The organism is Geothermobacter hydrogeniphilus (genome assembly GCF_002093115.1).
Classification (GTDB): Bacteria; Desulfobacterota; Desulfuromonadia; order Desulfuromonadales; family Geothermobacteraceae; genus Geothermobacter_A; species Geothermobacter_A hydrogeniphilus.
Window position 1 is genome coordinate 115,344 of record NZ_NAAD01000002.1, and the last position, 57,403, is coordinate 172,746.

A 57,403-nucleotide genomic window follows, 5' to 3' on the forward strand; every position below is an offset into this window, starting at 1 on the left:
GACAACGGCCAGGGCCACCAGGGGCGCCCCCCCGGCACAGGCGAGCAATGCGGTTGAATTATGCACCATGTACTGAGCCCTGCCGCTGACCAGTTCCTGCACGATATCCTGACCGGGAGAGCCTTCCCGGACCTCGACCCGCAACCCTTCCGCACGATAAAACCCCTTGGCCATGGCAGCATAGTAACCGGCGAATTGAAACTGGTGCCGCCACTTGAGCTGCAGAACCACCGTCTCCGGTTCTGCCGCGTGAAGCGTTCCCAGACAGAACGGGACGGACAAAACACACGGGATGAGTATTTTGAAAAAGGCGTTCAGCAGAGACATCGAAAGGGCCCCGGCAAATGGACATCAATCTCAACCTGAATACGGTCACAGTGGAACATATGAAGCCAAAATAGCATGAACTCCGGGGCCACCCCAACACCTAAACCATCAGCAGAAAAACTCATCATCATCCAATCTTCCCCGGCTGCGGCACAGCTCATGCGGGCAAACGATTTTCCTATTGCAAAGCGGACTCAATTGGTTATTCTCAAGAGTATTATGTTGAAGCTATTGGAAAAACTCGGTTATGAGAGTCTGTACCTGCTTGAAGTCACCGGTCGAATGGGCATTTTCCTGTTCTCCTGCCTCGGCCGGGTCCTGGCGCCACCCTACAAGCTGAATCCGGTCATCAGACAGATTCATTTCATCGGTAGCCGGTCCGTCTTTGTCATCCTCTTCACCGGAACTTTCACCGGCATGGTCCTGGCTCTGCAGGGTTATTACACGCTGCGCAAGTTCGGTTCCGAAGGCCTGCTGGGTTCCGCCGTCGCCCTCTCCCTGCTGCGCGAACTCGGACCGGTCCTGACGGCGCTGATGGTCATCGGCCGGGCCGGGTCGGCGATCACCGCCGAGGTCGGCATCATGCGCAACTCGGAGCAGATCGATGCCCTTGAATGCATGGCTATCGACCCCTACAAGTACCTGATCGCTCCCAAATTCGTCGCCGGCCTGATCGCCATGCCGCTGCTGACCTTCATCTTTGACGTGGTCGGCATCTTCGGCGGCTGGGCGGTCGGGGTCGGCCTGCTCGACATCAACCAGGGAACATTTTTCCAGTCCATGTATAAAGCGGTCGCCTGGCAGGACATCAATATGGGTATCATCAAGGCGCTGATTTTCGGACTGCTGATGATCTGGATCTGTTCGGTCAAGGGTTATTTCCTGCACCTCGACCGTTCAGGGGGATTCGGCGCCGAGGGAGTCAGCCGCACCACAACCTCCGCGGTGGTACTGTCATCGGTATCGATCCTGGTCTGGGATTACCTGATCAGCGCCATCATGCTCTGATCTTCGACAGGTTCATTGCTCTTCAATCCCGGAACACGGACATGGATTCAGAAATTATCATCGAACTGATCAATGTTGAAAAATCCTTCGGCAGCCAGAAGGTTCTCGACCGGGTCAACCTGCAGGTCCGCCGCGGGACAACCCTGGTCATCGTCGGCGCCTCCGGACAGGGGAAAAGCGTCATTCTCAAGCACATGCTCGGCCTGGTCAGACCCGATGCCGGGCAGGTCAAGGTCTTCGGCAAGGACATTGCCAACTGCAGCAAATCCGAACTGAAAGAGGTCCGGAAAAGCTTCGGGGTTCTTTTTCAGAATGTCGCCCTGTTCGATTCGATGACCGTCTATGACAACATCGCCCTGCCCCTACGGGAGAGAACCCACCTCTCCGAAGCCGAAATCCGGGCCAACGTCGAGGAGAAGCTCGCCATGATGGACCTCGACAAGGCTGGAAACAAATTCCCGGCCCAGATCAGCGGCGGCATGCAGAAACGGGTCGGCCTCGCCCGAGCGCTGGTCCTCGACCCGAGCATTGTGTTTTTCGATGAGCCGACCACCGGGCTCGATGTCAACAAGAGCAACGAAATCTACCGCCTGTTTTACAAAACCCAGGCCCAGCTCGGGTATACCGCCGTCATTGTCAGTCATGACGTGCCCAAGATCTTCAAACTCTCCGACCACGTGGCGCTGCTGGCCAACAAGCAGATCCAGGGTTGCCTGACTCCGGAAGAATTTCAGCTTTCGGACAACCCCCACATCCGCAGCTTCGTTGAAACGACCATGGGGCCGATATATTCAAGTGAACGGGAGGAATCGAGTTTTTATGAAAAAATTTAATATCGAAATAGCCGTCGGCCTTTTCCTGGTCCTGAGCTTCCTCTGCTTTGCCTATATTTCTATTAAACTGGGCAATCTCAACCTGTTCGGCAACCCGACCTATCAGGTGGTCGCCCGTTTCGAGTCGATTTCCGGCCTCAAGGTCGGCGCCAACATCGAAATCGCCGGCGTCAAGGTCGGCCGGGTGGCCGCCATCCATCTCGACCAGGATGATTACGAGGCGGTGGTGAATCTTGAGATCAACAACAAGACCAGAATCCAGGAAGACAGCATCGCCTCGATCCGCTCCGCCGGAATCATCGGTGACAAGTACGTCAGCATTTCTCCAGGCGGCTCGGATGACTACCTGAAGGCGGGTGACGAGATCACCGAGACAGAGTCAGCCATCAATATTGAGGAACTGATCAGTAAATATATTTTTGAAAAGGATTAGCTCGATGTCCAAATTGATCACCACGCTTCTGCTGAGCATTTTTCTTGTCCTGCCCCTGGCCGGTTTTGCCGCCGACGTGCAACCGTCCACAGCCGGATCCCGGGTGGCAACTGGGGACGGGCAACCCGCCGTCGATACGGAGGGCGATTTCGATGACCCCTTCGCCGATGAAGAGATCGTTGTCAACGACCCGATCGAACCCTTCAACCGGGCCATGTTCTGGTTCAACGACAAACTCTACTTCTATGTCCTCAAGCCCATCGCCCGCGGCTACCGGATCATTCCTGAGCCAGCACGGGTATCAGTCGACAACTTCTTTCGCAACATTGAAACACCGGTCCGACTGGTGAATACCCTGCTGCAATTCAAGATGGAAGATTCGGGCACGGAAATCGGTCGCTTCGCAGTCAATACCACCGTCGGCCTGCTCGGGCTGTTCGACCCGGCCAAAAGCTGGCTGGGGTGGGAAAGGAAAGACGAAGACTTCGGGCAGACCCTCGGCTATTACGGCTCCGGTCCCGGACTGTACATCGTCTGGCCGGTGATGGGACCTTCCAACCTTCGTGACAGCGTCGGCATGGCTGGTGACTACTTCGCCCACCCCCTCTACTCCCCCCTCTATTTCAAGTTGAAAACCTGGGAACAGTATGCCCTCTACGGGCTCGACTCAACCAACAAGACCTCCCTTGACCGGGACACCTATGAAGGCATCAAGAAAGACGCGCTGGATCCCTACCTTTTTGTCAGGGATGCCTACCAGCAGCACCGGGAAGCGCAGATAAACCGGTAGAACAACATCCGTGATCCACGGTATACTTAAACCTGAATCAGTGAACCGCTTGTCGGCGGAGAGCACAAGTTATTGATCTGCCGGAGCCTCCCAAAAATCACCAGCGAACCTGTGGGTGCGCTTCAGATTTTTGGAAATCTCATTCAGACCAAGCAGTTACACTCTCCATCCAACAGGACCTCACGGATTCAGATTAGAGGAAATAAAATCGACTCTTAAGGAGAGATTCAATGACTGTTCGACATCTTTGTCTGCTGGCGCTGCTGATCAGCCTGGCCTGGCCGTTGACGGCCAGTGCCAACACCCCGAAACACGACATATCCGGCACCGTGGACAATATTCTGGTGGTATTGCGCAACCATGAACTTTCCGCCGAACAACGCCGCGAGCAACTCAGCAACCTGATCCGGCAACGATTTGAATTCACCGTCATGTCGCGCAGCACCCTGGGTAAAAACTGGAGAAAAGCCAGCACGGAACAGCGGCAGGAATTCATGAAACTGTTCTCCGACCTGCTGGAAGCGACCTATATCGGTCGCATCGAAAGCTACACCAACGAGCAGGTTCTCTATGGCGAAGAAAAGATCCGCGGCAAGAAAGCCCTGGTTAAAACCCTGATCAAAACCAAGACGGTCGAGATCCCCATTGACTACAAACTGGTCAAAAAAGAAAACAGCTGGTTCGTCTATGACGTGGTCATCGAAGGGGTAAGCCTGGTCCGCAATTTCCGCAGCAGTTACAACAGCATCATCGACCGGGAGGGCTTTGACGGCCTGTTTGGTAAAATGCGGACAAAAATCGCCGAACTGCGCAAGTAGAAAAGGCAGAACGACTATGGGACAAGCAACATCTTTTGTTTGTGACGGGGTCTGTGAAGAACGGCTCTGCGGACGCATGAAGCAGGAGTTGCGTTTTTTCAACTTCATGGAAGACGAAGACCTGGATGAGGTCAGCCATTATTTCGAATGTCGCCAGGTGCCGGCCGGACAGACCCTGTGGAAAGAAGGAGAACCGGGAACCTTCGTTGTCTTCATTATCAACGGCCGCGTCGAACTGCGCAAGGAAACGGAATTCAAAGGACGCAGCGTGGTCGTGGGAATTTACGGCCAGGGATCAATCGCCGGAGAGCTCTGCCTACTGGACCACAGCCCGCGGACCGAAACGGCCATCGCCCTCGACCATGTCGACCTGATTATTCTGACCGCCAACCACTTCGAGCAAATGATGACCCTTCATCCGGAACTGGGCAACAAGCTGCTGCGCGGCATGCTGCTGACCGTGTCCCGCAGATTGAAAAAATCGTTCGAACGACTCGCCTCCATTTTCTGATCTCACTCCTTTCGCTCAAGAAGCCAAGCCTCCGATATCACGCTTTTTTTCTGTTTCAAACCTTTTCAGTCAAAAAAAACTTGCCTCGACCACGAGGTCATGATATAAGGCAAGTGATTCTTCAGGTTAACTCCAGGTAACAATGCAAGTTTTCAAACGCAATAGCAGGAAAAGAAAACGGTCGCACACCTGAGGAAGGCGTGCGGCTTTTTTTATTTCCAAAGGGTTCCAGGACCCGCAACTAAAGCCCTGCGAGGGTAAAAGGAGCAGAAGATGGCAGAAGGTGTTGTGAAATGGTTCAATGATGCTAAAGGTTTCGGTTTTATTGCCCAGGAGGGTGGCCCTGATGTTTTTGTTCACTTCTCCTCCATCCAGGCCGATGGTTTCAAGTCCCTTGCCGAAGGGGACCGTGTTTCATTTGACATCACCGAAGGCCAGAAAGGCCCGCAGGCCGCGAACGTCGCCAAGATTTAATCCCGGCGAAAAGGAATACAGAAGCCCCGCGGTTCAATCCGCGGGGCTTTTTTTGTGCCCCGGCAACACTTCCCGCTCCTGTCGGCTACACTTGACCTGACAGTTGCCCGCAATCTGAACCCTGGAGTCACGACAATCATGCAAGAACCCCGCTTCCACCCGGGAGAAACCATTTCCGGTTTTCTGGTCCATGAAAATGAAACAATCGCCACCCTGAACCTGCAATTGATCCGCCTCGAACATCAGCAGACCGGTGCCCGCTACCTGCACCTGGCGACCGAAGATCCCAACAACCTGTTCGCCGTCGGTTTCCGCACTCCGCCGAAGGATTCCACGGGAGTCGCCCACATCCTTGAACACACGGTCCTTTGCGGCTCACGACGCTATCCGGTCCGGGACCCGTTTTTTTCCATGCTCAAACGTTCGCTGAACACCTTCATGAACGCCATGACGGCCAGCGACTGGACCTGCTACCCCTTCGCCAGCCAGAACCGGACAGACTTTGACAACCTGCTCGGTATCTACCTGGACGCGGTTTTCTTCCCGCTGTTGCGCGAGCAGGATTTTCTCCAGGAAGGGCACCGCCTTGAATTTGCAGAAAGAGACAATCCTTCATCGAAACTGACCATTCAGGGCGTGGTCTACAATGAAATGAAGGGCGCGATGGCCTCACCGTCCTCGCTGCTCAGCCGACGGCTGGCCCGCGCTCTCTACCCGACCACCACCTATCACCACAACTCCGGCGGAGAACCCTCCGAAATCCCGAAATTGAGTTGGCAGCAGCTCCGGGAGTTCCATGCCGCCTACTATCACCCCAGCAACAGCTGGCTGTTCAGCTATGGGAATTTTCCTCTCGTCGAACACCTGGAGAAAGTCGAGGAACTGGCCCTGCGACACTTCACCCGCCGACCGGTCGCAAGCGAAGTCCCGTCTGAACAACGGCTCGACCAACCACGCGTCGTCGAGGAGCCTTACGCCCTGGCAGCGGATGAGAACCCTCAAGGCAAATCGATGGTTCAGGTGGCCTGGTTGACCAGCGACATCGAGGACCACGAACTGCGCCTGGCGCAGAATCTGCTCTCGGTCCTGCTGCTCGGCAACCCCGCCGCCCCCCTCTACCGGGCCCTGCTGGAAAGCCGCCTCGGCAGCAACCTCGCCCCCGGATGCGGCTACCATGACGACAACCGCACCACCTATTTCGCCGCCGGGCTGCAGGGGACGGATCCCGAGCGGGCCGGGCAGATCGAACAGCTTGTTCTCCAGACCCTTGAACAGGCGGCCGCCACCGGCTTTGAACCGGAGCGCGTCGAAGGGGCACTGCATCGCCTGGAATTCGCCAACCGGGAAGTCAGCGGCGACAGCTATCCCTACCCCCTGGGCCTGCTGATGCGCCTCTTCGGTCCCTGGCTGCACGCCGATGAAGCCGCCGCGCCGCTGCGCATCGATCTGCACCTGCAGCAACTGCGAAAACGCCTGCGGGACCCCGCCTACCTCCCGAAAATGATACGGCGCCTGCTGCTCGACAATCCTCACCGGGTCCGCCTGCTGCTGCGTCCCGACCAGACGCTGGAGGCGCGGGAAAATGAACGGCTTGAAAAGGAGTTGCAGGCGGTTCGCGAACAGCTTGGATCGCAGCAGGCACGGGCGTTGATCAAACGCTCGGCCGAATTGCGGGCTATGCAGGAAGCCGAAGAAGACCTGAGCTGCCTGCCGACCCTCGGCCGGGCCGACATTCCCCCATCCGAACCCGTCGTCAAATCCGGCCACACGATTTTCGATCACGGCACGATAACCCGATTCGCCCAGCCGACCAACGGCATCTGTTATCTGGTCGGGCATCTGCGCGCCGACCGGCTCCCCCCCGCTCAATGCGCAGAACTGCCCCTCTTCGCTGCCCTGTTGCCACAGATCGGCGCCGGAAAGCGTGATTACCTGCAGATGGCTGCCGCCACCGAACGCTACACCGGCGGCATCCAGGCCGGTACTGAAATCCTCGAACAGCCGACGGCTGCAGCTTGTTTTCAAAGCACCCTGGTGATCAAGGGCAAAGTGCTGACACGGCACCGCGACCACCTGCTGGAACTGCTGGGCGACACGCTGCTCGCTCCCGACTTCAGTGATCTCGAACGACTGCAGACGGTCCTCAGCCAATTCCGCAGTTCCCTGGAGAACTCCATCCCCGGCTCCGGGCACAGCTATGCCGCACGCTACGCGGCGGCCAGCCTCTCCCCGGCGGCCCGGCGGCGCGAAGAATGGAGCGGCATCAGCCTGCTGCGCCGCATCCGTACCCTGACCACGGACAGCCGGGAAAACCTGGAGGACTTCGCCCAACGGCTCGATGCGCTGGCAAAAACGCTCGCCGGAGAAGCCGGTCCCGCCTGGGCGGTCACCGCCGACGAAGCGGACCTCAAGACCCTCGACAAGTCCCTCGAAATCTTCCTGCAGCGCTTCCCCGCGACCGCCGGAAACATCCCGCCCGGCGAAGAGCAATCGCACGACAGTGCCCCCCTTCACTGCGGACTGACCACCTCGGTCCCGGTCGCCTACGTCGCCCGGGTTTTCCCAACAGTATCCTACAACCACCCCGATGCCGCGCCACTGATGGTGCTGGCCAAACTGCTGCGCGCCGGCTACCTGCACCGGGAAATTCGCGAAAAAGGCGGCGCCTATGGCGGTCTGGCCGGTTGCGATGTCGAAGGCGGCACCCTCTCCCTCCTCTCCTACCGGGATCCGCATATTGTCAGAACCCTGGGAGTCTTCGATGCTGCCACCCACTGGGCAGCGGCCGCGGACTTCGACGACTCGGCCGTTGACGAAGCGGTGCTGTCAGTGTTCAGCGATCTGGATCGGCCCCTGTCCCCTGGAAGCCGTGGATCGCGAGAGTTCGCCAACCAGCTGCAGGGGCTGACCCCCGAACTGCGCCAGCAGTTCCGCGAACGGGTTCTCGCGGTACGGGCCGCCGACCTGGCCCGGGTCGCCGAGGCCTACCTGGTGGCGAACCGGGAAAAGAGCGCGGTCACGGTTGTCGCCGGTCGCGAGATGATCGATAAGGCCAACCGGGAATTGGAAACCCCGTTGGCGGTGGAGGCGATTTGAGCAGGATTACCGTTTTGAAGGGCGTTTGACGCGGCCGGTCGCTTCGGCGTTGAGAGGATCTTCCGGCCAGGGGTGTTTCGGATAGCGGCCCAGCATCTCCTTGCGGACTTCGGGATAGACGTCACTCCAGAAGGAGGCCAGATCACCGGTCACCTGCAGCGGCCGGCCGGCGGGAGAAAGCAGGTGGACCTGGACTGTGATCCGACCATCGGCCAGCCGCGGCGTCTGCGCCAGGCCGAACAGTTCCTGCAGTTTCACCGCCAGCACCGGGGTCTCGCCCGCCAGGTAATCAAGCTGAACTTCGCGGCCGCTCGGCACCTTCAGCCGCACCGGAACCCAGTGATCAAGCTGCCGCAGTGACTGAAAGTCGAGCAACGCCCGCAGCGGCGGCACCAGGTCCACCCGCTGCAGGGCGGCAATGCTTGAGACCCCGGAGAGGTAGGGGCCAAGCCACTCATCAAGCTGACCCAGCAACCGGTCGTCGGTCAGCTCCGGCCATCCGGGTGGAGAGAGAACGTTCGCCACCAGCCGCATCCGGGCCAGCAGTTGCCGCGCCGGCGGCGTCCAGCCGAGCGTCTCGATACCGCGTCGCCGCACAACTTCCAGCAGAGCGGCAAGGATCTGTTCAGGGAGCGGCTTATGGGGACGCTGCTGAACCAGCAGTTCACCGAGCCGGCGCACCTCCCGCGCCTGCAGACGCTGTCGGCGATCATCCCAGATCACCTCGGCGCGCCAGGGAGCATCATCCCCCAGCAGTGCTGGAACCTGGTCTTCCGCCAGGCTGCTGGCCAGCCGGATCAGGCCTTCACCCGACTGCCCCTGGATATCAACCGCGACCAGCCATTCCGCCCCTCCGGCCTGCGAATTTTCGGTCAGCAACGCCCCCTGTCCCCCAGACAGCAGGTAGCGCCGTTCCGTCCCCGCCCGTCGCCGGGCGATACGGTCGGGGAAGGCTTTCGCCAACAGCAGGGCAACCTGGCGTGAGTCGATCTGCAACTGCTCCCGGGAGGTCCCACAGCGGTCCAGCCAGAACTGAAATGCCCGTGTCAGGGTTGGCCAGCGCCGATCGGCGTCTCGACTGCGCAGCCAGGCGAGACGTTCGCACAGATCGCATCCACCGCGGCCATCTCCGGAGACACGCTCCCCCAGGGCGTCACGTTCGCTGAGCAGGGCAACCAGGGCGCTGCCGGTAGCCGGGCAGCCCTGATCCAGCGCGTCAACCAGCAACCTTGCCAGGCGCGGATGACAGCCGAAACCGGCCATGCGCCGTCCAACCGGTGTCACGCGACCCCGTTCGTCGAGCGCCCGCAACTGCAGCAGCAGGCGACGCGCTGCGTCCAGAGCCGAAGCCCCCGGGGGATCAAGCCAGGCCAACTTCGACGGATCACTTACCCCCCAGCCGGCCAGCTCCAGCAGCAACGGAGCGAGATCGGCCTGGCGGATCTCGGCCGGCGCGGCGGGCAGCAACGCCCCCTCTTCAGCTTCGCTCCAGAGTCGGTAACAGTCTCCGGGCCCGAGCCGTCCCGCACGTCCGGCCCGTTGCCGGGCGCTGGCCAGGGAGATGCGCACCGTTTCCAGGCGAGTCACCCCGGCGGCCGGGTCAAACCGCGGACGACGTTCAAAACCGCTGTCGACCACGGTCCGCACACCGTCGATGGTCAGGCTGGTCTCGGCGATATTGGTCGCCAGCACCAGTTTGCGCTTTTCAGCCGGCCGGATCGCCCGCTCCTGGGCCGCGTAATCGAGCCCGCCGTAGAGGGGGGCCAACAGCAGATCATTCTTCTCCGCCCAATCCTTCAGTTGGCCCTGCAGCCGACGGATATCGGCGGTTCCGGGCAGAAAGACCAGCACATCTCCCGCGGTCTCGGTTACCGCCCGCCGCACCAGAGCCGGCATGGCGTCCAGACGCCGACCGGCGGGAACCCGTTGCAGATGGTGCCGCCGGATCGGATGCTCACGCCCGGGACAATCGATCAGCGGCGCATCGTCGAGCATTTCGGCCAGCGGAGCCGCCTCCAGGGTCGCCGACATGATCAGCAGCTTCAGGTCCTCGCGCAGCCCGCCCTGCACTTCACGGCACAGCGCCAACGCCAGGTCGGACTGCAGGTTGCGTTCATGAAATTCGTCGAAAATGACCAGGCCGACCCCCTGCAGTTCGGGATCATCCTGCAGACGACGGGTGAGAATCCCCTCGGTCACCACCTCGATCCGGGTGCGTCGCGAAATCCGGCTCCGGTAGCGGACCCGGAAACCGACCGTTTCCCCGACCGGAGAACCGGTCAGTTCGGCCATGTAGCGGGCGGCGTTGCCGGCCGCCAGGCGGCGGGGCTCAAGCATCAGGATGCGTTTGCCGGCCAACCAGGGTTCGTCAAGCAGGGCGAGCGGCACCCGGGTGGTTTTGCCGGCCCCCGGTTCGGCCCGAAGGATAACTGCCGGAAATTCACGCAGGGCGTTCCGGAGTTCGGGAAGAATTGCTTCGATCGGCAGGGATGTCATGAAACCTGGAACCTGAAAGATGTGAGACGTGAGACGCGGAAAAAGAAAACAGACGGGAACTCTCCCCTCGGCTCCTCCTCACGCCCGGCGGAGAATCTCCACCAGCAGTTCGCTGACCCGTACCATGTCGTCGAGACTGACCTGCTCTTCCACCGTATGCACTTTCTCCATGCCGGTGCCGAGGATAACGGTCTCGATACCGTGCCGGTTGAAGATATTGGCATCCGAACCGCCACCGGCGGTGGCAACCGTGAGGGTTCGACCGAGAGCTGTCGCGGCCTCCTCGGCCAGGGTAATCACTTCGGACCGACGGGGCACATGCATGATCGGATAGTCGGACAGAACCTCCTGTTTCAGGACGGCCCGCACCGTCTCGCCGTCGATCTCTTTTTCGCTTTCGGCGATGGCGGCATCCATACAGGCCAGCATCGCGGCGGTCTGTTTTTCCAGCTTGTCGGCATCGTGGCTGCGCGCTTCCCCTTCGATCACCAGTTCACGCGCCACGATATTGGTCGCCATGCCGCCATGGATGGTGCCGATGTTGGCGGTCGTATCCGCGTCGATACGGCCGAGAGGCATCCGCGCGACAGCTTTTGCGGCGACCTCGATGGCCGAGATACCCTTCTCCGGGGCAATCCCGGCGTGCGCTTCGCGGCCGATCAGGGTGAGGCGCAGTTTGTTGGCTCCGGGGGCGCGGTGTATCAACCGGTCAACCCCGTTGGTGTCGAGCGCGTAGCCGCGACGGGACTTGATTGCGGCGGGATCGAAACACTTTGCACCGACCAGGCCGACCTCCTCGCAGATGGTGATCACCAACTCCAGTTCGGGATGGCCGATCTGCTGTTCGCGAACCACCTCAAGCGCTTCGATCAGTTCGGCGATCCCGGCCTTGTCATCCGCTCCCAGCACCGTCTCGCCGGCGCTGCGAAAAAGACCGTCGGCAAAAACCGGCACGACTCCCTCACAGGGGGAAACGGTATCCATATGCACAGTCAACAGCAGCGGATCGCCCGCGCGGGTACCGGCAAGGCGGGCCACCAGGTTGCCGACCTCGCCGCCGACCTGCTGTCCGGCGTCGTCCATTGTCACAACGGCACCGAGTTCTTCCAGTCGCGCGGTCAGGTAGTCGGCCATCCCCTTCTCCCGGTAAGAGGGGCTGGAGATGGCCGCCATGCGCATGAATTCGTCCGCCAGTCGTTTACGATTGATCATGTTTTCCTCGCTTTTATCTGGATCCGTGAGTTCCTGTCGGATGCAGGTTTCAGTTGCAACCTTACGCAAACAGGGACACTTTAGCAACCTTGACGCCCCGGGTCCGCCTGATGCTGGACAGGCTCTCCGCCTTCCTGCTAACATGACGTCGATTTGGTCCGCCGGCCCGGCCGACCCGCAGGTCACACCTGAATCCGTGAGCCCCTTGCCGGCGAACAGCACAAGTCAGGCACTTGCACTCTTCAACCGACATAACCCCACTTGATTCAGATAAAAGTAAGGTAGCTTTTCGTGTCCATCGATTTCCAGCCTCCGAAACAGAGTTTTTCCCACCGCTCACGCAAATGGCGTCTTCCGTTGATTCTTCTGGCCGGACTGGTGCTGCTCGGAGCCGTCTTTCTTTTGAACCGCCCGGCGGTCACCCCGACCGAAGCCCGCACCGCGCCCACCGTTGAAATCAGCGCGCCGCCTGTTCCGCAAGTCAAACATGAGGTTATCGCCGACCAGATTCGCAGCGGCGACACCATCACCTCGCTGCTGGGCGACTACCTGAGCCCCGGTGAGATTCTCGATCTCGGCAAGCGGAGCCGGAAGGTTTTTCCACTGTCGAAAATCTGTTCCGGGCAGCCTTACAAGCTCTGCCTGGCCGACGGCAGTTTTGAACGCTTCGAGTATGATATCGACCGTAATGAACAACTGATCATCACCCGCAAGGCGGATCAGTTCAGCATCGACCGCAAGCCGATCGACTACCAGGTGCAGGTCGACCACCTGCGCGGAGTAATCACCAGCAGCCTGTTTGAAGCGGTCAGTGAAATCGGCGAAGAGCCGGAACTGGCTCTCGCCCTGGCCGACATCTTCGCCTGGGATGTCGACTTCATCCTCGATATCCGCAAGGGAGACAGTTTCCAGGTACTGGTCGAAAAACGTTTCCGCGACGGCAAGCCGGCCGGCTACGGGCGCATCCTGGCGGCCGAGTTCAGCAACCGGGGACATGTCTACAAGGCCTTCCTGTTTGCCGACGGCGACAAGCGGCCCTCCTACTACGACGAAAACGGCAAGAGCGTCCGCAAGGCCTTTCTCAAGGCGCCGCTCAAGTTCAGCCGCATTTCCAGCGGCTTCACTTTCCGCCGTTTTCATCCGATCCGCAAGACCTGGCGGGCGCATCCGGCCATCGACTATGCCGCCCCCATCGGCACCCCGATCAAGGCGGTCGGTGACGGCGTCATCAGCCGCAAAGGCTATACACGCGGCAACGGCAATTTTATCGAAATCCGCCACAACAGCACCTACAAGACCCTCTACCTGCACATGAGCAAGTTCGGCCGCGGCATCCGCAAGGGCAAACAGGTCACCCAGGGGCAGGTCATCGGCTACGTCGGCCAGACAGGACTTGCCACCGGCCCGCATCTCTGTTTCCGGATGTACCGCAACGGCCGTCCGGTCAACCCGACCAAAATCAAGGCCCCGGCCTCGGCCCCGGTATCGAAAAAACATCGAAGCGAATTCGAGGCCATGATCCAACCACTGCTGGCTCAACTTGAGGGTGATTCCACGATCCCGAGCCTGCGCGCGGAGAACCGCCCGGCAAGCGACATTAAAACCGTGTCCGATTGAGCTGTGTCGAAGGAGACAATGTGAGTGACATTCGCGACCTGATCACTCTGGTCCGCTCCCGCGTCAGCCTGGTGCTGCTGGAGACCCGCGAGGAATTGCGCGCCATCGACCTGCTGCACCGGGTGGCGGCCGACACCGGCAAGCCGCTCTTCAAATGGACCGTCACCGAGGGGCTGTTGCGACTGGAACAGGGCTACCGCCCCCAGCGCCACAACCTGCGTCCGCAGGATGTCCTCGGCCATCTCAAGGCCGGCGCGGTTCCCGGAATTTACCTGCTGCTCGATTTTCATCCCTACCTGGAGGACCCAACCACCGTACGCCTGCTGAAAGAAGCGGTGCTGGCGGCCGAAGAGAACGGTCAGACCCTGATCCTGCTCAGCTATCGCCTTGATCTGCCCCCCGAAATCGAGCATTTGAGTGCCCGCTACCGGTTGTCGGTTCCGGACGCGGCACAGCTCAAACAGATGATCCGTGACGAAGTCAGACAATGGGCCGGAGAACATGGCGGTCGGCGACCGCGGATCGAAAAAGCCGTTCTGCCGGCGCTGTTGCGTAACCTGCAGGGGCTGGCCCTCGGCGAGGCCCGGCGCCTGACCCGACGCGCCCTGCAGGATGACGGCGCCCTGACCCACGATGACCTGCCGCAGGTGATTGAAAAAAAGGTCAGCCTGCTCGGCCGTGGCGGAGTCCTCAGTTTTGAACCGGAAACCGCCCGTTTTGCCGACGTCGGCGGGCTCGCGCACCTCAAGGACTGGCTCAACAAACGCCGCGTCGCCTTTCTCGGCGACCGGAAGATTCCCGGCCTGCCGACCCCCAAGGGCATCCTGTTGCTCGGCGTGCAGGGCTGCGGCAAGAGCCTGGCGGCCAAGGCGGTTGCCGGGATGTGGAAAATTCCCCTGTTGCGGCTCGACTTCGGCGCGGTCTACAACAAGTACCACGGGGAAACCGAGCGTAATATCCGCGAATCGCTGCAGGCCGCCGATGCCATCGCGCCCTGCGTGTTGTGGCTGGACGAACTGGAGAAGGGGATCGCCGACGGCGGGGATGATTCGGGCACGTCGCGCCGGGTTCTCGGCACCCTGCTGACCTGGATGGCGGAACGACCCGAAGGAGTCTTCCTGGTCGCCACCGCCAACGACATCACCGCCCTGCCGCCGGAACTGATCCGCAAGGGCCGACTGGATGAAACCTTCTTCGTCGACCTGCCCGACGTCGAAATCCGCAAACAGATTTTCACCATCCACCTGAAAAAACGACGACTCGATCCGAACCATTTCGATCTCGACGCCCTGGCCGACGCCAGCGAAGGCTTTTCCGGGGCGGAAATCGAACAGGCGGTGGTCGCCGGTCTCTACTCCGCCCTCGGCGGCGCAGGCAAACTCGACAATCGCCTGCTGCTCAACGAACTGGCCACCACCCGGCCCCTGTCGGTGGTGATGTCCGAACGCGTTTCCGCCCTGCGCCGCTGGGCAGCTGACCGCACTGTCGCGGCTGATTGAAATCATCATGAGACAGAAGAACCGGATCGGAAAAGAATTGCTGCGCCGTGGGCTGATCAGCGAAACTCAGCTTGAAGAGGCCCTGAAAAGCCAGGCCATTTTCGGCGGTCGCCTCGGCAGTCACCTGGTTGACGTCGGCGCCCTTGAAGAAGAACAGCTGGCCCGCCTGCTCAGTGCCCGGCACCGGGTTCCCTTCGTCCGGAGCAGGCACTTCAACAACCTGCCTCGGGAAATCATCGACCAGCTACCCGTAGAACTGGTGGAAAAATATTTTGCCGTTCCCCTGAAGAAAGATACGCGCCGGCTGGTTGTCGCCCTGCCCGACCCCGGCGACCTCGACGCGATCGACGCCATCGGTTTTCACTGCGGCATGCGCGTCAAGCCGGTGGTCGCGGTCGAGTCGACCCTGGTCCGCGCCATGCACCGCTATTACGGCCTCGAACGGGTCGGTCAGTATATCCTGGTTCCCGAGGACGAGCCTCGACAAGACCCGGCCCGGGCGCCTGATGCCGACAGCGAGGAGGAGGATGAGAGCAACTGGCTGGGCGGCCCGGAACAGGACGCCATGCTTGAAGACTGGGAGCTGCGTCAGCGCCAGGAAACGACCTCCCCTCCTCGCTCCGCCAGGGAGACCACATTCCCGGACCAACCGGTCGAAGCGTCAACCGTCCCCCCCCAACCGGCCGCCACCCTGGAACAGCTCGGTGAACAATTCAGCCGGGCCGCCAACCGGGATGAGATCGCCGACCTGGTGATCGCCTGGATCAACCGCGAGTACCGCAGCGGCGCGCTGCTGCTGGTCCGCGGCGGGGTGACCTTCGGCTGGCGGGCGGTCCGCGACAGAACCCCGCTGCCCGACTTCGAACAGTTCCAGCTCGGGCTGGACGAGCCGTCTATCCTGCAGATGGTGGCCGAAAACCACGCCCAGTACCTGGGGCCGGTTTCCCGTTCTCCCTTCAACTCCCTGCTGCTGCACGAACTCGGTGGTCATATCCCGGAGCAGGTGCTGGTCGAGCCGGTCCTGCTGCTCGGTCGGCTGATCGGTTTCCTCTACATCGACAACCCCCGGCTCAACCTCGCCGCCGTCGCGGCCGAGGTTCGTGAACTCGCGGTGAAGCTGGCCATGGCGTTTGAAATGCTGATCCTGCAGAACAAGCTGGCCTCAACCTGAAGCCGTCCCGGAGAGAATCATGCGTCTCACGATCATCATTCTGGCCTTTCTGCTGGCCGCCTGCAGCGCCAACTCCCTCACGACGGAGAAGGCTTCCGAGCCCGGAGAGCGAATCGAATTCACCGGGCGGGTCATCCACGTCGAACTCGAGGGCGGTTTTTACGGTATCGAGGACCAGGCGGGGCATCACTACCTGCCCGACCATATTCCGCCCGCACTGCGCCGTGACGGCCAGCCGGTGCGGGTCAAGGCCCGCCCCGCCCCCCCGGCGGCCGGTTTCCGCATGTGGGGACGGCGCATTCTTATCGAGGAGATCAGTGCCCCATGAACCGCGCCTGCCACCTGCAGCCGTTTGAGAGTTTCGGCGAATCGCTGCCGCTCGCCCTGGAGGCGATCGGTGCCCGGGAGATCCTGGCCGAACAGCAGACCATCATCATCAAACCGAACCTGGTGACCGACGATCCTCCCCCGGTCACCCTGCCGGTCGGAGCGGCCATGGTGCTGGTGCGCTGGCTGCGGAAACAGACCCGGGCCCGCATCATCCTCGCCGAGGGAACCGGTGACCAGCTGCACTCGACGATCAAGGTTTTCGATCATCTCGGCTACATGGACCTGGCCGAACGCTATGATCTGAAGCTGATCGATCTCAACGAGGCGCCAGCGGTCGAACTGAGTCGCGACGACTGTCCGATTTTCCCGCAATTGTACCTCCCCGAGGTCCTCAGCGACAGCTTCGTCATCTCTTTCGCGGTACTCAAGGAACATTCCCTGGCCGATGTCACCCTGAGCATGAAGAATATGGTCGGCTGCGCTCCACCGCGCTTCTACCAGCAGGGCGGAATGTGGAAAAAATCCGCCTTTCACCGCCAGATCCACGAGGCGATCCTCGATCTCAACCGCTACCGCAAGCCGGACCTGGCCCTGATCGACGCCAGTGTCGGCATGCGCGACCACCATCTTACCGGCCGTCCCTGCGATCCCCCGCCGCACCGCCTGATCGCCGGCTTCGACCCGGTCGCGGTCGATGCCGCCGGTGCGATGCTGCTCGGCAAGAACTGGCGCGACATTCCCCACATCGCCCGGGCCGACGGCGAACTCGGCAACGCAACGGCGGGTGAAACAGCCTTCCGCATGGCACAGCAGCCACAGTCGGGGGAACGGCATTGAATGACAGAGGGCGGATACGAAAGACTGAAGCTGGCGGGCACAGACCAAACCGGGAAATGCTTCTGCATCTCACGTCTCACATCTTACATCTCACCCAACGCCAGCGGCCATGAACTATCTTGTCCACCTCTACCTCTCCGACCCCGACCCCGAGGTCCGGCTCGGCAACCTGCTCGGCGACTGGGTCAAGGGCCGGCTGGATGAAACGGCCTGGCCCGAGGGCGTTCTGCGCGGCCTGCGCCAGCACCGCTCACTGGATCGGCACAGCGTCACCAGTCCGGCGGTCAGACGCAGCAAAGCCCGCATCGATGAACGGTTCGGTCTGCTCAAGCCGGTACTGGTCGACATCTTCTATGACCACCTGCTGGCAGCCCACTGGGGCGACTATCATGACCAGTCTCTGGAATCATTCAGCAGCGAAATCTACCGGCTGTTCAGCACCTATGACCACCTGCTGCCAACGGCTTTTCGCCCGGTGACCCGGCGGATGAAACGCTACAACTGGCTGGTTTCCTACCGCGAACCGGCAACGATCTCCATGGTCCTGCAGCGCATTTCCGATCGACTGCGACGGCCCAATCCCCTCGGCGAAGGGGTGGAAGAACTGGCCAGACAATACGATGGTTTCAGGGAGGATTTCGATCGGTTCCTGACCGAATTCAACTGACAAGTACGGACTAACCGGGCTCTCTCGGATCAACCAGCAAGGTGCCGGACCAGTCCACCGCGTCGAAATTGATCAGGATCGCCGTGGGAATGAAGGTATCGAGTTCAGAATACGGCCGGCCGGTCAGCTGCAGGGCAAAACGACGAAAAAGTTCAATTTCCCGCCGAAACAGATCCCGAAACGGGTAACGCAGCCGAGAATCCTCCGGAGCGATCCGGTTGCGGCTGCAGACGGCTGACGTGAAATCGGTCCCGTCGAAATCGATGGCCGGCAGGCCGTGCAGGCGACAGGTCATCGGCCGGGCGGCGTAGACCAGGCAACAGCCGTCGTCACCGAGCAGCGGACAGGGTGTCAGATCATCCTCGGGCATCTCCGTCCACTCATCATCCGGCAATCCGTTAAGCAGCCAGGGCGTTTTCCAGTTCGGCCAGCGCTGTTTCAATTCGACCAGGCGCAGCTCGGCCTTGCGCCGCACCTGGTCACGGAGATCCTTCGGCAACCCTTCCCAGGCCCGGCGCAACAGCAGTGCCTCAATCAGGCTGATATCAAACAGCCCCCGACAACAGGCATCACATCCCGCGCGACAGGCAACCGATGCTGCTCCGACCGACCGGACACTGCGGACAAACCAGTCATCGACTTCTGTCAACAGAACCTGGAATTCATCGAGCAGGGATCGCATATCTCATCCGTTCCCATCTCTGTAGAAAAAGAAATGACTTGAATTGTAACCATTTATATAGTTAAAAGAGTGTTCTAAGGGTTCTTTCAGGTCACAGGAACAACACATGTCCCTCCGAACAATTCTTCCTCTTCTGCTTTTTTTCGCCGTCGTCCCGTTCCATCCGGCAACAGCCCGGGCCGTCCCTCCCCCGCCCAGGGTTCTGATACTGCATTCCTATCACCCCGGGTTTCCCTGGACCGATTCCATTGACCGGGGGATTCGCACCACTCTGACCTCCGACCGTGAGCAGTTGCAACTGTTCACCGAGTATCTGGACAGCAAGCGGTTCTCCCCCAAAAAACAGTTTCCCCGTTTCGCCAGGTATCTGGCCGAAAAATACCACAACCAACGTTTTTCGGTCATCATCACCAGTGATGACAACGCCTTGAGCTTCGCCTTACGATACCGGGAGCAGCTTTTCCCCGATGTCCCGATTGTCTTCTGCGGAGTCAACAACCTGGCAGCCCATAAGCTGGACAGCTATCCGGACATCACCGGGGTCACCGAAGCCTTCGACATTCTCGGCACCCTGAAGCTCGCCCTGAAGCTGTTTCCCGAAACCCGAACCATCGCCCTGGTCAACGATTCCACTCCAAGTGGACGCACCAATCTGAAACAAACCCTGGCAATTCGCGACCAGTTGCCCGCCGGTCTCGATTTTCACCTGCTCTCGGAACTGACCGGCGACGAGTTGAAGGCGGGATTGCGCGCCCTGCCCAGGCAGAGCATCGTCCTCAACCTCGGCTTCTGGCGGGACCGGCATCAGCAGACGTTCAACAATCTCCAGAGTCTGCAACTGCTGGGTGAAAACTGCAAGGTGCCGATTTTCACCCTCTGGGATTTCATGCTCGGCCCTGGAACCTTCGGCGGACTGGTCGTCAACGGCCGCCGCCAGGGAGAACACGCGGCCCGGCTGGCGGAAAAGATCCTCGCCGGAGTCAGTGCAAAAGATCTCGCCATCGAGCGAAAAAGCCCCAATACCCCGATGTTCAACGACCGGACCCTGCACCGCTACGGAATCAAACAGGGACAACTCCCGGCCGGTTCGATCATCCGCAACCGTCCGCAATCCTTCTACCTGCGTCACAAGGGAGCCATCTGGACAGCAACCGGGGCCGTAGCGATTCAGAGCCTGCTGTTGCTGCTGCTGATCGCCAACATTCTGCGCCGCCGACTGGCGGAGAAGAAACTGGCGGCCAGTGAAGCAAATTTCCGGCAACTGATTGAGGACTCCCCCAACCCTATCCGGGTCACCCGTCTCGGCGGCAACATCGATTTTGTCAACCGTCGCTTCACCGAGGTTTTCGGCTATACCCGGGATGACCTGCCGACCATGGACGCCTGGTTCGACAAGGCCTACCCTGATGCTGACGACCGGAAACGGGTCCGTCATTTCTGGGACTCGCAGATCGAACAAAGCAGCAGTTTCGGCAATCCGGTGGAGATGCAGGAATGGAAGGTCCGTTGCAAAAACGGCGACATCCGTGACATCGAGTTCAACCATAGCCAGCTTGGAGAACTGGGGGTGTCGATCATGTTCGACGTCACCCGCCGCAACCGCGCCGAACAGGAACGTCGGGCCCTGGAGCAGAAAATCCTGCAGGCGCAGAAGCTGGAAAGTCTCGGCATCCTGGCCGGCGGCATCGCCCACGATTTCAACAACCTGCTGATGGGTATTCTCGGCTGCGCCGATCTGACCCTGAGCAAACTGCCTCCGGAAAGTCCGGTTCGGGACATGGTGAAGATGATTGTCAAGTCGGCAGAGCGTGCCGCCGACCTGACCTCGCAGATGCTCGCCTACTCCGGCAAGGGACGCTTCGTGGTGGAAACCATCGACCTCAATGAGCTGGTCGAAGAGATGGCCCACCTGCTGCAGACCGTGATCTCCAAGACCGCTCTGCTGAGACTCAACCTCGCCCAGATCCCGGTGTTGACTGAGGCCGATCCGACCCAGCTGCGACAGGTGATCATGAACCTGATCACCAACGCCTCGGATGCCATCGGCAAGCGCAGCGGTGTGATTTCCATCACCACCGGGGTGATGGACGCCGACGCCGAGTACCTGGCGGGTTCCTATCTCGATGACAATCTGCAACCCGGACCGTTCACCTTCGTCGAGGTCTCCGACAGCGGCGCCGGCATGGACGAGGAAACCCGAAGGCGCATCTTCGATCCCTTTTTCACCACCAAGTTTGCCGGTCGCGGACTTGGTCTGGCCGCCGTCCTCGGCATCGTCCGCAGCCATCACGGGGCGATCCGTATCTACAGTGAACCGGGCAAGGGGACCAGCTTCAAGATCCTGCTGCCCTGCTGCACGTCCTCCGTCCGGCATCCGGAAACAAGCCGGACAGCGACCCTGCCCACCGGTCTGGCGGAACGTTGTGGAGCCATCCTGATTGTCGATGATGACGAGACGGTCCGCTCTGTCGGCCGGATGATGCTCGAAGAGTACGGCTTCAAGGTCCATCTGGCCGAAGACGGTCGAGAAGGGGTCGACCTGCTGCGTCGCAACCCGGACCAGATCGGCCTGGTGCTGCTCGACCTGACCATGCCCCATATCGACGGCGAAGAAGCCTACCGGCAGATGCGGACCATCAAACCCGATATCCGGGTTATCCTTTCCAGCGGCTACAACGAACAAGACGCCACCGACCTGATGGCCGGCAAGGGGCTGGCCGGGTTCCTGCACAAACCCTACCGCAGCGAAGACCTGTTGACCAAGGTGATCGAAACGCTGCAGATCTGACAGAACCCCTCCGGCCAACGAACGGGAACGGGGTCTCCTTCAAGGGGCCAGGTCCAGGTCGAACTCCGCCCAGCACGGGCAATGATCCGACGGCTTCTCCATGCCGCGGATTTCATAGTCGATGCCGGCTCCGGTCAGCTTTTCGGCCAGGGGCGCCGTTACCAGCAGCTGGTCGATGCGCAGACCGCGTTTCGGATCGCGATCGAAGCCGCGCGAGCGGTAATCGAACCAGCTGAAGCGATCGTCGATGTCGGGATGCAGCTGCCGGTAACTGTCAACCAGTCCCCAGCCGCGCAGCTGCTCGTGCCACTGCCGCTCTTCAGGCAGAAAGGAACACTTGCCGGTCCGCAGCCAGCGTTTCGCATTATCCGAACCGATGCCGATGTCGCTGTCGAATGGCGCGACGTTCATGTCGCCCAGCACCACCAGCGGTCCGGCAGGGTCACATGCCTGATCGAGAAAAGCCTGCAGGTTGACGTAGAAGTCCCGCTTGGCAGGAAACTTGGTCGGATGTTCGCGGCTCTCCCCCTGGGGGAAGTAACCGTTGATCACCCGCAGCATGCGGCCGTCGGCAAGAGCAAAATCACCCATCACGCAGCGCCGCTGGGCATCATCGTCTTCACCGGGGAACCCCTTGCGGGGATTCTTCGCCTCCTGTTTCGAGAGCAGCGCCACCCCGTAATGGCTCTTCTGACCGTGAAAGACGACCCGGTAACCGAGGTCATGGATGGCATCGACGGGAAACTCGACATCCCGCACCTTGGTCTCCTGCAGGCCGATGATATCGGGCGCGTGACTCTCCACCAGCGCCGCCAACTGGTGCAGCCGGGCGCGGATGCCGTTGACATTGAAGGATACGATTTTCATGGGAATCCTTTGGACTCAGGCGCCTGACTTCAGGCACCGTGGACAAAAGGGGGGCAGGCACCTGCGGAGCCAGTCCCCCCTCACATCTCACATCTCACGAGGCCTGCCCCAGTTCCTCGAGGAAATCGGCACCGAAGCGTTCCAGCTTGGTCAGGCCGACACCGTTGATCTGCAGCAGCTCCTGGGCGGTCTGCGGCACCACGGCGGCCATTTCCGCCAGGGTGGCGTCGGAGAAGACCATGTAGGGAGGGATCCCCTGCCCGTCCGCGATCTGCTTGCGGCGAGCGCGCAAACGTTCGAACAACGCCTGATCGTAGTCGCCGACCGGGCCGCGGCTCTTCTTCGGCTTCTTCACCGCCTTGACCCGCAGTCGCGGAACCGGCAGCTCGAGGGTCTCTTCTCCGCGCAGCAGCGGCCGGGCCTGCTCGGTCAATTTCAAGACTGAGTAGTTCTCGATATCCTGGCGGAGATAACCGCGATGGATCAGCTGCCGCAGCAGGCTGCTCCAGTGATCGCTGCTCTTGTCAGCGCCGATCCCCCAGGTCGAGAGCTGCTGATGATTGTTGCGCCGCACCCGCTCGTTGTCGGCACCGCGCAGCACCTCGACGACGTAGCCGACACCGAAGCGCTGCCCGACCCGGTAGACGCAGGAGAGCGCCTTGCGGGCGTCCTCGGTGGCATCAAAAGTTTCCGGCGGATCGAGACATGTGTCGCAGTTGCCGCAATCCTCCTTGAGCCCTTCGCCGAAATATCCCAGCAGGGTCCGCCGCCGGCAACCGCGTTCCTCGCCGTAGCCAACCATGGCGTTGAGCTTGTGCAGCTCGATGCGGATCTGTTCTTCATTCTCCGACTTTTCGATCAGGCCGCGCACCAGGGCGATGTCGCCATAACCGAACAGCAGCAGCGCCTCAGAAGGGAGCCCGTCGCGTCCGGCACGACCGGTTTCCTGGTAGTAGCTTTCAAGATTCTTCGGCAGATCGTAATGGACCACGAAGCGCACGTTCGGCTTGTCGATGCCCATGCCGAAGGCGACCGTGGCGACGACGATATCGAGATCGTCGCGCAGGAACGCTTCCTGGGTGGTGTGACGCAGCTCGTCCGGCAGCCCGGCGTGGTAGGGGGCGGCGCGCAGCCCGGCGGCGCACAGTTTGCCGGCGATCTCTTCGGTGCGCTTGCGCGACAGGGCGTAGACGATGCCCGATTCATTCGGGTGGCGATTGAGAAAACGCTGCAGCTGTTCAAACGGGCGCGATTTTTCGACCACCGTGTAACGGATATTGGGCCGATCGAAACTGGCAACGTGGGTGTAGGCCTGCTGCAGCCCGAGCCGTTCGACGATATCCCGGCGCGTCTGCGGATCGGCGGTGGCGGTCAGCGCGGCCAGCGGCACGCCGGGGAAGTGCTGCCGCAACTGCGGCAGCTGCAGGTACTCGGGACGGAAATCATGCCCCCACTGGCTGATGCAATGGGCCTCGTCGATGGCGATCAGGGCGATGTCGATTTCGGCCAGCCGGGCCAGGAAACCGTCGGAAAGCAGCCGCTCCGGGGCGACATAGAGCAGGTCGAGCTCGCCGCCATGCATCCGGGCGAGAATCTGGCGCGATTCGGCGGCGCCGAGCGCCGAATGGTAACAGGCGGCGGCGACTCCGAGCTGACAGAGGCTGTCGACCTGGTCCTTCATCAGGGCGATCAGCGGCGACACCACGATCGCCGTGCCCTCGCGCGTCAGCGCCGGCAGCTGGAAACAGAGCGACTTGCCGCCGCCGGTCGGCATCAGCACGAAGACATCCCGGCCGGCACTGAGCGCCCGCACAATCCCTTCCTGACCGGGGCGGAAATCGCGGAAGCCGAAAACCTTGTCAAGGGTCTGCAACAGCGGATCGGGATCGGCAGGAGGGGGGCAGGCACCTACGGAGCCAGTCCCCTCGGTCCCCTCCATCTCACATCTCACATCTTCCGTCTCTCGCATCATCTCTGTTCCCCTCCCGGGGGACGGGATCCTGCGGAGTCCGTCCCCTGCATCTCCCACAGTTCCTTGCCGACGGGAAAAAAGTTCTCACGGGTACGGTTGAAATAACCGAACTGGAGCCGTGGATGCTCAGCCTTGAGGCGGTCCAGCATCCGCTTCAGACCGATCCCCTTCCCTTCGAGGCCCATCGCCCGCCAGTACATCACCGGATCGATGGCCAGGTTGCGCATCTGGATCAGGTCGATGCCGACCGCGTCGATCAGCGCGCTCAGCGCCCGCAACTCATCTTCGCGGTCGGTAACACCGGGAAAAACCAGGTAATTGAGCATGGTGAACAGGCCATTCTTCTTCGCCCGGTGGATGCTCTCGATGACATCGGCGAACCGGTAGCCGTGCGGCCGGTAATAAGCGTTGTAGCGCTGTTCGACCACCGAGTTGAGGGAAACGCGGATCGATTCGACGCCGGCCGCCGCCAGACTGTCGACGGCGTCCGGCAGCGAGGCGTTGGAATTGAAGTTGATGGTGCCGCGCGGTGTCTGCCGACGCATCTCGCATACCGCCTCGGCGATGGTTTCATGCTGCAGGATCGGGTCCCCTTCGCAGCCCTGGCCGAAGGAGACGATGGCATTCTCGGCAGTCTCAAGGTGGGGGACCGCCACCTCGCACAGTTCCTGCACGGTCGGCACGAAGGTCAGCCGCTCCTGGCTTGACGGACAACACTCGCTCTCCTGCAGGGAGATGCAGCCGAGACAGCGCGAGTTGCAGACCGGCGAGGTCGGCAGCGGCGCCTCCCAGCGGCCGAAAAAGAGGTTCTTGGCGGCAAAGCAGTGGTAGTCGAGGGCGCAGCGGGAAAGCTGTTCGTAGAGCCGGTTGTCGGGATAGTCCGCGACCCGCTCGCGGACCAGCGGTTCGAGCTTGCGGTCGTCGAAATGCTCCGGTTGCCACTGGTTGTTGCCGTCGACCTTGACCGCGGCGGCGTAGAACCGCTCTTCCTCCTCGCACCAGCCGACCGCCGCGTAAGACCAGAGCGGCAGCTCAACCCGTTTGCGCTGCCAGTCGGCCGCCGGCAGCAGGGTGCGGGTGTAGGCGGGGGTGAGAAAGGCGCAGACCGCCTGGATGCTCCCCTCGCCCCAACTCTGTGGCAGCCGGTCGCGGGTCACCAGCTTGCCGCTGCGACGGTCAAAACCGATCGGCGGGGTATCCGGCACGGTGAACAGCCGGCTTCCCTCCGGCAGCGGGATCAGCTCATCGGCTTCCGGCAGCCGGGCGGTCAGGCCGCTGCCGCCGGCCATCAGCAGCTCGGGATGCTCGAAAACCTCGCCCGATTCATCGGCGACGACGGCAAGAATGGTTCTGGATTGGGGCATGGAGGAAAACCTGAAAAGCGGCTAAAGGTTCAAGGTTCAAGGCTCAAGGTTCAAGGCCCGAGGTAAGAAACGGACCGGAGGATGGCGCGGATGCGGGCCGATCATAGCACAGCGGTCGGGCCATCACAATTTCCCAAATCCACCGGCTGTTTTGTGGACCGAGGGTGGCGGGACGGGTGGAGAAGCGGTGACGGCAACGAAGCAGATTCAGCCGAATCCCGAAATTGCCGGTGGATTTGGGAATTTGGCTTTCACGCCTTTTTCCGCTATGCTCCCGCCATGCGTGTCGTCCTCGCCACCCTGCACAGCAAGTATATCCATCCCAGCCTGGCGCTGCCCTGCCTGGCGGCCTACTGCGGTGATCTCGACTGCGAATTCCGCATCCGTGAATTCACCCTGCACGAGCCGAAGGAATCGATCCTGGCGATGCTGCTGGCCGAGCAGGCGGAGGTCATCTGCTTCTCGGTCTACCTCTGGAACCGCCGTGCGACCCTTGATCTGGTTGATGCCCTGCACGTCGCCCACCCCGGATTGCGGATCGTCCTTGGCGGACCGGAAGTCAGCTTTGACGGGGAGGAACTGTTCGCGCGCCACCCGGGGCTGGCCGCCCTGGTGCGCGGCGAGGGGGAACTGCCGCTGTACGGCCTGCTGCGGGCCTGGATGGCGGGGGAAGAACCGCGGGATATCCCGCGCCTTGACTGGCGGGAGCGGCAACGGATCATCACCGGGCCGGACGGTCCGCCCCTGACGGACCTCGACCGCATCCCCTCCCCTTTCGCCGCCGGACTGGTCGCCCTCGACAAGGGGACAATCTACTGTGAAACCAGCCGCGGCTGTCCCTACAGCTGCGCATTCTGCATGAGCGCCCTCGACACGCGGGTCCGCAGTTTTTCACCGCAGCGGATCGAGGCCGACCTCGGACGACTGATGGCGGCCGGGGTCAGGCAGGTCAAACTGGTCGACCGTACCTTCAATTACGACGCCGCCCGCGCCCGGCACATCTGGCGCTTCATCCTGCGACACAACCGGCACACCAATTTCCATTTCGAGATCGGCGCCCACCTGCTGACTGAAGACTGCCTGCAACTGCTGGAGCAGGTGCCGAAGGGGATGTTCCAGTTTGAGATCGGCGTGCAGTCGACCCTGCCCGAGACCCTGCGGGCGATCGGCCGCGATGCCTCGCTGCAGAAGCTGGAGGCAAACGTTTCCCGGCTGATCCGGGCCGGCAACATCCATCTCCACCTCGACCTGATCGCCGGACTGCCGGGGGAGGATTATAACGGCTTCCTCGTCTCCATCGACCGGGTTCTCGCGCTCGGCCCCGAACACCTGCAGGTCGAGCCGGTCAAGCTGCTGCCCGGATCACCGCTGCGCTCTGACGCGGCCGAACGCGGCATCCGCTTCGACCCCAACCCGCCCTACACGGTTCTCGCCACCCCGAAACTGTCCCCCGCGCGGCTGGAACAGCTGCGCACCGTCAGCCGCCTGCTCGATCTGACCTGGAACGCCGGCCGCACACGCCACCTCTTCGCCGCCCTGGAACGGCAGGGGATCACGCCGGCCCGCGCCCTTGACCGGCTGGCCGGCTTCTGCCTCGCGGGACAGAGACTGCGCCATCCCTTAAGCCAACCGGGAATCTTCGAACTCATCTGGGAATGGCTTCGGGAGGACTTTGCCGATCCGGACTTCCCCGCCCTGCGCGAGGCCCTGGGGCGCGACTACGCCCACTGTGAGCGGGTGCTGCCGGGAAAGGTTCCGGAATTCCTGAAGGGGGATTTAAGCGATGAGGAACGCCGCAATGTGCGCCGGCGAGTGGATGCCGAGCGGGAAAAACATCGCGGCGACGGCAGTAAGCTGCAGTTCTTCGCCGCGCCTTTCACCCACCTGCCGGGACGGGAAGGAGAACGCGTGATCCTCCTCTACCTCTACCGCACCGCCAGCGGTCGGGGCCGTGAAGTGGAAGAGCTCTGGTTCAGAGACGGAACCTGGCAAACGCCTTCCGCCTGACGCCATCCCCCATTTTACAGCTGTTTCTTGATAATCTTTTCCTGGCACTCCGGACAGTAGCCGTGAGTAAACCTCATGTCGTGATGGGTCTTGAGATACTGTTCCATCTCCGACCAGTCCTGCTGATCATTACGCACCTTCTTGCAGACCGCGCAGACCGGCAGGATACTCCAGAGGTTGGCCAGCTCGTTGATGTCCTCGATGGTCAGCAGCACCAGCTTCCGTCCCCCATGCTCGAACGGAACGGCAGTCACCAGGGCGTAAAATCCGATCACCACTCCATCCCGTTCGAATTTGAGCATCGCCCGGCTGCGGGAAAGTATTTCGCCGTCGCTCACCTTGTGAACTGCTTCTCGAATGACGCAGGTGCGGCAGTGTTCGGCGTGACCGCAGCCACGGGGATGACTGTCATGGCTGACACAATGGAGAATCTCCCCCGGCCGCCGACGCACAACCGCGTTTTCATCCGGCGTGATCACGGCCTGCGCGGCATGATTCGCCGCCAGCACCCGTACCTTCTCGTCAACCACCAGCATCATCGCCGGGTTGGCGTCCACCATTGCCCGCAGCAGGGGCTGCTGACCTTCATAAAGTTTCATTGTCCCGGTCTCCAGGCCGTCATCGGCATACCTGAATCAGTGGGCTCATGGCGGCTGAAGAGTACGAGTGCTTGATCTGGATGCGATTTTCAAAAATCCGAGGCGCACCCGAAGGTACACCGGCGACTTCTGAAAAGTGATGACGGATCAATGACTTGTGCTATTCACCGACAATAACCTCACTGATTCAGGGCTTAAACCTGAATCAGTGAGGTTCTGTTGGATGGAGAGTGCAAGTGCTTGGTCTGAATGAGGTTTCCAAAAATCTGAAGCGCACCCATAGGTTCGCTGGTGATTTTTGGGAAGCTCAAGCGGATCAATGACTTGTGCTATCCGCCGACAAGGAGTTCACTGATTCAGGTTAAATACACGAATGGCCGCAAGCCTCCCCTCGCGGCCATTCATACTTTCTCAAGTTAAAATTAATTATATCACTTCTATCTTGTCCGAAACGTTAAAACATGCTAAAGAACATGACGTTTTTATGACTGATCGATGGAGGGATCATGAAAAAACTTCTGGTACTGATTGGAATCCTGATGCTCTGCGCAGCCGGTATCGCCGGCGCAACATACCTGGTGGGAAACAAGACCGAAAAAAGATGTACCGAACTGCTCGCGAAATATCAGCGACTCGGCCCCTTCACGATAACCGCCGAAAACTACCGACGCGGCTTCCTGAAATCAAAATTTCAGACAACTGTCAAAATCAGGGTGCCCAACCCGGACCCGCAGAAGAACAATCCGGAAGCGCCCGACGAAATCGAACTGGTCTTCGAACACATCCTGCGCCACGGCCCGTTCATCTTGCAGAAGGAAAAAGGCCGGGAATCCATCATCCCCGCCTTTGTCGTTATCGAAACCCGACTTTCGAGAGTGTCTCCCGGCAATGACCGGTTCCAGCAATTCCTGCAGGAGACGCCGGAATTGAAGGCGGTTGCAGCGACCACCAGGATCAGTTTCTCCGGGGAGGTAACCAGTTCTCTCCACCTGCCGTCTTTTGCGGTTGATCAGGATGGAACCCGGTTTTCCTTTGCGGGAGCCGTCATCAATACCACCTACAACGCACGCAAAAAGACCATCGCCGCCAACTTCGAGTTGCGGCCTCTGAAACTGCAGATGCAGGACGGAGAATTATCCTGGCAGGGCTCACAAGGTGAATTCGAACTCTTTGAAGGTCTGCCGCAGATCTATGTCGGCATCAGTTCCGCCAACATCGCCCCCCTGCAGATAGAGTACACCAAAGGCAACAGCGGAGAACGGCAACGCATCAGCATGGAGGGCATCAAGGTCACTGCCGACAGCCGTTGTGACGGCAAGCTGGTGCACTACAACGAAAAGATCAATTTTGCCGGGATAACGGTCAACGGAAAAACCTTTGGTCCCGGACGCTGTGAGCTGGAACTCAAAAACCTCGACGGTGAGATTCTGGGATCGATTCAGACCCAAGCCGAGGAGATCTACAAAAACAGTGACACATTCAATCCGGACGAAATCAACGCGCAGATTCTCCCTCTTTACGGACAACTGCTGACCGGCCTGCTCACGGCTGACCCGGAATTCAGCATCCGCAATCTGCACTTCACCACCCCCATGGGTGATCTCGACGGCAATCTCCGGGTGCGCTTCTCCGGAACGCCCCCCGAAACCCTGAAACGTCCCGCCGCATTGCTGAAAACCATGAACGCCGAGGCGGCAATCGAAGTCGACCAGCGGATCATCAATGCCATGATCGGCAGATTCATGAAAAGCAACCTGGAAGCCGCCCGGAAACAGGGGCGCCTGCCTCAGCAATACGGTGACCGGGAGCTTGATCAACTGGCATCCCGACAGGCCGACCGCCAGATCGAAGTGATGCTGCAACAGAACTATTTCACCCGCAAAGGAGACCTGTTGCGGGCCGACGCCACCCTCAAGGAAGGGAAACTGGTTCTCAACGGCCGGGAGGTGCGGCAACTTTAGCGGGCAGAAAATCGTGTCAATTTTTCGCCTCAGCCCTCAGCGAAATAACACCTTCCCCTGTTGTGTCGGAATCCGGCTGCAGTAAAAGCAACCACTTGCAGAGATGGCACACGAAATGCAAATATTCGCTGGTAAGTATCGAAGAAATAAAAACTAAATAATCCAGACACTATCTCCGATAAGGGCAAAACCAGAGAGATCTGGCGACGCAAAGCCACGGGTCCTGATCACAGGACAGCCGGGTTGCCGAAGAGAATGTTCGCGACGCATCGCCCCTCCACATCCTTCTTCCGCATGTAAAGCGCTCATCTCCGGCAACGAGGTGAGCGCTTTTTTTGTCCGCGGATAACCGATTTAAGGATTTAAGGACACAAGCAGGCACAGGAGAAAGCAACCACCCAAGGTTTCACCCGACAACCAAATACGTCTCCGATAAGGGCAAAACCAGAGAGATCTGGCGACGCAAAGCCACGGGTCCTGATCACAGGACAGCCGGGTTGCCGAAGAGAATGTTCGCGACGCATCGCCCCTCCACATCCTTCTTCCGCATGTAAAGCGCTCATCTCCGGCAACGAGGTGAGCGCTTTTTTTGTCCGCGGATAACCGATTTAAGGATTTAAGGACACAAGCAGGCACAGGAGAAAGCAACCACCCAAGGTTTCACCCGACAACCAAATACGTCTCCGATAAGGGCAAAACCAGAGAGATCTGGCGACGCAAAGCCACGGGTCCTGACCGCAGGACAGCCGGGTTGCCGAAGAGAGTGTTCGCGAAACCGTCCCCGGTTTTCCCCCTATCCCCACAGCGCTCACCTTCGGTAACGAGGCGAGCGCTTTTTTTGCCTTTACCGCAGACAGGTAACGACAAGCACATGGGAAAAAGGGAGTCAATGATGGGGATCAACGTTTCAAGAGTACTGCTGTTCATGGTCGGGCTCACCCTGGCCGTCACGACCACGGTGAACGCCAAAACCATCACCATGACCTGGGATGCCAGTTCCGACAGTCGAGTCACGGGCTACAAGATCTACTATTCCACAACCTCCCCCGATCCGCCGTTCAACGGCACCGGGGCCAATGAGGGGCCGTCGCCGGTCGATGTCGGCAACAACCTGACCGCCACCCTCAGCGGCCTGGTGAACGAGCAGGCACACTACCTTGCCGTCACCGCCTACGACGCAGCCGGCAACGAAAGCGACTATTCCAATATCGCCGTCAGCTCCGCCATCCTGCCGCAGATCAACCGGCCGCCGGTGCTGGCAGCCATCGGCAGCAGAACCGTGACTGCGAGATCCACCCTGAGCTTCTCTCTCGGCGCCAGTGACCCCGACGGCGACACGCTCGTCTACAGCGTTGTCAACCTGCCGCCGGGGGCAAGCTTCAACGCCTCCACAGGCAGCTTCAACTGGACGCCCGACGATTCCGCGGTCGGCAGCAGCTACAGTCCGACTTTTTCGGTCAGCGACGGCAGCCTGAGCGATTCTGAAACGGTGGCCATCGAGGTCGCGGCCTATGTCCCCCCGGACAGCGACGGCGACGGCGTCATCGACAGCCAGGACGCCTTCCCCCAGGACGCTTCTGAATGGCTCGATACCGACCGCGACGGGATCGGCAACAACGCCGACCCGGACGATGACAACGACGGTGTCATCGACAGCCGGGACAGCGCGCCCCTCGATGCCGCAACCAGCGCCTGGCGGATCACTGCCGTCGCCGGCAGTGGTGGAACCATCACCCCGTCCGGCGACAGCCTGCTGGCGTATGGCCAGTCCCAGGGCTATACCATCAGCGCGGCAGCCGGCTTCTTCCTTGAAGATGTCCTTGTCGACGGCATATCCGTCGGCCCGGTCGAACAATACCAGTTCGTCGCCGTTGACAGTTCGCACCGCATCGAAGCACTGTTCCAACCGGTTGCCGACGGTCTGCGCCTGCCGGCCAACGAGAGCGGACTGCCCGGCGTCGACCGCCTCGATGGCGGAGACGACTCCTCCAACCTGGTCGGCGGAGTACCGAAAAGCGACCTCGATTATCTCTTCCGCATCGTTCTGCAGGACACTTCGGGCAACGCCGCCGCAGTTATGCTGGTTCTCAACGGCTATGCCTATCCGATGACCCTGCAGAGCGGCATCCTTGCCGCCGGGGCAACCTACGGCTTCACCACCCGTCTCGGCCCGATGGCCTCCCAGTTCTTCCACTTCGAAGCCAGGGACACCCAGGGAACAGTTCTGTTCCGGTTCCCGGCCGAGGGCGAGCTTGACGCGCCCCGCATCGAACTGCTGAACGGCAGGAATATCGTCGGCATCCCCACAGACCCCGACGTACCGGCCCTGACCGCCGACCAGGCGTTCGGCGCGTCACCGGCCTACCAGTGGTTCACCGACGGCAAAAAGACCGGCCACTACCAGCTGCTCTCCGGAGACAGCGAGCTGACCGCCGGCACGGGATATGTCATCAAGCGTACCGCCGGCAGCCAGCTCCCGGCCCCGGATCCGGCCACTGATAATCCCGCCCCGAACTGTGAAATCCCGCTGCAGAAAGGCTGGAACCTGATCGCCAACCCCTACGGCGGAAATGTCGCTCTCGCCGATATCCAGGTTCAGGTGGACGGTTCCGCCCCCCTCACATGGCGTGACGCGGTTGCTTCCGGGCAGGTGATCGACGGGATGTATGCCTTTGTCGGCGAGGACTGGGGCAACCGCATGATCCTGTACCCCGGCGACGACCCGGATGCCGTCCTTGTCCCCGGGATCGGCTACTGGATTTACGTGAATTCCGAGAATGACGCGGTCGCGCTGATCGTGCCCAGACCGCAGACCTGAAACAGGAGAACCCGATATGAGAACAATCAAGATCATTCAGCTGTTGATAATAATTTCCCTGTTGTCACTGCTGTCCGCCTGCGGCGGCGGAGGCGGCGGCACATCAGAACCGGCGCCGACCACCCTCAGCGGGCGGGTCGCTGACGGCTACCTCACCGGCGCGCGGGTATTTCTTGACCGCAACGGCAATCGATCCCTCGACGCGGGGGAACCCTGGGACATCACCTCCGCGGGAGGCCATTTCAGCCTGCAGGTCGCCCCGGGTGATGGCGACCGCTACCCGGTCGTCGCCGAAATCATCGCCGGACAGACGATCGATGAAGATCAACCGCAGGAAACGATTGCCGCCGGCTATCGCCTGATCGCGCCGGCGGGTCAGTGGACCTTTATTTCCCCCCTGACAACCCTGGTCAAGAACGAGCGGGACAAGACCCCCACCCTTTCACTGCCGGAAGCCGAAACCCGGATCCGTTCGCAGCTCGGCCTCGGTGCGGGGATCTCCCTGTTCGACGACTACATCCAGTCCGACGACAGCAACGCGGCGGCGGCCCATCATGCCGCCGGTATCGTCGCCGGGCTGATGGGAACCCTGGAGAATCTGATCGAACAGAATGTCGGCACTGCGCTGACAGACGACCAGCGAACAGCAGTGGAACTGATGATCGACGACCAGATCAAGGCCCGACAGGCCATGATCGCCGAAAGCCTTGCCGCGGCAGGAAACCCGACGACCAGGGAGGCGACCGAAGCGGCGATACTGGCCGACATCGACAGCAGTTCCTTGAACGCTGACCTGCTGGACCGCTATCTCGACCGCATGCAGAATCCCGCTCCGATCTGGGATATGACCGCGCCGAAGATCCTCAACCAGGTACCCGCGATCGACAGCAAAACCTCCATCGATGTCGTCATCTCCCTCGGTTTTGACGAAAAGCTTGACCCGGTCTCTGTTTCGACCGATTCACTACAGCTGATCGGCCCATCCGGGCCATTAAGCGGGACACTTACCTACGACCCTGACACCCGGCAGCTGGCGTTCACTCCCGATGACTACCTGATGGCCTATACCGACTACCGGGTTGAGCTGACGGGAGTCACGGACCTGTACGGCAACCCCCTGGAACACCCCCTGGTCTGGAGTTTCACCACCATTTTCGATCAATTACCACCGGCACTTCCCGATTTCTGATCCCTGCCTCCCCTCTCCCCTGAGAGTCAGGAACCAACTCTCGGGGGAGAGGAGATATCCATGCTTGCCCTCAGCTTCGTTCCTGATACTATTATTTTTTTCTAAAATCGTCAGGAGCCCTCACCCCGAAAAACACCCCTGTGAGCTCCTGCCCCGCCCATGCGCCTCTGACCAAAAAAAGGATTCAAAATGGACTTTATCTCGAATCATCAATGGGTCATTATCCTGGCACCCTTTTTAATCATTGCAACAATAGGCGTTATTTTAGGTACAAAGAACCTGAAACGAGAAAAAGCTGTTCGAAAAGAGGCTCAGGCTTTTGGTTACATTGCAAATGACAAAAACAACGTTAAAAAGCTTGATGATATCCCGGATTTTTTTCTCCTCGCACCACAGGGGAAACATGAAAGATTTTTACAAATACGAAATATTATAAATGGATATTTCGACAATATTGAATTCGTCATGTTTGACTACATGTCAACCTACAGCAAAGGAAGAACAAATATTATAACTGCGTTGGCCTTTCCTTTACCAGACGACATTCATTGTGATTTTTTATTAACACCAATAGACAGGATTTCACGCATACATAAATACGCAATAGATATTGCATCGAATTATAGTTCCTTAAATCCTGAATACAGAAAAATCGACGTCATCGACAATGGCGACTTTTCTGACAACTATCTTCTGTACTCCAACAATGAACAAACGGTTAAGAGATTATTTAACGAAAACACCATCCGGATTCTTTCAAAAAAACATTCACGGGGATGGCATATTGTTTGTAAAAATGGCTGGATGAACCTGTACCACAGTAATAAAACCGTGACCCCCGGAGATATGCATGATTTTCTGAAAAAAGCTAAAACGATCTATGAAACGATACTTGCGGAACAGACTTGAAACGGGACGGGGACATGGCTGAAGACCAAAAAGCCCTCGCTATTATCGGCAGCTATCGTCAAGGCGGAACCATCGATAGCGTCGTCGGTGAAATCATGACGTCTCTGGAAGAGTCGGGGCTGAAGACGGAAACAATCTATCTTCGGGAACAGCACATTGAGTTTTGCGCAAACTGCCGCGCCTGTCTGCAGAAACAGGGGAGTGTACGCGGAAAATGCCCGCTGGATGATGACATGGACGCCATCCTTGCCGCCATTGAAACCGCCGACTGCCTTGTCCTCGGAGCACCGGTAAATTTCGGCAATATCAATGCCCTGACCCGCGCCTTCATGGAACGCTGCATCTGTTTCGCCTATTGGCCCTGGGACACGCCGGCCCCGAAGATCAGGAAGCACCGGCCCACGAAAAAAGCACTGCTGATTTCAGCGTCTGCCGCCCCAGCCTGGCTCGGACGACATTTTTCAGGAGCCCCCGCCGCGCTGAAAAAGCTCTCCCGCATGATCGGCGCCAGACCGGTCGGCATCCTCTGGGTCGGCCTGGTCAACAGAAAAAATCCGTCTTTATCCGGCATAACAAGACGCCGGGCCCGTAAACTTGCCCGCAAACTGGTTCTCTGAGCAGGAGAGCAGCCCCCTCCCCCGCCGACATTGGTATCCCCCGGATCAGGGAAGAGAGATACCGAACGGCTCCGATTTTTTCCCATCGGGATTGATCACTTGAAAAAACAGATCCCGCACCTGACTGCTGGACGGATAGCGTTCATAGATCAGGGTTCGACAGTCACGAAAAACCAGCCGATCAGACGTTTGCTGGACACTTCCGGGGTTGCTGCCGAATCCCCTGGCATCGCTATAGATGATTCTGGAACGATGGTCAGATTCAGGAGCCCGACTGTTCGGCTGGGTTACGCTGAGAATCGAGTTGAAATAGAAGTTTCGTCCATGAATGATAATTTCGAAATGATTCACATAATCCTCTCCCCGCTCAATGCTGTCAATTGAGGGGATATCATTGACCCACAGGGAATGCGGCAACGAGGTCTTTCCGCTGGGATTCCGCACCTGAATACCGTGAACACCCGACCTCATCGTCGAAGGAATAAAAAAACGGATCTGTCCCGAATCAACCCTCTCCATGGGAACCGAAACACCATCGAAAAGCAGACTTGCCCCGTCCAGAAAAAACCGTCCATCGACCTGGACGGATTGTTCTTCAGCAGTTCCGCAGGCATCGATATTCCGGGGCGAGATGTTGCCGATCAGCGGTGTCGGTTCAAGAATTTCGATGAATTGCGTCAGAGAGATTTCTTCGCCGACATGTTCCAGCGACAGCACGTACTCTCCCGGCTGCACATCAGGCAGAAAAAAACGCAATATGCGTGAGTTCACATCATGGACGGGAACCGTTTTCTCTCCCAGCCGGACCCGGGTCAGGCGGGAAAAAGGGCCGCCGGTCACGGTAATTTCGGTCCCCGGTTCACCACGACTCGGAGCGATCGAACTGATTTCAAAAGCCTCGGCAAAGACGGGCAGCAGTATCAAGGTGAAGAGAATTCCGGCGACTGAACGTTTCATCAGCAGCTCCCGACGGGTGGCTCAACAGGGTTTCAGGCCAACAATTCTTTTGAAATGCAAATTGAACACCAACCGGGAAATGCCGCAATCAGCACTTCCGCCACGCTGACGCCCCTGTCGCTGAAGAATAATCCACGTCAAGATGTGGAATATTCTTCAAGAAAAAACCCCGATCCCGGCCGTACCGGGCCGACCGGAAACAACAATGCGGGATGGACAATTCCGCCGGCAAGACCCTCGAATCCAGAATCATCCTGTGCTAATATCCGGGCCGGAAAAAAACAGGAGGATTACCGTTATGGCCGATCTGCACACCCCGGTTCACCAGATGGTCAGAACCGCGCTCACCGACGGCAAGGCTCTGACTTCAAAACTGATTCGCGAGCAGCGAGAGCAGAGCCGCAAAGCGGTCAGACAGGGAAAAATGATCTTCTGGATTGCCATCACCCTGCTCAACCTGGTGGTCTGGGTCAAGCTGCCCATCCCCGTCCCGTTGCGTTTCGCGATTGGCCTGCTGGCCCTGGCGACAGCCCTGATCGCGCCAATCATCTGGAGCAAAAAACATCAACTGAAACTGTACCTGCTTCAGGATGTTCCGGAAGGCCCGAAACGACGCAAAGCCGGCCCGGAAGCCAAGAGATACATTGACCAGGTCCGTGAACAGGGCCGCGCCTACGTCCGCGCCGAGATGGATATTCTCGAAGCAGGCCGGGAGAAGGGCTGAAAGCAGAGTTCCGTCAACAGCCGAGGGGGGGCGGGGACCGACACCCCCCTGCCCTCCTCTCCGCCTTCCGAAGTCTTCCAACCCCAGACCTGCCCCCATCACTCGCCGGCCTGCCCGCCCGCTCTTTCTTCTAAAGTCACCCTCCGTTCCGGTCGAAAAAAGCTTATCTTCCCGAAGCGTGATTCATCATCAATCAACCGACGGGTTCCTTTTTTCGCCAGGAAACCGAAGGAGGCATCATGACAACTTTCAAACGCATATCCTGTTCTCTGGCACCGGCAATCCTGATTGCCCTGACAATTCTCCTCGGCGGCTGCGGGGGAAGCGATTCAACCACCGGCAGCAGTGTCACAACCGCCGGCATCGGCCTGCCGACTGAAATCTCTGCCGTGTCAACCGGAACGTCAGCCGGAACCCTGAGTCTGGCGGGAAGCATCCGCACCCTGGCAACCTCGGCCGCAAATCTGCCCGCCGACTCCGATTACCGGACAACCCCGGTCGCCCGCTATGTCGACGAACCGACCCTGGAGGTGTTCGGCATCATCGAAACCATTCTCAATTCCATGGCCCAGACCCATTATGCCGATCCGGCCAATGTCGGCTCCGGTCCCTATAAAAGCATGGTTGCCTGGTACGACGAACAGGACGGCAAGACGACCAAGGATCTGGAGGAATGGATCGTCGACTCCCGACTGACGACTGAGAATGGTCAGCCGGTCAACCTGGTGCATGTCTGGGTTGTCAGTGACACGGACCCGGTCGAAGTCGAGGTAAAGATTTACCAGGCCCCCAGCCAGGCCTCCGACGGCAGCTACCTCGACTACGGTAAATGGTCGATCAATGCATTGATGACCGGACAGACGCCACCGGGCCGTTTTTACGCCGATGCGGATGTGATCGGTGGTGAAACAGTCCTGCGCCTGAGTGAAAACATGGCGCAGAGCGACACCTTCGCCGGACCGAGCGGGTCAAATACCATCACCCTCACGGCCATGACCCGGGCGATCATGCACAAAAGCAGCAGCAGCGGTTACGGCAAGGCGGAAATCAGTGACTGGAGCTACTGCTGGAACTATGATCCAGGCACCCAGGACAGCCCCTGCTATGACGGCAGCGGGAGTTTCACCCTGCCGGCGCCGCCGGTGACTTACGCCTACGACGCCAACACCCTGGCGCTGCAGATGACCGATTCAAGCAACAGCACGGTCACCAGGTACAAGGACCGCGGAAATCCGGTTGAAATCGCCTACCGCTACGGGGTCTTCGACGGCACCACCGGCGCCGACATCGAAGCGACCAGCAACTTCGGCTTCCCGGTCACCTACACCGGCAGCGGCAACACGCAGCAGTATGGCTTCTACGGTGCCTGGCAGGGACGTCACCAACTCTGGAGTCCTCAGGGGCTCATCCCCGACGGCACCGTCGTCACCAAAGAGGATTACAGCGGTCAGACCAGCGGTACCAGCTACACCACCAAAACCTTCTACGGGACCCTGACCAAACGCCTGCTCACCACGGCCGACATCAGCCAGCTGGCGGGAATCCCGGTTGAGATCTGGGTGGGGGACAGTTTCGACCTGGTCTACGACGCCGCGAACAGCCGCTGGAACAAGTGTCTCTGGGATCCAACCGCCAACGGCGGCGTGGGCGGAGAAAGCTGCAGCGACTTTACCCAGGGTCTGGTCACCCTGATCTCTGACCCCAACGGCCGCAAGCAGGTCGACATCAACTTCTGGGACATGAACAGCAACAGCAACATGATGCTGATGTACAACGGCAGCGGTTTCTACCAGAAGGATCAGGCGGGCAACATGGGCCAGGCCTTCACCCCCGCGGACAAGGACCGCCTCAATGTCTGGATGGGAGGGTCGACCTACATCGAGTACACCGGCAACTTTGCCGGCGGCGCCAGCGGCTGGGAGGAGAAAGACCTGGTCAGCTTCGACCAGCAGACCTGGACCCCGACCTTCGCCGCGAACAACCTCGGTCCCTTCGATTTCCCGGTTGATCGTGAATACTACGTCAACAACAAGGGGGTCAACTTCGTCGTCACCCGCACCGCCGTCACCGGTAGCGCCGGCGATTACCAGGTCCAGATGGAGCAGCAGCTGGTGGTCACCCCCGACAACGCGGCGACCCTGCTCACAGGTATCGACTACTTCGCCTTCCCCTGGGATGACCCGGCTTCGCGCAGTACCTACAGCTTTGATACCGCAACCATGGAGCTGCAGAACACGAGCGACAACAGCCTCGTCAACCAGGGACAGTGGGGCCTGATGGCCTACAGCGCCAACGGAACCCCCAACGACCCCAGTGACGATGTCGCCCAGAACATCCAGTTCAACTGGGAATACACCGATCCCAACAGCGGCCAGGGATGGGGCGCCGTCACCTACCTGGTGGACAGCAACGGCAACTATGTCTACCTCGATGACCCGTTACGCTTCGATCCGGTCAGCCTGAATGTCAACGGAATGCCTATCAACTTCAGCCTTGAATATGACGGTTGGATGCACGGCCTGCCCGACATGCGCTGGGAACTGGAAAAGAACGGATTCGAACTGACCCCGGAACTCGCCGGCAAAATCGTCAATCTGCCGGCCGGCACCGAATTGACCATCGGCAGCGCCAATTACTTTGTCAAACCGACCGAGATCGGCGTCATTCTGCCGACCATCAGTGCCCCGGCCAACCCGCCGGACCTGACGGCGGCAACAGCCCTCGACCTGGCCGGGCTCACCCTGCCCGCAGCACCGAGCATCGGCAGTCAACCGACCGGATTGACCGTCAGGTATGTCGAAGGAGAAATGGTGCAATAGCAAAACGAAGGGGGCTGCCAATCGGCAGCCCCCTTCGTCTCACGTCTCACGTCTCACGTCTCACGTCTCACGTCTCACATCTCACGTCTCACGTCTCACATCAAAACCATCTCACCAGCACCACCCCGATACAGACCAGCGCCACCCCGGCAATACGACCAACACTGACGGGGTGGACCGGGTAGCCGAGCCAGCCGTAATGATCGAGCAGCAACGAAGCGATCATCTGACCGGCCAGAACCAGCACCACCATGGTACTCGCACCGAGCCGCGGAGCGAGAACCACCGTCGAAGCGACAAAAAAAGCGCCGAGGATACCGCCGGTCCAGATCCACCAGGGATGCCCCGACAGAGATGCCGGACTCGGCAACGGGGTTCGGGCGAGCAGGGCGTAAACAACCAGCGTAAGGGTGCCGACGGCGAAGGAGACGGTCGCGGCCAGGACCGGTGAGCGGGTGAAAAGGTTGAGCTGGGCATTGATACCCGCCTGGGTGGGGATGGAAATTCCGGCAGCCAGCGCCATGAGCAGAAAAACCAGGTTTGCCGACATGAATAACCTCTTTCCTCAGAAAAACGTCGGTCTCACTTGCGATCCTCCCGATCATAGGGGAGACCAAGGCTCTCCGGTTGCTGACCGGCACCCTTCTGCAACCGCAGGGTCGAGATCACCAGCACCAGGATCGTGCCGATGTAGGGCAGCATCTGCAGAATATGGGCGCTGATCTCGGTGCCCATCGCCTGCATGCGCAACTGCAGAGCGGTGATCCCGCCGAACAGATAGGCCCCGAGCATCGCCCGCGGACTCGACCAGCAGGCGAAAATCACCAGCGCGACGGCGATCCAGCCGCGGCCGGCCGACATGTTTTCAATCCACATCGGTGTGTAGGCCATACTCAGGTAGGCACCACCGAGACCGACGATGCCGCTGCCGACGGCCACGGCCAGGAAGCGGTAGCGCTCCACCGGCACCCCGCAGGTATCGGCAGCGGCCGGATTTTCACCTACGGTGCGCAGGTTCAATCCCCAACGGGTGCGGTAGAAGAACAACCAGATGACGGCCACCAGCAGAAAGCTGCTGTAAATCATTGCGTCCTGGTTGAAAAATGCCTTGCCGACCAGCGGCAGCCGGGATAAGCCGGGAATGGCGATGCGACTGAAACCATCGATGGTCAGACCGACCATACCGCGCCCGAACAGGGCGGTGATGCCGATACCGAACATGGTCAGTGCCAGGCCGCTGACAATCTGGTTGCCGCGCAACTGGACACAGATCAGAGCGTGAATGGCGCCCGCCGCCATGGCGGCGACAAAGGCGACCAGCAGACCGACCGACAGGCTGCCGCAGCCATGGGCGGCACTGAAACCGGCCAGGGCGCCGATCAGCATCAGCCCCTCGATACCGAGATTGATGATCCCGGCCCGCTCACTGATCAGGGCGCCGAGGGTGGCGAACAGGATCGGTGTGCCGGCACGGACCGTGGCGTCGAGCAGGATATCGATCATGCGTCACCTCCGGCGACCCGACGGATGCGGTACTGCAGGAAAAAATCAGCGGCCAGCAGAAAAAACAGGATCAACCCCTGGAAGGCATAGATGAAGGCGATCGGCAGCTGCCAAGTGAGCTGCAGACTGTCACCACCGACCAGCAGGATGCCCATCAGAAAAGAGACGACCACCACCCCCAGGGCGCTGCGCCGCGCCAGCCAGGCAATGATGATGGCGGTGTAGCCGTAACCGGGAGAGATGCCGTGGATCAACCGGTGCTGCAGCCCGGCGACTTCACTGAATCCGGCAAGAGCGGCCAGCGCGCCGCTCAGGAAGAGGACCAGGACGATGGCGGGTCCGGTTTTCATCCCGGCATATTGCGCCGCCTGCGGATTGCTGCCGATGGCCTTGACCTCGAATCCCCAGACGGTACGTTCCATCAACAGGTAGAGCAGCAGGGCGCAGAACAGGGCCAGGAAGAAACCGCTGTGCAGCCGGGTATTGAAATAATCACCGAGACGGGCCGCGTCGGAGAACTGCGCACTGAGGGGAAAATTAAACCCCTTGGGATCCTTCCAGGCGCCGAACAGCAGGTAATCGGTCCAGAGAATGGCAATGTAATTCATCAGCAGGGTGACGATCACCTCGTTGACCTGCCAGCGGGCCCGAAGCAGCCCCGCCACCCCGGCCCAGAGACCGCCGCAGACGAAAGCCGCGACCAGCATGCAGGTCAGCATCAGCAGGTGGTTTTCGATCCCGGAGAAGAGCGCCACCCCGCTGGCGGCCATGGCGCCGATATAGATCTGCCCTTCGGCGCCGATATTCCAGATCTGCATGCGGAAGGCGAACGACACCCCCAGCCCGGCGAAAATCAGCGGCGTCGCCTTGACCAGGGTTTCGGAGAGGCCGTAAACCGAGCCGACCGATTCGCGGAAAATTTCCAGGTAGGCGGCGGCCGGATCGACCCCGGCGGCCAGCAGCAGGAAACCGGCTACAAACAGGGCCACCAGGATCGAAAGCAACGGGGCCAGAAAACGCAGCAGCGGCGCGTTCAGTTCACGCCGTTCAGTACGAAAGCGCGGCAGGCTCATGCCACCTCCTCGCCGCTCATCATCAACCCGATCGCCTCGCGCGTCGTCCGCCGCGGATCGACACAGCCGACCACCCGGCCGCGGAACATGACGGCAATGCGATCGCAGATTTTCAGCAGTTCGTCCAGATCCTCGGAAATCAGCAGGGTGCTCATCCCCCGCGCCGCGCCATCCGCCATAACCTTGTGAACATACTCGGCGCTGCCGATGTCGAGTCCGCGGGTCGGATAAAGAGCGACCAGCACCGCCGGATTCTCGGAAAGTTCGCGGGCGATGATCACCTTCTGGATATTGCCGCCGGAGAGATAGCGTACCGGGGCTCCGTCCGGACCGGCCTTGATGGCGAACTGCGCGATCTTCTCGCGGGCATTGCGGCGTATCGCCGCCCGGTCCTGAAAAATCCAGCGCCTGAATCCGGGCTGTTTGAAGCTCTTCAGAATCAGGTTGTCGTCGACACTCAGATCGGGAGCGATGCCGATACTCTTGCGATCTTCGGGGATGTGGGCGATGCCGGCGATGTAGGAACTGCGGGCGCTGCTGTGGGTGATATCCTCCCCGGCAGCGAGAATCATCCCTGAAGCCGCTTTCTTCAATCCGGTCAGGACTTCAGCGAGAGCTTTCTGGCCGTTGCCGGCCACCCCGGCGATCCCGAGGATCTCGCCCTTTCTGAGTTCCAGGCTGCAACTGTCAAGATCGGCCAGACCCCGGTCGTTGCGAACCGAGAGGTCACGGATATCGAGGACCACGTCGTCCCCGACCCGGCTTTGTTTCTGCCATTGCGGCACCTGGTCGTCGCCGATCATCAACCCCGCCAGCCTGGCCTGGTCAAAATCACCGCGGACCAGGGTGGTCAGGCTGCGGCCTTTCTTCAAGACCGTCACCCGGTCGGAGATCTCCATCACCTCGCGCATCTTGTGGGAGATGAAGATCACGCTTTTGCCCTGCTCCCGGAGCCGGGTCAGAACCGCGAACAGCCGCTCGCTCTCCTGCGGGGTCAGTACCGCCGTCGGCTCGTCGAGGATCAACAGCCGGCAGTCGCGCATCAGCAGCTTGATCAGTTCGATCCATTGCTGGGCGCCGATGGAAAGCTTCCAGACAGGACTGTCAAGATCGAGGCCGAGGTCGAATTCATCGATCACCTGCTGGATGCGTGCCCGGAACCGGCGCCGGGAAAAGAAACCCGGCACCCCGTCAAGAGCCAGGAGAATATTCTCGAACACACTGTGGGCCGGAACCAGCATGAAATGCTGGTGGACCATGCCGATGCCGCAGGCCAGCGAAGCGCGCGGACTGGCAAAGCGCACCTCGCGGCCGGCAAACAGCATCCGCCCGCGATCGGGCCGGTAAAGCCCGGTGAGGATGTTCATCAGGGTGCTCTTGCCGGCGCCGTTCTCTCCCAGCAGGGTATGGATCTCCCCCGGCGCGACCGAAAAGGAGACGCTGTCGAGCGCCACCACCCCGGGGAAGGTCTTGCGGATATGTTCGATCTGCAGCAGGTCGGGCATGTTTACCGTAATGAATGACAGGGGAACCCCCCGGGCCGCCAAGTGCGCCAAGAAGGTCAAAAATACATTATTAACGCAGAGGCGGAGAGGGGCTGAGATGGAGAGAAAATCTTTTGGAGTTAAAACCAAAAACAGCCTTTTGTTTTCTCTGCGTTCTCTCCCTCTCCGCGACTCTCCGTTGAAAAAGGTTTTCTTAGCGCTCCTGGCGTCTTGGCGGCAAAAATGCCAGGCAGGTTATTTCGGGATCGTTCCCTGGACCCCGGCAACAAAATAATTCATCCCCAGCAGATCAGCGTCGGCGATGACGGCCCCCGCCGCCACCACCTCCTTGCCGTCCTGGTCGCTGATCGGCCCGGCAAACGGTTTCAGGGTACCGGCAACGATCGCGGCGGTCTTCTCCTTGACCAGGGCCTTGACGTCGGCCGGAACCTTGTCACTCAGCGGCGCCAGGCGCACCAGGTCCTTGTCCATCCCCCACCAGATCTGCCGCGATTTCCAGGTGCCGTCCTTCACCTCAGCGGCAACCTTGGTGTAAAGCGCGCCCCAGTTCCAGACCGGCGCGGTCAGAAAAGAGTTCGGGGCGAACTTGCGCATGTCGGAGTTGTAGCCGATGACATAGGCGCCGCGGGCCTCGGCGGCCTGCAGGGTGGCCGGAGCATCCTGGTGCATGGTCAGCACATCGGCGCCGACATCAAGCAGGCTGTCGGCGGCATCCCGCTCGACGCCGGGATCAAACCAGGTCTGGGTCCAGACCACCTTCACCACGGCCTTGGGATTGACACTGCGCACGCCGAGAGCGAAGGCGTTGATACCGCGGATCACCTCGGGAATCGGGAAGGCACCGACATAACCGATGACATTCGACTTGGTCATCTTGCCGGCGATGATGCCGGAGAGGTAGCGCGGCTGATACATGCGACCGAAATAGGTGCCGACATTGTCAGCGGTCTTGTAACCCGAACAGTGCATGAAAACCGTATCGGGATGCTTCTTCGCCACCTCCAGGGTTGCATCCATGAAACCGAAACTGGTGGTGAAGACCAGGTTGCAGCCCTTGTTCACCAGGCCGGTAATGGCCCGCGTAGCCTCAGCCCCTTCATGGACCGATTCGAGGAAGATTGAAGGTTCGACGAAGGGAAGCTTTTCCATCGCCTTCCTGCCCTGGTCGTGGGCATAGGTCCAGCCGCCGTCGCCGACCGGGCCGACATAGACAAAACCGGCCTTGACCTGCTTTTCCGCCGCCTGCGGCGCGGGTTTCTCAGCCGTCTTCGTCGAAGCGGCCTCTTCCTGCTTGTTGCAGCCGGTCAGGGCCAGGGCGAGAAAAACGATACAGAACGCGAAACGGGTCGTAACTTTCATTCCATGCACCTTTCGTTTGGTGATAGTAAATTCAGGGAAACTTCCTTGTAATTGAGTCGGGCTTCGGTGTCAAGTTTCGAGACCGGAGAAACTGGCGACCGTGGAGACATTCAGCGGTTGATTTTTCCCCCGTTTTGGCCGAGGATTTGTCGAAATCCATCCATGGTGAGCGTCCGATGAACTTTCGCAATGCCGAACAACATGACTGGCCGACCATCCTCGCGATTTACAACCAGGCGGTCGAAGAATCCTTCTGTACCGCCGATACCGAGCCGGCGACCCTGGACAGTCGACGGGGCTGGCTCGAACAGCACAGCGCCGGCCGCTACCCGATCCTGCTCGCCGAAGAGAACGGAACCATCCTCGGCTGGTGCAGCCTCAGCCCCTACCGCCCGGGACGCAGGGCCCTGGCCGGCGTTGCCGAAGTCAGCTACTACCTCGACCGGCAGGCCCGCGGCCGGGGGCTGGCCGGGCAATTGCTCAAGCAGGCGATCCACACGGCCCGGCAGCAGAATTTCCACACCCTGATTGCCATCCTGATGGACGTCAACCGGCCGAGCCGCAGACTGCTGGAAAAATTCCATTTCGAACGTTGGGGGCACCTGCCGGACGTGGCCTGCTTTCCCGAGGGATGTTGCGGTCAGTACCTCTACGGCTTGAAAATCTGAAACTTCAGCGCTGCGTCCCCCCAAAGACCGGAGACCTGCTACACTTGAAGCGATGATTCCAAGGAGGCCCGCATGCCCCGCACCCCCCGCGGCACCCCGGAACGCCGCAACTCCGGGCGAGACCCCAATCTCCACGTCCTGCGCGCCGCCGGGCTGCTTGGCTGGCTCTGCCTGCTCGCCGGGCTGCTGGTGCTGGCTGCCGCCAAGCCGGAAACCCAGGGTTATTTCGATCGGGTCAATGATATCCAGCGCCGACTTTACTGGAAACGTGACCTGCTCCATTATGCTCTCAATTTCTTCATCGCCGGCTTCGGCTTCAGCATCGCCGGGCTGATCTTCAATGCCACCCGCCTGAAACGCCAGGGGGATTTCATCTACATCTCCGTCATCCTGCTCGGTATCGCCAGCCTGGCAGCCATCGTCGGCTACCTGCTCGCCTTTACCGGCTGATTCTGTTACCATCCGCAAGAATTCTTTTATCCGCGGAACGGACACATCCTGTCCCGACCTCTGCAGGCGCACCCGATGAATTTATACGCACTGACCGAACAATTCACCCTGCTCTGGCAAAACAATCCCTACGTGATCTACGCCGCGGCGGCGGGTCTGCTGTTGCTGGCGATATTCAAACGCAAAACCTTTTTCCGATTGCTGGCCTTCCTGCTCTTCATCGGCGGTGTCTACCTGGTCGTCAGTCAATTGGGAAAAAGCCTGGACACCGGCATCAGGAATACTGAAGAAATGACCACCAAAACCCAGAAAGCACTGGAGTAATCCCGATGAACCGCCCCCTGCTGCACGTTTTCCGCAACACGCCCTTCGGTCGCGAAACCCTGCTGCAATCGGCCTATACCTGCCGCCGCATGCAGCGTCCGCTCGATATCTACCTGCCGAAGGATAAAAAATTCCTCTTCTATTTCGACAACGAGGTGGTGCAGGTCGACCTCGACCGTTCCTACCTGCACCAGCCGGAAACGGCACAAGAGAATGCCGAAGCGATGCTGCAGCTGGGGCCGACGCTGACAACCCGTTTTTTCCAGGCGGAGAAATATACCGCCACCGGCCTGCCCGACCTGTCGCCCGGATACGGCATGATGACCTGTCCGCGATCGATGAGCGACCAGACCAGCCGCATCGGTCTCGGCTTCATCGGCTCGAAGGTGCGGCGCATCCTGCAGACCGCCCCCTTTCCGATCCTCATCCCCTCCCCGGTCTACAAGCCCTGGACACGCCTGGCGGTCCTCTACGGCGGTTCCGACGCTGCCGCCGGGGCGCTGCGACTGGCACTGAAGATTCAGCAACGCTGCAACGTGGAACTGAGAATTTTCAGCCTGGGAGATCGGAAAGAGCTTTCAGCTCACCTGGAACAGCAGGGGCTGGCGGATAAAATTCAACGGGAGAACTGGCACGTTTTTTCGTCCGGGCGGATCGGCGATCATCTCAACCAGGTTCCACACGACGCGCTGGTGGTGCTCGGCGCCTACGGCCATGGACCGATCAAGGCCCTGTTCGGCAGTACCATGGAGACGATTCAGGCCGGTCTGCCGAACAACCTGCTGGTGACCGGTCCGAAATTCAACGCATTGACGACTCAGGATGCTGCCGACTGATTCCGCATGCCCGGCTCACTGCGCCGGCTTTTCCTCTCCATCCGCGGCAGCCTCAGCGCGATAGGCGAGAAAAGAACCGCAGCGTTTGAGCCGGAACAACCAGACCTTGTCGGCAGGATTCCGCTCGGCTTCGAGTTTCTCCACCAGTGAGCGGACGGTACTGGCCGCCGCCGGGATCTCTTCATCTGGCAGCGTAGCGCAACGGGCGCAGAGCGCCAGGGCGGTTTCAATCTCGGGCGACATCTCAACCGCCGTCCCCTTTGCCGGCAGCAGCAGGACGAGCATCACACCCCATCCCGAGACCCATAACATCGATCTCCGCACTACTCTCAACAGATCTCTCCCCGATCTCATCATCGCTGCCTGATCCCCGGATGACAGAGTTCGCATTCATCCAGCGGAAATGCGACATCCAGGTGACAGACTCCGCAGAATTTACCCTCCAGGATGTAACGCATCTCGAAATGTTTGGTGGTTTTCTTCTTGATATTGAAAATATCCGGATGACAATTGGCACAGTCCAGCCAGGGGACATGGGTGGCATGGTCGAAAATCGCCGGGGTCACCATCGACCAGTTGGCTTTCAACTCCAGGCGTTTGTTGAAATCCAGCGGTTTTTCCTCCGGACGATAGATGCTGTACTTCGGCGTGATCAATCCCTTCTGCAGCGCCCGGGTCCAGTTGATGCCGTTGCCGAAACCGGTCGGCGGCAACGTCCGCTGCAGTTTGAGAAACGACTGCTTGTCGATTTCCGCCTTGCCGGTATGACAGCGGGCGCAATTTTCATCGGTAGGACCGAAAGCGACCACCCCGTCGTGACAGGTACCGCAGTACATCCCCTCGCGATTGGCCTGCTCGGTGATCTCGGTGCGGTTGACCTTGAAATCGAAACCAAGTTCGAAATGACAGACACGGCAGGTATACCGCGTCCGGTGGGTCCAGTGAGAGAAAAAGACCGGCTTCTGCCCGGCTTTGGTGGAAACCCGGTCGATCACCAGATCCCCGTAACGATGCTGCGGAGGGGGAACCGGAAGCTTGAAGATACTCCCCTCAACCAGTCCCGCCAGCAGCAGTCCCGCCAGCAGCGCCAACAACAGCCTCCTGGCGCGCATCATCAAAAGACCGGTCGACTGTGGCAGCGCTGACAGTCGATGTTGGGAAAGGCAACCTTGTCATGGCAGACACCGCAGAACCGGCCGTCGAAAATATCCTGCATGCTGTAGGGCTTGGCCCCCTTGCGGATCGGGAAAATCTCCGGATGGCAGGTCTCGCAACCGTTCCAGACGGCATGCTTGCGGTGTGAGAAGATGATGTCCGGCATCTTGTCTTCCTTGGCCGACAGGTCGATATCTTCCGGGTCCTGGATTTTGGCGTGGTGAACCGAATAGCCCTCGCGATAATCAACCAGCTTCAGTAAACCCTCTTCTTCGGCCTTGAGCCAGTCGATGCCGTTACCGAAGCGTTCACGCGGCATGGTACGCCGAAAACTGTTGAAATCATTTTTGAATTTAACATTCTTACCGACCGAATGACAGCGTTCGCACTGATCCTGCTTAACACCGTCGGTGCCGGTTGTAACGGCCGCGAAGGCCAGTTTACCGTCATGGCAGGCGCCGCAGTAAAGACCTGCCCGGTTGTCGGCCTCGGTGATCCCGGTAGCGCCGGCCTGCATGGCGAAGCCGAGATCGACATGACAGAGACGACAGGTGAATTTCGACCGATGCAGCCAGTGTGGAAAGGCCACCGCGGCCTGTCCCTTGGCAGTCGAGCCGTTGTCGATCACCACTCGGCCGAACTCGCTCAACTTGGGACGTTTCTTCTTCACCCCGAAGGTTTCCGCGCCGGCAACCGAAAATCCGGCCGCCACCAGCAACAGCACCACTCCCGTAACAAGTTTCTTCACAGCCGCCCCTTTTGCCAGAACCGGTTGATTCAGGCGTCATCCTGAATCAGTGAGTTCCTGTTGGATGGAGAGTGCAAGTGCTTGGCCTGAATGAGGTTTCCAAAAATCTGAAGCGCACCCATAGGTTCGCTGGTGATTTTTGGGAAGCTCAGGCAGAGCAATGACTTGGGCTATCCGCCGACAAGGGACTCACTGATTCAGGGTTATACAGCACTGGATCTGAAACTACGGTAATTCATGAAACAATTAAACCCTAATCGTGTTTTATTTTCAATGATATTTCTCTAAAACTCCCAAAAGACTTTATTGACCTGAACGAACCGCTCCCGCCCCGGGAAGCAGTGCGAACGTCAGCGTGACCGCAGCCCGTACCTGCAGATCATCCGGGGCGATAATCGGAGGTGCCGCCTCGGCTGACATGCTTCTGACCATGGCGGCACCGGGCAAAGGACGGACCGGTGGCCCGTCCTGCGAGCCGATCGCCAGTTGCCTGATCGCGCCAAGTCGCATCCCCGCCGCCGCCGCGGCGTTCCCGGCATCCTCCCGACCATGGGCCACCGCCTCGGCGATCGCCTGCTGCCGATACTTGCGAGGATCGGACAGACCGAAGCTCAACTGGCCGATCTCATCGGCACCGGCCTGGCGGGCCGCTTCGATCAGGGCACCGATCAGTGACAACCTGGCAGTTTTGATATTGAGACTGTTGTGGACAGTGTAACCGACAATTTCGGGGCGCCAGTCGCGGGGCGCGCTGCGCGGTCGGGATGACCAGCGCGGCTGCAACCGGAACAGCCCGGTACTGTACTCCCCCTTGTTGAGTCCGGCACGGATCAGGGCTTTTTCAACCTGCCGCATGGCACGGCTGTTTTGCTCCAGCGCCGCGCCGGCGCCACGATCTTCACTGACAACCCCGACACTGAACCGCACCTGGTCGGCAGCAACCTGCAGCAACGCATCGCCCCGCACCACCAGCTCCGCGCGCTGCGGAGCGTCAGGGCTGTCAACAGCCCAGCAGGTCAACGGGACCGATACCATCAGCAAAATCAGCAGTTTTTTCATCTTTGTCTCCTTTCTGCCTGAATCAGCATATCACCTGACCCGGCAAGTTCAGCACCGCCCGGCATTGCCCCTCGATTAACGACGCTTGACTATGGTTATTATGTCTGCTCCACGCCCGGCCACAGAGGGCAATCATCACTTCGGCCCCATTGGATAAAATATTGTTTGTTTTTTCTTGCCCGAACAAAATAACCGGGGCACCATGCAGATTATGACGGAATCATCCCTCAACAAAATCCTGCCGAAACAGCACTACCTGCAGCTGCGCCTGCTCGACCGGGTGCTGGAAAACCCGGGCGACCGGTTTCCGCTCGGCGAGGAGGCCGCCCGCACCTACGGCGTCAACATCAACACCGCCCGCAAAGCCTTCGCCCTGCTGGCCGCCGAAGGGATCATCGAACGCCGGCGCAAGGCCGGCAGCAGGGTTCTGCGTCAACCCGGAGAGGAACAGGCCGCGACCTATCGGCGTGCCAAAGACCAGATGTTCTCCCTGCTGCGTGATCTGGAACTGAGCGGATTCAGCGCTCTGGAAATGATCGCCATGGCGGTCAGCGCTCTGGAGGAGATCGGCCACCGGATTCCGCGCGTGGTCTATACGGAACTCGATTTTTACGAATTGCTGCTCGGTCGCCGGGAACTGGAACTGGCTCTCGGACTTCCGGTCCAACCCAGGCACCTGGACGAAGTGGAGCGCCTGCTGCAATGCGGCGCACTGCAGGCCGACCTGGTGATCACCACCTTTTTCTGCGAAAATCGCCTGCGCGAAAGCTGCGAACAGCAGGGCGTTCCGCTGGTGCCGTTGCGGATCACCCCGCCGCTGGAACAACTGCTCAACTTCCCGCTGCTGCCGCGGGACACGCAGATCACCATGGTGGTCATCTCCCCGCAGATCCGCCATCGTGTTGATGAATTCTACCCTCACATCGGCAGGGACTTTCCCGGTTTCAGCGTTCTGACCCTGGAAGAAGCCAGGCAGCAGCCCCGGCGCCTGCAACAAAGCCGCATCCTGCTGACCCAGAAACTGATCCTGGAAGAAAACAGAGACCTGTTCCGCACCATCCCGCGGATCATCAGCTACAACCGTTTTCAGGACGACGAAGGGCTCGACTACATACGCGAGATCCTGAACCGGACGAACATATCGGAGGAAGACTGAATGCTCACCATAGGCGTCGATACCGGCGGAACCTTTACCGATTTCATCTGGCGCAAAGGCGATCAGTGGGGGGAATACAAACTCCTTTCAACGCCGCGCAACCCGGCCGAGGCGGTATTGGCGGGTCTGCGGCACATCGCCGGAGAAAAGGCCGTTGACCTGGTGCATGGTTCAACCGTGGCGACCAACGCCATCCTGGAGAAAAAGGGAGCGCTCACCGCCCTGGTCAGCAACCGGGGATTCGAGGATGTCATCGAGATCGGTCGTCAGAACCGGCCCCGGCTTTACGATCTGGCCTGCCGCCGCAATCCGCCGCTGGTGCCGGGCGGACTGCGTTTCGGTCTTTCCGGGCGCATCGACAACACCGGTCGGGAGATGGAACCGCTGTCGGACGAAGACCTCGCCGCTCTGGGCGAAAAGCTGCGTGACGCCCAGGTTGAATCGATTGCCGTCTGCCTGCTCTTCTCCTTCGCCAACCCCCGCCATGAACTGCAGGTGCAGAAGGCCCTGGAGCCGCTCGGCATTCCGGTCTCCCTTTCTCATCAGACCCTGTCCGAATTCCGCGAGTACGAACGGGCCTCGACCACCGTCATCAACGCCTACGTTTCACCGAAAATGCGCCGTTACCTGACCTTTCTGAGTGAACAGATCGGCAGCAGCCGTTTTCGCATCATGCAGAGCAACGGCGGCAGCATCTCGGCCGCGACTGCCATGCAGGAATCGGTGCGCACCATCCTCTCCGGACCCGCGGGGGGAGCCGTCGGGGCGTTGGAGATCGGCCGCCAGTCCGGCTTCGAAAGACTGATCACCTTCGACATGGGCGGCACCTCCACCGATGTCTGCCTGATCGACGGCCAACTGCCGCTGACCACCGAGGCGCAGATCGCCGACTACCCGGTCAAGGTGCCGATGATCGACATCCATACCGTCGGTGCCGGCGGTGGTTCCCTGGCGACAATCGACACCGGCGGCTCGCTGCAGGTCGGCCCGGAGAGCGCCGGGGCCGACCCCGGTCCCATCTGTTACGGCAGGGGGGCGGGCATCACTGTCACCGATGCCAACCTCTACCTCGGACGCATGGTCGCCGATCACTTTCTCGGCGGCGGTATGCAACTGCAGAGCGGGCGCCTTCAGGAACCGTTCCGGCAACTGGCGGAACAGCTCGGAATCGGCACCCACGAACTGGCCGAAGGTGTCCTGGATATCGCCAACACCACCATGGAACGCGCAATCAAGGTGATCTCCGTGGAACGGGGCTTTGATCCGCGCGAATTCACCCTCTTCTCCTTCGGCGGCGCCGGCGGCATGCACGCCGCCTTTCTCGCCCGCCTGCTGCAGATCCCGCGGGTTCTTATCCCGCGCAATCCCGGCATTCTCTCGGCCTGCGGCATGCTGATGGCGGACGTCATCAAGGATTACTCGCAGACGATTATGCGTCCCGCCGACGGACTCAACCCGAACGAAGCCGAACAGCTGTTCCAGCCGCTCGAACGGCGCGGCGAGGAGGAACTCGCCGCGGAAGGGGTTGCTGCCGGACGGACCGTCCATCAGCGCTACCTCGACATGCGCTACCGGGGGCAGTCTTTCGAGCTGATGGTGCCCTTCAGCGCAGACTTCGTCGCCGCCTTCCACCGCCAGCATGAGAGAACTTACGGCTACGCCAATCCCGACAAGCAGGTCGAAGTGGTCAATGTCCGCCTGCGCTCCCTCGGTCGACCACGACAGCAGAGTCTGCCGGAGATCGAAACGGGCGGATCAGAACCGTCAGCGGCAGCCATCCTCAGCCGTCACAAGGTGGTCTTCGACGGGGTCGAGGCAGCAACCGGCATCATTGACCGCGAAAAGCTGCGGGCCGGCAACCGCATCCCCGGTCCCTGCATCATCATTGAATATTCCTCGACCATCGTCGTGCCCCCCTTCGCGGTGGCGACAGTGGATAAATTCGGCAACCTGCTGCTGGAGATTGAAGCTTAGAAGAGCGGCTAAGGGCGAAAGGCGAAAGGTGAGATCCGAACTGCCTCCGCATTCAAGCTTTTCCCCACGGCCTTCAGCCCTTGGCCTTTAGCCCTTGGCCTTTCACCCTTAGCCGCCTTTTATATCCAAAGGACAACACAATGCACATCAACCCCATATTGCTGCAGGTCTTCAAGAACCGCTTCGCCGCCATCGCCGAGGAAATGGGAGTGACCCTCGGCCGCACCGCGTTCTCCCCCAACATCAAGGAGCGGCGCGACTATTCCTGCGCCCTGTTCGACCGCAAAGGGGACATGATCGCCCAGGCCGCCCATATTCCAGTTCACCTCGGCTCGATGCCGCTCTCGGTCAAGGCGGCGATCGCGGCCGTCGAGATGACCCCGGGCGACATGGTGATGCTCAACAATCCGTTCTGCGGCGGCACTCATCTGCCCGACATCACTCTGGTGGCGCCGGTCTTCATTGCCGGCGAAACAGCCTTCTACATCGCCAACCGCGCCCATCACGCCGATGTCGGCGGCATGACCTCCGGCTCGATGCCGCTCTCCACCTCCCTGTTCCAGGAAGGGATGATCATTTCGCCGACCAAACTGGTGGAGGCCGGCGAGATCGACCGCAAGCTGCTCGATCTGCTGCTCACCAACATCCGCACCCCGGTGGAACGGGAAGGAGATTTCGCCGCCCAGATCATGGCCAACCGTATCGGCCAAAAACGGCTTGAGGAACTGGTCGCCAAGTACGATCTGGCCACGGTGGAACGTTACGCCGAAAATCTCAACGATTATTCCGAGCGGTTCATGCGGGCCGCCATTGCCGCCATCCCCGACGGCAGTTACACTTTCAGCGACCGGCTTGACAGTGACGGCATCAGCGAAACGCCGATCACTATCGACTGCCTCCTGAATATTTCCGGGGATGACGCCCGTATCGACTTTTCAGCAAGCGATCCCCAGGTCGCCGGCAGCGTCAACGCCGTCCATGCCATCACCCTGTCGGCGGTGCTTTACGTCTTCCGCTGCCTGATCCAGGCTGACGTGCCGACCAACGCCGGCTGCGGTCGCCCGCTGGCGGTCATCACCCGACCGGGAACGGTGGTCGACGCCCGCTTTCCGGCGGCGGTGGCCGGAGGCAACGTCGAAACATCGCAACGGATCGTCGACGTGGTTCTCGGCGCCCTCGCCCAGGCGCTGCCGGAAACGATTCCGGCCGCCAGCCAGGGGACCATGAACAACACCACCATCGGCGGCCTTGATCCCCGCAGCGGCATGCCCTTCGCCTACTACGAAACCCTCGCCGGAGGCCATGGCGCCGGTCCTGCGGCCAGTGGCGAATCGGCCATGCACGCCCACATGACCAATACCCTCAACACCCCGGTCGAGGCGCTCGAATACGCCTATCCGTTTCGTGTCACCGAATATTCGATCCGCCGCGGCAGCGGCGGCCGCGGACGCTTCAACGGCGGCAACGGCCTGGTGCGGGAAATTGAACTGCTCGCCGACGCCGAGGTGACCATGCTCAGTGAACGCCGCATCCATCCTCCTTACGGTCTGCAGGGAGGAAAAGACGGGCAGACCGGTCGCAACCTGGTGATTCATGCCGACGGATTCCGCGGACTGCCGGGCAAATTCAGCACCCGGCTCAAGGCCGGCGATCGGCTGCGGGTGGAAACACCCGGCGGGGGAGGATGGGGGGAAATGGCGTAACCGGGCGCTGGGTGCTGGGCACTGGGCGCCGGGATGAAAACTTATCTGTTCAAGCTATTGCCATTGTGTCGGCGTGCCGACCTTCATTGACGTCCGTCCGACCCCAAGGGGTCGTGGCGGCCCAACCAAAGGAGTGATGTGATGAAAAGGTTCATGCTCGTCCTGTTGTGCCTGTTGCCGGCCTCCCCGGCCTTCGCCGGCGGCCCGGTCAAGCTCGACCTCAACGCCACCTACGGCGCCACCAGCTTCCATACCCAGGGAGCGATGGCCTTTGCCGAACTGGCAAAGAAGTATTCGGGCGGCAGCGTTGACATCACCGTGCATCCGGGGGGCAGTCTCGGCTTCAAGGGCGCCGAACTGCTCAAGGTGGTCAAGGATGGCCAGGTGCCGATGTCCGACATCCTGATGGGGGTGGTCGCCGGCAGCGAGAAGGTCTTCGGCATCAGTTCCCTGCCGCGTCTGGTCGGCAACTTCAAGCAGGCGCGCCAGCTTTACGACGCCAGCAAACCGCTCTACGAGAAGGCCGCTGCCAAATGGAACCAGAAATTTCTCTACGCCGCCCCCTGGCCGCCGAGCGGGCTGGTCACCAAGGGCGCCGTCAACAGCGTGGCCGACCTGAAAAACCTCAAGACCCGCACCTACGACAAGAACGGCGCCAACTTCCTCCGTTCCCTCGGCGGCTCGCCGGTCTCCCTCCCCTGGGGGGAAGTCTATTCGTCACTGCGCACCGGCATGATCGACTCGGTACTGACCTCGGCCGAGTCGGCCAAGAACGGCAAGTTCTGGGAAGTCCTCGACCACTTCAAGGACATCAACTACGCCTTCCCGCTCAACATGGTCACCATCAACCTCGACTACTGGAAGGCCCTGAGCAAAGACCAGCAGCAGGCGATGCTGAAAGCCGCCGCGGAGACCGAAAACAACCAGTGGGCCAATTCGGAATCGCGTACGGTTGAGGCTCTCAAGGTCATTCAGCAGCACAAGATCGCTGTCAGCAAGGCCGATGCGGCCCTCAACAAGGCCCTGGATGCCGCGGCGGCGAAGATCATCGCCGACTTCCGCAAGGGACTGAAACCCTCGGCCCAGGCGGTTCTCGACCGCTTCGCCAGGTGATTGACAGGCTTCTGCGGTGGATAGACAGGTGCAGCAGAATCGGCGCCTGTCTATCCGCCCTCTGCATGCTGCTGATCGTCGGCCTGGTCGCAACCGAGGTGGCCCTGCGCACCCTGGCCGGTCGTTCAACCCTGGTCGCCGATGAATACAGCGGCTACCTGATGGTGGCCACGGTGCTGTTCGGCCTTGCCTACACCCTGGCGTCGGACGGCCACATCCGCATCACCATCCTCACCGGACGACTGCCGGAAAAACCGCAACGCTGGTTCGAATCCCTGGCCGCCCTGCTCGCCCTGCTGCTCTGCCTCTACCTTTTCCGCCACGCCTGCGTCATGGTCTACGATACCTGGAGCCTCGGCATGACCGCCGACTCGATCGCCGAAAC

50 protein-coding genes and 3 riboswitches (2 of these 53 only partly in view) are annotated in these 57,403 nt (G+C 60.3%); of the genes, 32 read left to right on the top strand and 18 right to left on the bottom strand.

Translation table 11 applies throughout. From position 1 onward, the window contains the following. Window positions 1-231, bottom strand: partial view of an ABC transporter substrate-binding protein gene (locus B5V00_RS02410; RefSeq protein WP_172399589.1) — the start only. The gene continues 1,902 nt to the left of window position 1, outside the view; only the first 231 of its 2,133 coding nucleotides appear in the window; the start codon lies at window positions 229-231; its stop codon lies beyond the left edge, outside the window. Between the two features lie 315 nt (window positions 232-546). Here B5V00_RS02410 and B5V00_RS02415 point away from each other — a divergent pair, with 315 nt between their 5' ends. The 8 genes from B5V00_RS02415 (at window position 547) to B5V00_RS02450 (ending at window position 8,290) form a co-directional block, all read left to right on the top strand. Beyond that, the gene (locus B5V00_RS02415) at window positions 547-1,335 is read left to right on the top strand and encodes an MlaE family ABC transporter permease (protein WP_085009151.1); all 789 of its coding nucleotides are present in this window, start codon (window positions 547-549) and stop codon (window positions 1,333-1,335) included. Window positions 1,336-1,376: 41 nt separating this feature from the next. Continuing rightward, window positions 1,377-2,168 (top strand): ABC transporter ATP-binding protein, encoded by a 792-nt coding sequence (locus B5V00_RS02420; RefSeq protein WP_085009153.1) that lies wholly within the window; start codon window positions 1,377-1,379, stop codon window positions 2,166-2,168. Next, on the top strand, window positions 2,155-2,601 hold the full coding sequence (mlaD, locus tag B5V00_RS02425) for an outer membrane lipid asymmetry maintenance protein MlaD (protein ID WP_085009155.1): 447 nt from the start codon (window positions 2,155-2,157) through the stop codon (window positions 2,599-2,601). Before B5V00_RS02420 ends, mlaD begins: the two co-directional genes overlap by 14 nt. 4 nt (window positions 2,602-2,605) lie before the next feature. Next, complete coding sequence (locus B5V00_RS02430) at window positions 2,606-3,391, top strand: MlaA family lipoprotein (RefSeq protein WP_085009157.1); 786 nt, start codon at window positions 2,606-2,608, stop codon at window positions 3,389-3,391. Between the two features lie 230 nt (window positions 3,392-3,621). Further along, entirely contained in the window at window positions 3,622-4,209 is a 588-nt protein-coding gene (locus tag B5V00_RS02435) for an MlaC/ttg2D family ABC transporter substrate-binding protein (RefSeq protein ID WP_085009159.1), read from the top strand. 16 nt (window positions 4,210-4,225) lie between these two features. Further along, a complete protein-coding gene (locus tag B5V00_RS02440; protein WP_085009161.1) occupies window positions 4,226-4,720 on the top strand; it encodes a Crp/Fnr family transcriptional regulator in 495 nt (164 codons plus the stop codon). Between the two features lie 273 nt (window positions 4,721-4,993). Further along, on the top strand, window positions 4,994-5,194 hold the full coding sequence (locus tag B5V00_RS02445; protein WP_085009163.1) for a cold-shock protein: 201 nt from the start codon (window positions 4,994-4,996) through the stop codon (window positions 5,192-5,194). Between the two features lie 138 nt (window positions 5,195-5,332). Beyond that, entirely contained in the window at window positions 5,333-8,290 is a 2,958-nt protein-coding gene (locus tag B5V00_RS02450; RefSeq protein ID WP_085009165.1) for an insulinase family protein, read from the top strand. A 6-nt stretch (window positions 8,291-8,296) separates the two neighbouring features. Here the strand turns inward: B5V00_RS02450 and hrpB are convergent, their stop codons facing one another. Next, a complete protein-coding gene (hrpB, locus tag B5V00_RS02455; RefSeq protein ID WP_085009167.1) occupies window positions 8,297-10,786 on the bottom strand; it encodes an ATP-dependent helicase HrpB in 2,490 nt (829 codons plus the stop codon). Window positions 10,787-10,864: 78 nt separating this feature from the next. Further along, a complete protein-coding gene (locus B5V00_RS02460; RefSeq protein ID WP_085009169.1) occupies window positions 10,865-11,998 on the bottom strand; it encodes a M20/M25/M40 family metallo-hydrolase in 1,134 nt (377 codons plus the stop codon). A 291-nt stretch (window positions 11,999-12,289) separates the two neighbouring features. Between B5V00_RS02460 and B5V00_RS02465 the strand changes: the two genes are divergently transcribed. The 6 genes from B5V00_RS02465 (at window position 12,290) to B5V00_RS02490 (ending at window position 18,119) form a co-directional block, all read left to right on the top strand. Next, window positions 12,290-13,615, top strand: coding sequence for a M23 family metallopeptidase (locus B5V00_RS02465; RefSeq protein WP_085009171.1), 1,326 nt, complete (start codon window positions 12,290-12,292; stop codon window positions 13,613-13,615). 20 nt (window positions 13,616-13,635) lie between these two features. After that, window positions 13,636-15,114 (top strand): AAA family ATPase, encoded by a 1,479-nt coding sequence (locus B5V00_RS02470; protein ID WP_085009173.1) that lies wholly within the window; start codon window positions 13,636-13,638, stop codon window positions 15,112-15,114. 7 nt (window positions 15,115-15,121) lie between these two features. Then, window positions 15,122-16,285: a GspE/PulE/PilB domain-containing protein gene (locus B5V00_RS02475; protein ID WP_085009175.1), complete on the top strand. Its 1,164-nt coding sequence runs from the start codon at window positions 15,122-15,124 to the stop codon at window positions 16,283-16,285. A gap of 19 nt (window positions 16,286-16,304) precedes the next feature. After that, window positions 16,305-16,613: a hypothetical protein gene (locus B5V00_RS02480; RefSeq protein WP_085009177.1), complete on the top strand. Its 309-nt coding sequence runs from the start codon at window positions 16,305-16,307 to the stop codon at window positions 16,611-16,613. Then, window positions 16,610-17,452, top strand: a complete 843-nt coding sequence (locus tag B5V00_RS02485; protein WP_085009179.1) for a DUF362 domain-containing protein — start codon at window positions 16,610-16,612, stop codon at window positions 17,450-17,452. Before B5V00_RS02480 ends, B5V00_RS02485 begins: the two co-directional genes overlap by 4 nt. 109 nt (window positions 17,453-17,561) lie before the next feature. Further along, window positions 17,562-18,119: an acyl carrier protein phosphodiesterase gene (locus B5V00_RS02490; RefSeq protein WP_085009180.1), complete on the top strand. Its 558-nt coding sequence runs from the start codon at window positions 17,562-17,564 to the stop codon at window positions 18,117-18,119. Between the two features lie 10 nt (window positions 18,120-18,129). Here the strand turns inward: B5V00_RS02490 and B5V00_RS02495 are convergent, their stop codons facing one another. Beyond that, a complete protein-coding gene (locus B5V00_RS02495; RefSeq protein ID WP_085009181.1) occupies window positions 18,130-18,801 on the bottom strand; it encodes a YkgJ family cysteine cluster protein in 672 nt (223 codons plus the stop codon). Between the two features lie 106 nt (window positions 18,802-18,907). Here B5V00_RS02495 and B5V00_RS02500 point away from each other — a divergent pair, with 106 nt between their 5' ends. Further along, on the top strand, window positions 18,908-21,589 hold the full coding sequence (locus B5V00_RS02500; protein WP_085009182.1) for a hybrid sensor histidine kinase/response regulator: 2,682 nt from the start codon (window positions 18,908-18,910) through the stop codon (window positions 21,587-21,589). 39 nt (window positions 21,590-21,628) lie between these two features. Here the strand turns inward: B5V00_RS02500 and xthA are convergent, their stop codons facing one another. The 3 genes from xthA to B5V00_RS02515 all read right to left on the bottom strand — a co-directional run bounded on the left by xthA (window position 21,629) and on the right by B5V00_RS02515 (window position 25,792). After that, a complete protein-coding gene (gene xthA, locus B5V00_RS02505; RefSeq protein ID WP_085009183.1) occupies window positions 21,629-22,456 on the bottom strand; it encodes an exodeoxyribonuclease III in 828 nt (275 codons plus the stop codon). Window positions 22,457-22,550: 94 nt separating this feature from the next. Then, the gene (gene recQ / locus B5V00_RS02510; protein ID WP_245803896.1) at window positions 22,551-24,428 is read right to left on the bottom strand and encodes a DNA helicase RecQ; all 1,878 of its coding nucleotides are present in this window, start codon (window positions 24,426-24,428) and stop codon (window positions 22,551-22,553) included. Then, window positions 24,425-25,792: a radical SAM family protein gene (locus B5V00_RS02515; RefSeq protein WP_085009184.1), complete on the bottom strand. Its 1,368-nt coding sequence runs from the start codon at window positions 25,790-25,792 to the stop codon at window positions 24,425-24,427. The genes recQ and B5V00_RS02515 overlap by 4 nt, the downstream gene beginning before the upstream one ends. A gap of 279 nt (window positions 25,793-26,071) precedes the next feature. Here B5V00_RS02515 and B5V00_RS02520 point away from each other — a divergent pair, with 279 nt between their 5' ends. Next, window positions 26,072-27,799 carry a B12-binding domain-containing radical SAM protein gene (locus B5V00_RS02520; RefSeq protein ID WP_085009366.1) on the top strand — a complete coding sequence of 576 codons (1,728 nt, stop codon included), beginning with the start codon at window positions 26,072-26,074 and terminating at the stop codon, window positions 27,797-27,799. 14 nt (window positions 27,800-27,813) lie between these two features. On the opposite strand, the gene B5V00_RS02525 is transcribed toward B5V00_RS02520, so the two are convergent. Then, a complete protein-coding gene (locus B5V00_RS02525) occupies window positions 27,814-28,398 on the bottom strand; it encodes a PAS domain-containing protein (RefSeq protein ID WP_085009185.1) in 585 nt (194 codons plus the stop codon). Between the two features lie 506 nt (window positions 28,399-28,904). Between B5V00_RS02525 and B5V00_RS02530 the strand changes: the two genes are divergently transcribed. The 5 genes from B5V00_RS02530 (at window position 28,905) to B5V00_RS02550 (ending at window position 35,892) form a co-directional block, all read left to right on the top strand. After that, window positions 28,905-30,359, top strand: a complete 1,455-nt coding sequence (locus B5V00_RS02530; RefSeq protein ID WP_085009186.1) for a YdgA family protein — start codon at window positions 28,905-28,907, stop codon at window positions 30,357-30,359. A gap of 173 nt (window positions 30,360-30,532) precedes the next feature. Then, a riboswitch (cyclic di-GMP riboswitch) is annotated at window positions 30,533-30,610 on the top strand. Between the two features lie 176 nt (window positions 30,611-30,786). Beyond that, a riboswitch (cyclic di-GMP riboswitch) is annotated at window positions 30,787-30,864 on the top strand. Between the two features lie 176 nt (window positions 30,865-31,040). Further along, window positions 31,041-31,118: riboswitch (cyclic di-GMP riboswitch) on the top strand. Window positions 31,119-31,248: 130 nt separating this feature from the next. Next, entirely contained in the window at window positions 31,249-33,177 is a 1,929-nt protein-coding gene (locus B5V00_RS02535) for a putative Ig domain-containing protein (protein WP_172399590.1), read from the top strand. Between the two features lie 16 nt (window positions 33,178-33,193). Then, window positions 33,194-34,366, top strand: a complete 1,173-nt coding sequence (locus tag B5V00_RS02540; RefSeq protein ID WP_085009188.1) for an Ig-like domain-containing domain — start codon at window positions 33,194-33,196, stop codon at window positions 34,364-34,366. A 189-nt stretch (window positions 34,367-34,555) separates the two neighbouring features. After that, window positions 34,556-35,275 (top strand): hypothetical protein, encoded by a 720-nt coding sequence (locus B5V00_RS02545; RefSeq protein ID WP_085009189.1) that lies wholly within the window; start codon window positions 34,556-34,558, stop codon window positions 35,273-35,275. Between the two features lie 14 nt (window positions 35,276-35,289). Further along, on the top strand, window positions 35,290-35,892 hold the full coding sequence (locus B5V00_RS02550; RefSeq protein WP_085009367.1) for a flavodoxin family protein: 603 nt from the start codon (window positions 35,290-35,292) through the stop codon (window positions 35,890-35,892). 45 nt (window positions 35,893-35,937) lie between these two features. Here B5V00_RS02550 and B5V00_RS02555 read toward each other — a convergent pair whose 3' ends face one another. Continuing rightward, window positions 35,938-36,849 (bottom strand): IPT/TIG domain-containing protein, encoded by a 912-nt coding sequence (locus B5V00_RS02555; protein WP_085009190.1) that lies wholly within the window; start codon window positions 36,847-36,849, stop codon window positions 35,938-35,940. 298 nt (window positions 36,850-37,147) lie between these two features. Here B5V00_RS02555 and B5V00_RS02560 point away from each other — a divergent pair, with 298 nt between their 5' ends. Together B5V00_RS02560 and B5V00_RS02565 are read left to right on the top strand one after the other, a co-directional pair. Continuing rightward, window positions 37,148-37,573, top strand: a complete 426-nt coding sequence (locus B5V00_RS02560) for a hypothetical protein (RefSeq protein ID WP_085009191.1) — start codon at window positions 37,148-37,150, stop codon at window positions 37,571-37,573. A gap of 239 nt (window positions 37,574-37,812) precedes the next feature. Further along, entirely contained in the window at window positions 37,813-40,392 is a 2,580-nt protein-coding gene (locus tag B5V00_RS02565) for a hypothetical protein (protein ID WP_085009192.1), read from the top strand. A 100-nt stretch (window positions 40,393-40,492) separates the two neighbouring features. Here B5V00_RS02565 and B5V00_RS02570 read toward each other — a convergent pair whose 3' ends face one another. The 5 genes from B5V00_RS02570 to B5V00_RS02590 form a co-directional block, all read right to left on the bottom strand. Continuing rightward, entirely contained in the window at window positions 40,493-40,942 is a 450-nt protein-coding gene (locus B5V00_RS02570; RefSeq protein WP_085009193.1) for a DMT family transporter, read from the bottom strand. Window positions 40,943-40,974: 32 nt separating this feature from the next. Then, a complete protein-coding gene (locus B5V00_RS02575) occupies window positions 40,975-41,895 on the bottom strand; it encodes an ABC transporter permease (RefSeq protein WP_085009194.1) in 921 nt (306 codons plus the stop codon). After that, the gene (locus B5V00_RS02580; RefSeq protein WP_085009195.1) at window positions 41,892-42,968 is read right to left on the bottom strand and encodes an ABC transporter permease; all 1,077 of its coding nucleotides are present in this window, start codon (window positions 42,966-42,968) and stop codon (window positions 41,892-41,894) included. The genes B5V00_RS02575 and B5V00_RS02580 overlap by 4 nt, the downstream gene beginning before the upstream one ends. Beyond that, entirely contained in the window at window positions 42,965-44,473 is a 1,509-nt protein-coding gene (locus B5V00_RS02585; RefSeq protein ID WP_085009196.1) for an ABC transporter ATP-binding protein, read from the bottom strand. The genes B5V00_RS02580 and B5V00_RS02585 overlap by 4 nt, the downstream gene beginning before the upstream one ends. Before the next feature lie 234 nt (window positions 44,474-44,707). After that, window positions 44,708-45,832 carry a BMP family ABC transporter substrate-binding protein gene (locus B5V00_RS02590; RefSeq protein ID WP_085009197.1) on the bottom strand — a complete coding sequence of 375 codons (1,125 nt, stop codon included), beginning with the start codon at window positions 45,830-45,832 and terminating at the stop codon, window positions 44,708-44,710. A 176-nt stretch (window positions 45,833-46,008) separates the two neighbouring features. Here B5V00_RS02590 and B5V00_RS02595 point away from each other — a divergent pair, with 176 nt between their 5' ends. The 4 genes from B5V00_RS02595 to B5V00_RS02610 all read left to right on the top strand — a co-directional run bounded on the left by B5V00_RS02595 (window position 46,009) and on the right by B5V00_RS02610 (window position 48,110). Continuing rightward, window positions 46,009-46,500: a GNAT family N-acetyltransferase gene (locus B5V00_RS02595; protein ID WP_085009198.1), complete on the top strand. Its 492-nt coding sequence runs from the start codon at window positions 46,009-46,011 to the stop codon at window positions 46,498-46,500. A 72-nt stretch (window positions 46,501-46,572) separates the two neighbouring features. Next, window positions 46,573-46,950: a hypothetical protein gene (locus B5V00_RS02600; RefSeq protein WP_085009199.1), complete on the top strand. Its 378-nt coding sequence runs from the start codon at window positions 46,573-46,575 to the stop codon at window positions 46,948-46,950. 75 nt (window positions 46,951-47,025) lie between these two features. After that, window positions 47,026-47,274: a hypothetical protein gene (locus B5V00_RS02605; RefSeq protein WP_085009200.1), complete on the top strand. Its 249-nt coding sequence runs from the start codon at window positions 47,026-47,028 to the stop codon at window positions 47,272-47,274. A gap of 5 nt (window positions 47,275-47,279) precedes the next feature. Next, complete coding sequence (locus B5V00_RS02610; protein ID WP_085009201.1) at window positions 47,280-48,110, top strand: hypothetical protein; 831 nt, start codon at window positions 47,280-47,282, stop codon at window positions 48,108-48,110. A 15-nt stretch (window positions 48,111-48,125) separates the two neighbouring features. On the opposite strand, the gene B5V00_RS02615 is transcribed toward B5V00_RS02610, so the two are convergent. The 4 genes from B5V00_RS02615 to B5V00_RS02630 form a co-directional block, all read right to left on the bottom strand. Beyond that, a complete protein-coding gene (locus B5V00_RS02615; RefSeq protein WP_085009202.1) occupies window positions 48,126-48,395 on the bottom strand; it encodes a hypothetical protein in 270 nt (89 codons plus the stop codon). A 68-nt stretch (window positions 48,396-48,463) separates the two neighbouring features. Beyond that, a complete protein-coding gene (locus B5V00_RS02620; RefSeq protein WP_085009203.1) occupies window positions 48,464-49,225 on the bottom strand; it encodes a c(7)-type cytochrome triheme domain-containing protein in 762 nt (253 codons plus the stop codon). Then, complete coding sequence (locus tag B5V00_RS02625) at window positions 49,225-50,013, bottom strand: c(7)-type cytochrome triheme domain-containing protein (protein ID WP_085009204.1); 789 nt, start codon at window positions 50,011-50,013, stop codon at window positions 49,225-49,227. The genes B5V00_RS02620 and B5V00_RS02625 overlap by 1 nt, the downstream gene beginning before the upstream one ends. A 303-nt stretch (window positions 50,014-50,316) precedes the next feature. Then, complete coding sequence (locus B5V00_RS02630; RefSeq protein ID WP_085009205.1) at window positions 50,317-51,072, bottom strand: SIMPL domain-containing protein; 756 nt, start codon at window positions 51,070-51,072, stop codon at window positions 50,317-50,319. A gap of 202 nt (window positions 51,073-51,274) precedes the next feature. Here B5V00_RS02630 and B5V00_RS02635 point away from each other — a divergent pair, with 202 nt between their 5' ends. The 5 genes from B5V00_RS02635 to B5V00_RS02655 all read left to right on the top strand — a co-directional run. Next, the gene (locus B5V00_RS02635; protein ID WP_085009206.1) at window positions 51,275-52,228 is read left to right on the top strand and encodes a GntR family transcriptional regulator; all 954 of its coding nucleotides are present in this window, start codon (window positions 51,275-51,277) and stop codon (window positions 52,226-52,228) included. Continuing rightward, the gene (locus B5V00_RS02640) at window positions 52,229-54,202 is read left to right on the top strand and encodes a hydantoinase/oxoprolinase family protein (protein ID WP_085009207.1); all 1,974 of its coding nucleotides are present in this window, start codon (window positions 52,229-52,231) and stop codon (window positions 54,200-54,202) included. A 140-nt stretch (window positions 54,203-54,342) separates the two neighbouring features. After that, window positions 54,343-55,905, top strand: a complete 1,563-nt coding sequence (locus tag B5V00_RS02645) for a hydantoinase B/oxoprolinase family protein (protein WP_085009208.1) — start codon at window positions 54,343-54,345, stop codon at window positions 55,903-55,905. Between the two features lie 141 nt (window positions 55,906-56,046). Beyond that, a complete protein-coding gene (locus tag B5V00_RS02650; RefSeq protein WP_085009209.1) occupies window positions 56,047-57,018 on the top strand; it encodes a TRAP transporter substrate-binding protein in 972 nt (323 codons plus the stop codon). Beyond that, window positions 57,015-57,403, top strand: the 5' portion of a protein-coding gene (locus B5V00_RS02655) for a TRAP transporter small permease subunit (RefSeq protein WP_172399591.1). Its footprint extends 106 nt past the window's final position; only the first 389 of its 495 coding nucleotides appear in the window; the start codon lies at window positions 57,015-57,017; its stop codon lies off the right edge, out of view. The genes B5V00_RS02650 and B5V00_RS02655 overlap by 4 nt, the downstream gene beginning before the upstream one ends.

Excerpts from the sequence above, each read along its gene's own strand:
- B5V00_RS02415 (WP_085009151.1), top strand. The coding sequence starts at position 547 with ATGTTGAAGCTATTGGAAAAACTCGGTTATGAGAGTCTGTACCTGCTT.
- B5V00_RS02420 (WP_085009153.1), top strand. The coding sequence starts at position 1,377 with ATGGATTCAGAAATTATCATCGAACTGATCAATGTTGAAAAATCCTTC.
- mlaD (WP_085009155.1), top strand. The coding sequence starts at position 2,155 with ATGAAAAAATTTAATATCGAAATAGCCGTCGGCCTTTTCCTGGTCCTG.
- B5V00_RS02430 (WP_085009157.1), top strand. The coding sequence starts at position 2,606 with ATGTCCAAATTGATCACCACGCTTCTGCTGAGCATTTTTCTTGTCCTG.
- B5V00_RS02435 (WP_085009159.1), top strand. The coding sequence starts at position 3,622 with ATGACTGTTCGACATCTTTGTCTGCTGGCGCTGCTGATCAGCCTGGCC.
- B5V00_RS02440 (WP_085009161.1), top strand. The coding sequence starts at position 4,226 with ATGGGACAAGCAACATCTTTTGTTTGTGACGGGGTCTGTGAAGAACGG.
- B5V00_RS02445 (WP_085009163.1), top strand. The coding sequence starts at position 4,994 with ATGGCAGAAGGTGTTGTGAAATGGTTCAATGATGCTAAAGGTTTCGGT.
- B5V00_RS02450 (WP_085009165.1), top strand. The coding sequence starts at position 5,333 with ATGCAAGAACCCCGCTTCCACCCGGGAGAAACCATTTCCGGTTTTCTG.
- hrpB (WP_085009167.1), bottom strand. The coding sequence starts at position 10,786 with ATGACATCCCTGCCGATCGAAGCAATTCTTCCCGAACTCCGGAACGCC.
- B5V00_RS02460 (WP_085009169.1), bottom strand. The coding sequence starts at position 11,998 with ATGATCAATCGTAAACGACTGGCGGACGAATTCATGCGCATGGCGGCC.
- B5V00_RS02475 (WP_085009175.1), top strand. The coding sequence starts at position 15,122 with ATGAGACAGAAGAACCGGATCGGAAAAGAATTGCTGCGCCGTGGGCTG.
- B5V00_RS02480 (WP_085009177.1), top strand. The coding sequence starts at position 16,305 with ATGCGTCTCACGATCATCATTCTGGCCTTTCTGCTGGCCGCCTGCAGC.
- B5V00_RS02485 (WP_085009179.1), top strand. The coding sequence starts at position 16,610 with ATGAACCGCGCCTGCCACCTGCAGCCGTTTGAGAGTTTCGGCGAATCG.
- B5V00_RS02490 (WP_085009180.1), top strand. The coding sequence starts at position 17,562 with ATGAACTATCTTGTCCACCTCTACCTCTCCGACCCCGACCCCGAGGTC.
- B5V00_RS02495 (WP_085009181.1), bottom strand. The coding sequence starts at position 18,801 with ATGCGATCCCTGCTCGATGAATTCCAGGTTCTGTTGACAGAAGTCGAT.
- B5V00_RS02500 (WP_085009182.1), top strand. The coding sequence starts at position 18,908 with ATGTCCCTCCGAACAATTCTTCCTCTTCTGCTTTTTTTCGCCGTCGTC.
- xthA (WP_085009183.1), bottom strand. The coding sequence starts at position 22,456 with ATGAAAATCGTATCCTTCAATGTCAACGGCATCCGCGCCCGGCTGCAC.
- recQ (WP_245803896.1), bottom strand. The coding sequence starts at position 24,428 with ATGATGCGAGAGACGGAAGATGTGAGATGTGAGATGGAGGGGACCGAG.
- B5V00_RS02515 (WP_085009184.1), bottom strand. The coding sequence starts at position 25,792 with ATGCCCCAATCCAGAACCATTCTTGCCGTCGTCGCCGATGAATCGGGC.
- B5V00_RS02520 (WP_085009366.1), top strand. The coding sequence starts at position 26,072 with ATGCGTGTCGTCCTCGCCACCCTGCACAGCAAGTATATCCATCCCAGC.
- B5V00_RS02525 (WP_085009185.1), bottom strand. The coding sequence starts at position 28,398 with ATGAAACTTTATGAAGGTCAGCAGCCCCTGCTGCGGGCAATGGTGGAC.
- B5V00_RS02530 (WP_085009186.1), top strand. The coding sequence starts at position 28,905 with ATGAAAAAACTTCTGGTACTGATTGGAATCCTGATGCTCTGCGCAGCC.
- B5V00_RS02535 (WP_172399590.1), top strand. The coding sequence starts at position 31,249 with ATGATGGGGATCAACGTTTCAAGAGTACTGCTGTTCATGGTCGGGCTC.
- B5V00_RS02540 (WP_085009188.1), top strand. The coding sequence starts at position 33,194 with ATGAGAACAATCAAGATCATTCAGCTGTTGATAATAATTTCCCTGTTG.
- B5V00_RS02545 (WP_085009189.1), top strand. The coding sequence starts at position 34,556 with ATGGACTTTATCTCGAATCATCAATGGGTCATTATCCTGGCACCCTTT.
- B5V00_RS02550 (WP_085009367.1), top strand. The coding sequence starts at position 35,290 with ATGGCTGAAGACCAAAAAGCCCTCGCTATTATCGGCAGCTATCGTCAA.
- B5V00_RS02555 (WP_085009190.1), bottom strand. The coding sequence starts at position 36,849 with ATGAAACGTTCAGTCGCCGGAATTCTCTTCACCTTGATACTGCTGCCC.
- B5V00_RS02560 (WP_085009191.1), top strand. The coding sequence starts at position 37,148 with ATGGCCGATCTGCACACCCCGGTTCACCAGATGGTCAGAACCGCGCTC.
- B5V00_RS02565 (WP_085009192.1), top strand. The coding sequence starts at position 37,813 with ATGACAACTTTCAAACGCATATCCTGTTCTCTGGCACCGGCAATCCTG.
- B5V00_RS02570 (WP_085009193.1), bottom strand. The coding sequence starts at position 40,942 with ATGTCGGCAAACCTGGTTTTTCTGCTCATGGCGCTGGCTGCCGGAATT.
- B5V00_RS02575 (WP_085009194.1), bottom strand. The coding sequence starts at position 41,895 with ATGATCGATATCCTGCTCGACGCCACGGTCCGTGCCGGCACACCGATC.
- B5V00_RS02580 (WP_085009195.1), bottom strand. The coding sequence starts at position 42,968 with ATGAGCCTGCCGCGCTTTCGTACTGAACGGCGTGAACTGAACGCGCCG.
- B5V00_RS02585 (WP_085009196.1), bottom strand. The coding sequence starts at position 44,473 with ATGCCCGACCTGCTGCAGATCGAACATATCCGCAAGACCTTCCCCGGG.
- B5V00_RS02590 (WP_085009197.1), bottom strand. The coding sequence starts at position 45,832 with ATGAAAGTTACGACCCGTTTCGCGTTCTGTATCGTTTTTCTCGCCCTG.
- B5V00_RS02595 (WP_085009198.1), top strand. The coding sequence starts at position 46,009 with ATGAACTTTCGCAATGCCGAACAACATGACTGGCCGACCATCCTCGCG.
- B5V00_RS02600 (WP_085009199.1), top strand. The coding sequence starts at position 46,573 with ATGCCCCGCACCCCCCGCGGCACCCCGGAACGCCGCAACTCCGGGCGA.
- B5V00_RS02605 (WP_085009200.1), top strand. The coding sequence starts at position 47,026 with ATGAATTTATACGCACTGACCGAACAATTCACCCTGCTCTGGCAAAAC.
- B5V00_RS02610 (WP_085009201.1), top strand. The coding sequence starts at position 47,280 with ATGAACCGCCCCCTGCTGCACGTTTTCCGCAACACGCCCTTCGGTCGC.
- B5V00_RS02615 (WP_085009202.1), bottom strand. The coding sequence starts at position 48,395 with ATGCTCGTCCTGCTGCTGCCGGCAAAGGGGACGGCGGTTGAGATGTCG.
- B5V00_RS02620 (WP_085009203.1), bottom strand. The coding sequence starts at position 49,225 with ATGATGCGCGCCAGGAGGCTGTTGTTGGCGCTGCTGGCGGGACTGCTG.
- B5V00_RS02630 (WP_085009205.1), bottom strand. The coding sequence starts at position 51,072 with ATGAAAAAACTGCTGATTTTGCTGATGGTATCGGTCCCGTTGACCTGC.
- B5V00_RS02635 (WP_085009206.1), top strand. The coding sequence starts at position 51,275 with ATGCAGATTATGACGGAATCATCCCTCAACAAAATCCTGCCGAAACAG.
- B5V00_RS02640 (WP_085009207.1), top strand. The coding sequence starts at position 52,229 with ATGCTCACCATAGGCGTCGATACCGGCGGAACCTTTACCGATTTCATC.
- B5V00_RS02645 (WP_085009208.1), top strand. The coding sequence starts at position 54,343 with ATGCACATCAACCCCATATTGCTGCAGGTCTTCAAGAACCGCTTCGCC.
- B5V00_RS02650 (WP_085009209.1), top strand. The coding sequence starts at position 56,047 with ATGAAAAGGTTCATGCTCGTCCTGTTGTGCCTGTTGCCGGCCTCCCCG.